Origin of the sequence: Capnocytophaga sp. H4358, from assembly GCF_002302515.1 — a bacterium.
GTDB lineage: Bacteria > Bacteroidota > Bacteroidia > Flavobacteriales > Flavobacteriaceae > Capnocytophaga > Capnocytophaga canis.
Genome location: NZ_CP022380.1, coordinates 173,015 through 230,685, shown reverse-complemented (window position 1 = coordinate 230,685; position 57,671 = coordinate 173,015). Strand labels below are relative to the sequence as shown.

Here is a 57,671-nt window from a genome sequence, read left to right as displayed (position 1 = left end):
GTTGCAGGACGAACTTCTTACAAATTCGGAGTGCCTACTTTGATTTTATTTTTAGGTGTTGGGATGCTTGCCGGTAGTGATGGTATCTTGAAAATAGAGTTCAATAATCCTGGATTGGCTCAATTCATTGGAATTCTTTCTCTGAATTTTATTTTGTTTTCAGGAGGATTGGAGACTCGTTGGAAGTCTGTACAACCCATTTTGGGACAAGGGATTATGCTTTCTACAGTTGGAGTACTGCTCACCGCCGTGTTTTTAGGAGTTTTTGTGTGGTATGTTACTGATTTTACTATTTTTGAGAGTTTGCTATTAGGTTCGATTGTGTCATCGACTGATGCTGCTGCTGTATTTTCGATTTTACGATCTAAAAATCTAGAACTCAAAGAAAATTTACGTCCAACTTTGGAGTTTGAGAGCGGAAGTAACGACCCTATGGCTTACGTTTTAACAACTACTTTTTTAGGTTTGGTACAAATTCCTGATCAAGATTTATTAGGTGTAATTTTTATTTTCTTAAAGCAGATTATATTAGGTGGTATTTTAGGATTTATCTTTGGGAGACTTAGTAAAATTATTTTCAACAGAATATCTTTAGGATTTGAAGGATTATATCCTGTGTTAGCCATAGCTTTAATGTACATTACTTTTTCAGGAACCGAAGCACTTGGTGGTAATGGATTTTTAGCAATTTACGTAGCTGCGGTTTACTTAGGTAATCACAGTTTTATCCACAAAGGAAGTGTTATCAAAATGTTTGACGGATTGGCATGGTTAATGCAAATTGTGATGTTCTTGACCTTAGGTTTATTAGTTAATCCTTCTGAAACCATTCCATTGATGGGAATTGGATTGTTGATTTCTGTATTCTTGATTTTAGTCGCACGTCCATTAAGTGTGTTTTTGGGAACATTGCCTTTCAAAATGAGTTTCGCACGACGTTCTTATATTTCGTGGGTTGGACTCCGAGGAGCTGTACCTATTGTATTTGCCACGTACCCTATGTTAGCAGGTCTTGAAAAAGCAAATATCATCTTTAATATAGTATTTTTTATTTCGGTAACTTCCGTATTAATTCAAGGAACAACACTTTCAATGGTAGCCAAGTGGCTCAATTTGGCATCTGAACAACCTGCCGAAAATGAAGAAAACCCAGCCGATGCTATCAAGAGAGAACATCCTCGTGCGGTCATGCAAGAAATTTTTATTCCAGAAGATTGCTATGTGGTAGACAAAAAAATAGTAGATGTGGACTTTCCTTCCAATGCCATTATAGCAATGATAAAACGCAAAGACAAATACATAACTCCTAACGGTTCTACCCAAATTGAAGGAAATGATACCCTGATTGTTATATCTGATAACACCCAAGTTATGGATGAAGTTCGCAATGCTTTGGAGTTGGAGTCATAATTTTAATAATAACTTGAAGATTTTTTCACTCAGATAAAAGTAGAAATAAATTACCAGAGAGAGGGGATACCTATGGAAGTTCAAAAATAAATTTAAAATTCATATGAAGCAGTTATTTAAATTTTTTATATGTCTCTTTTCGATAAGTGTGTTTTCACAATCGATTGATAACAAGTTGTTTACTGTAGAAAGTAAGTATGATTTCAAGCAGACAATAAAGTTACTCAAAAAAGGATTGACCTCGGAGAATATACAAATATTTTCAGTGATTGATCATAGCAAAGCAGCTAAAAAATCGGCACTACATTTGGCTCCTACCACAGTTTTAATTATAGGGAATCCGAAAGTAGGTACCGTTTTGATGCAAGAAAATCAATTATTAGCTATTGAATTACCTTTAAAAATACTTATTAGAGAAGTCAATGGGAAAACTTTTGTAACCTATAAACGTTTAGAAACCTTATATAATGATTATACGATTGAAAAAACAAAACCTTTACTTGAAAAAATTGACCAAGCAATACTAAAAATAATAGAAAAAAGTATTTCTACATAAGTTCAATCTAATATGTGGAAAAAAAGTTTATTTTTAATATGTTGTTAAACAGTGTTTTATAAATATTTTCAAAAAAAACTCAAAAAAAAGTGATTAAAAATTTGGAGAGAATAAAAAAAGTCGTATCTTTGCAACCGTAAAACAAAAGGATAGGCGGGAGTAGCTCAGTTGGTAGAGCGTCAGCCTTCCAAGCTGAATGTCGCGAGTTCGAACCTCGTCTCCCGCTCAAAGCCGTCGAAAGACGGCTTTTTATGTATATAAAATATATGTAACCTTACTTCTCTAATTTGACTATTTTACAACTGTAAAAATACTGATGCTATGGATTTATTTTACGCTGTTGATTTGGCAGGAGTTTTTGTATTTGCTATTTCAGGAGCTTTGGCTGCTCGCGAAAAGAAAATGGATTTGTTCGGGATTTTCATCATCGCGTTCGTTACTGGACTTGGAGGGGGAACCCTACGAGACGTACTATTAGGTCGAACACCGGTTTTTTGGATGCAAGCCCCTATTTACGTAGCAATGATTTTCGGAGGAACCTTGTTTGCTATTATCTTCCGAAATAAAATTCATTATTTGCGAAAATCCTTATTATTATTTGATACTATTGGTATCGCTTTTTTTACCATTATTGGAACAGAGATAGCACTTTCCTTTTCCTATGAATTGCATCCGACCATTGTTGTGTCTATCGGAGTGATGAGTGCTTGTTTTGGTGGAGTTATTCGAGATATACTCTGTAATGATATTCCTGTAATTTTTCATAAAGAAATTTATGCAACTCCTTGTGTTGTAGGTAGTTTAATGTATTTGGGGTTGAAAGAGCTACCTTTTTTTCACGATTATATTTCTTTGATAACCATTGTTTTTATTATAGCTTTTCGAACTTATGCCATCAAAAAATCATTGGAATTGCCTAAAATAGGTTAGCTCACATATCCGAAAAACTTGAATATAACGCTGAGTACATAAATACTTTTATATCTTTTCAAAGAAAAAATATACGCTAAAAATTGTCAATTCAAAAAAAAATATTACATTTGCCTCGTCTTCAAGGAACACTATCTAAAAAGATTTTCTCAAAACGCATACTATAATATTTTTCTGAACAACCAAAGTAGCTACAATGTTTTGATAGCTATTAAAACCCATATTTCTTTAAATAATTTAAGATTCAAATGTTAGACATTACAGATTTAAAATCTATGAAGCTACCTGAATTGCAGGGAATAGCTCAAGCAATGAAAGTGCCTAAGTTTCGCAGTTTCAACAAAGAGGATTTGATTTACCAAATTCTTGATCATCAGGCAGCTAACCCTTCTCAAGAACAACAGGAAAGCGAAAAGAATGAGGTGAAAACCAAAAAGCAGACACAAAAGAAAACTCAAAGAAAGACTGTAACAAATAAAAAGAAATCAAATTCAGCCTCGACTACCACTCCAACAGTTCCTCAAAAGGAGGAAAAGATACAAGAAGAAAATACTCAAAACAACGGAAAAACTAATAAAGAACAACTTCCAAAATCCGATGCTAAGGAAAATGTTACCACTAATAATAAGGAGAATAAACAATTCCAGAAAGTAGGATTTCAGAAAAAGAATAACCAAAATACTACAAATCAATCTCAACAAACATCTCAAAATCAGCAGAAGACAGGGCAAAATCAGAATACCTATCGCAATGGAAATGGACAAAATAACAACTCTGAAAATTTTGATAAAGAGAAACGAAATCGATACCGTTCACCTGATTTTGAATTTGATAGCATCGTAGAGTGCGAAGGAGTTTTGGATATTATGCAGGACGGCTATGGATTTCTGCGTTCTTCGGACTACAACTACTTAGCATCTCCCGATGATATTTATGTCTCCCAATCACAAATCAGATTGTTTGGATTACAAACAGGAGATACCGTACTGGGTGAAGTGCGTCCCCCGAAGGAAGGTGAAAAATATTTTCCTTTGCTTAAGGTTTTGAAAATCAATGGTCTTGATCCGCAAATTGTACGTGATCGAGTACTTTTCGAGCATTTGACTCCACTTTTTCCCAATGAAAAATTTAAATTGGCAGATAAAGGAAGTACGCCTTCAACGCGTATTATTGATCTATTTTCTCCTATTGGAAAAGGGCAAAGAGCAATGATTGTAGCTCAACCTAAAACAGGTAAAACGATGTTACTTAAGGATATAGCTAATGCTATTTCAAAAAATCATCCAGAGGTGTACTTGATGGTATTGCTCATTGATGAACGTCCGGAGGAGGTTACGGATATGCAACGAAGTGTTCGTGGTGAAATCATCGCCTCAACCTTTGATAAAGAGGCTTCGGAGCATGTGAGAATAGCCAATATTGTTTTAGAAAAAGCCAAGCGATTGGTTGAATGTGGACATGATGTGGTTATTCTTTTAGATTCAATCACTCGTTTGGCACGAGCATACAATACCGTGCAACCAGCCTCAGGTAAGGTGCTTACAGGAGGTGTGGATGCTAATGCTTTGCACAAACCCAAGCGTTTTTTTGGAGCAGCTCGCAATATTGAAAATGGAGGTTCTCTGTCAATTATTGCAACCGCTCTAACCGAAACTGGATCAAAGATGGATGAGGTTATTTTCGAAGAATTCAAAGGAACAGGAAATATGGAATTGCAGTTGGATCGCCGTATTGCTAATCGTCGTATTTTCCCTGCCATCGACCTGATTTCGTCTTCAACCCGTCGTGATGATTTATTACTTGACGAAAAAACATTGCAACGTATGTGGATTCTACGTAAATACTTAGCCGATATGAATCCTTTGGAAGCTATGGAATTTATGGAAAATAGAATTAAACAAACTCGCGATAATGAGGAGTTTTTATTAACAATGAATCAGTAAAAAAAAAATAATAAAATATTTCATAATTAATTTAAAATGGAAATAAAAGTAGACGCAAACAAAGTTGATATGTTTATCGTATCAAATGGAAAGTACTTCAAGAGTGAGGCTATTCCTTACATCCGAAAACAGTTGTCTGAAATGAATGAAAATCAGTGGGTTATGCTACAGAGTTTACAGTTTAAGGACTCGCAAACAGCCTTAATCGTTTCTCTTATTGGAGGAGGTTTGGGTATCGACCGTTTCTTCATTGGCGATATTGGTTTGGGAATTGCTAAATTGCTTACTTGTGGAGGTTTAGGAATTTGGACAATTGTCGATTGGTTTTTGATCATGGATGCCACTCGTGATAAAAACTTTGAAATGTTACAAAATTTATTGCGATTTTGACCTCAAGAAACCTGTATGTTTTTGTAACGCTTCTTTCTATTGTTGGATGGATTTGGTTAGTAGTTAACTTGTTTCTTGAACAACATAGCGTTGGGGTGTCTGTTTGTTTGTCAAAACAAATCACCGATGTTCCTTGTCCTTCCTGTGGTTCAACTCGTTCGGTTCTGTCCGTTTTTAGAGGTGATTTTTTGGAAGCGATTTTTCGGTGGAACCCTTTGGGGATTGTTGTTTCACTGGCCTTGATGATTCTTCCCATATGGCTGGTCTATGACTTTTTGACAAAAAAACAGACACTGTACCAAAAATATATTACAGCAGAAAATCTATTAAAAAATCCGTATCTTTACATTCCGCTTTTTATATTTTTGGCATTGAACTGGATTTGGAATATTTATAAAGGACTATGATTGAGATATCTAATTTTAATAAAAGACTTACGGAAAGTGAAAAAGAACGAGCTTCATATAGCTACCTGATGTCAATTGTAGTGTTGCTTGTGGGGTTACCTTTGCCGATTGTAAATTTAATTTCAACTTTCTTTTTTTATATTGCTAACCGAAATAATACCTTTTTTGTTCGTTGGCACTGTATCCAGTCTTTAATTTCGCAACTCAGTGTTTTTTTCGTCAATACAGTTGGATTTTGGTGGACAATTTCCATTATTTTTGGAAGTAATGAAGTTTCTAATCTGTATATTTCTTATGTTTTAGCAGCTATTATTTTTAATATTTGGGAGTTTGTAGTCACATTTTATACAGCAACAAAAGTTAGAAAAGGCATACACATTTCGTGGTGGTTCTATGGAGATATTACGAATCTAATAGTTAAAAATAATGATAGGAAGACTGATTTTTAGAGGTTTAGCTGTTTTTGGTGTTTTTTTCATCTCTTGGTTACTATTGGCTCAAATCAACTGGATTGGGGTGTTTAATTTCCTACCCAACAATTCAAAGTACCTACATAAAATTGAGGAGAAATTGGGCGAAGTTACCTTAGCTGATTTTAAACGGTACAATTCGGAATTGGAGAATGTCTTTGTTTCAAAAACTATTGATAGTATTGTAGCAAAAATATGTACAGCTAACGGTATTGTAAAAGATTCTTTGAACGTATACATATTCAGCAATTCTGAGGTAAATGCTTTTGCTTTACCTGATAATCAAATGGTTATATATACAGGGTTGATCCAAAAAACTGAAAATCCTGAAGCCTTAGCGGGGGTCATTGCTCATGAATTGGCTCACATTCAGAAAGGTCACGTGATGCAATCGCTAAAAAAGGAAATTGGGTTAGGAGTCTTATTCACTGTACTTACAGGACAAAGCGACTATACACTAATTTCTGAAATTAGCAAAATGCTTGTTTCTTCCTCTTTCAGTCGAAAAATGGAAAAAGAAGCCGATCTTTTGGGAGTGGAATATCTCATAAATGCTCAAATAGATCCAGTACCTTTTGCCGATCTAACAAGCAATCTTAATGATATCGAATTCAAAGCACTGAAATGGATTAACTCGCATCCTATGTCGGAAGAGCGTAGTAAATATATTATGAAAGTTGTTGATAATAAGGATTTTACTTTCAGAAAGCTTGTCCATACATCTACTTGGGAGAAGATTAAAGAACAAATTAATACTGACTTATGAGAAAGATTTTCAGCGTAATTTTTTGTTTGTTATCACTTTCATTATCAGCACAAAGTAAGATAAAACAAGCTAAAAATAATTTAGGAACTCTACAGCAAACGCAGTTGGGAAGCTCCTCACAAAGTAGTGGTTACAGCACTTCATTTGGAGATTCTTCTGTAAGTTTTTGGGATATATTTTTTGAGTCTTTCCTATATGACCTCACTTTGGCATTGGCATATAATATTGCTTTTGAAACTGAAGCTGAATCCGAAGGACGTATGAGTCGAGCTACATTAAATCGGTATCCTTTTTACGGAAATTCAAAAGGTGACTACCAGTACGAAGCTCCTTGGGAAGACTTTGTGTTATGGCGATTAGAGGGCTCAAATTACTATTTTTCAGAAAAAGGACGCTTCTTTACCAATGATTTTAATGCAAAGGTTCGTATTGGAGAGCGTTTTGGCATCAATTTACAATATTTACACTTTTGGGAAAAATTGCTACAAGCTGAGGACGAAAAATTAGATATTTTTGTGCTTACGGGTGAATACTACCGAATTAGAACTCAACGGGTTTCTACTCATTGGGGAATTGGGGCAGGATATGTAGGTAACGAATTGAAACAATGGGGATTAGCTTTTGAGTTAGGAAATGAAATATTCTTTAGGCCTTTTTCCCTTCATGCTGATTTAAAGTATGTTTATTTCAAACGAAACGATGTATTTTCATTTTCTGTTGGGCCTCGATTCTATTATCGAAACTTACATATCGGAGCAAAATATCAACGAATGAATTTGGCAAGTGTGCAAACCTCAGGCTTCAGTGTAGGTTTGGGAATTGTTTTTTGATATATATTATCGTGTTTTTATGTTGATATACAGTCACTTGTATTTGAATTACTTTTTTTGTAAAATATTTGTAAGAAAAACTTTTTTATTTCAAAAATATACGTATCTTTGCAACCGCATTTGGGGGAAGATACTCAAGCGGCCAACGAGGGCAGACTGTAAATCTGCTGACTATGTCTTCGCAGGTTCGAATCCTGCTCTTCCCACTAAAAGAGATTTTCAGTTTTGAAGGTCTCTTTTTTCGTATACGATCATTTCGTTTTTTAATCATTTTATAAAATAAATAGCTATGTATAAGCAATTTATCCAGCCAATACTCTTTTCATTAGATCCTGAAAAAGCCCATCACTTAACGTTTTCACTGTTAAAAATCATCCATAAAATCCCTGGAATTCCTTCCCTGCTTCGTTCCATCTATCAAGTAGAGCATCCCGCTTTGGAGCGTGAGGTTTTTGGAATTAAATTTAAAAATCCGGTAGGACTCGCGGCGGGGTTGGATAAGGAAGCAAAACTCTACAAAGAATTGTCAAACTTAGGTTTTGGATTTGTTGAAATCGGAACAATTACTCCGAAAGGGCAACCTGGTAACCCTAAAAAACGTCTGTTTCGTTTGAAAGAAGATAAAGCCATTATAAATCGAATGGGATTCAACAATCAAGGGGTAGAAGAAGCGATACAACGCTTGAAAACGAACAAAAACGTACTCATTGGAGGCAATATAGGTAAAAATAAAATTACTCCAAATGAAAACGCAGTAAACGACTATAGCTATTGTTTTGAACGTCTTTTCCCATATGTGGATTATTTTGTGGTGAATGTAAGTTCTCCTAATACGCCTAATTTGAGGACATTACAGGAAAAAGAACCATTAAAATTGTTACTCAATACATTGCAACAATTAAATCTTGCTAAGGAAAAGCAAAAACCAATACTTCTAAAAATTGCACCTGACTTAACCGATGAGCAATTGCTCGACATTATCGATATTGTTAAAGAAACAAAAATAGCAGGAGTAATCGCTACCAATACAACTATTTCACGTGAAGGATTGCAATCAGCCAATAAAAATGAAGTAGGAGGACTTAGTGGGAAACCGCTTACCAAACGCTCTACTGAGGTCATTCGTTTTTTAAGTGAAAAAAGTGGTAGAGCCTTTCCTATCATTGGAGTTGGGGGCATTCATTCAGCAGATGATGCCATTGAAAAATTGAACGCGGGGGCGTCACTCGTGCAACTTTATACGGGCTTTATTTATGAGGGGCCTAATCTTATCAAAGAAATTAATAAAAAACTAATAGCTACCGCAGGGCAGCGTAGTTGAGTTTTAAATATCGAAGTAGAATCAGACAAGAGACTTTTCAGAATATGGAGTCTCTTTTTATATGACTCTTGAAACGGTCAAACCGTCACGAATTGGAAATAAAACGGTTTCTACACGTGGGTCTTCTTTGATTTTTTTGTTGTACTCAAGCAGAGCAAGAGTTTGTTTGTCGTTTGATTTCACATTTTGTACCACTTTTCCGCTCCAAAGTACATTGTCCGATAGAATAATCCCCCCCGAGTTCATCTTGTTGATAATCAAATCGAAATATATAGCATAATTTTGTTTGTCGGCATCAATAAAAACCAAATCAAACTTGGTTTCCAATGTAGGAATAATGTCTTTTGCTTTTCCTAAATGCTGAATGATTTGTTTGCCTTTACCACTTCGGTCAAAGAATTCTCGTTGTAGTTCTTGTAATTCTTCCTTAATATCAATGGTGTGTAAAACGCCATTTTTTTGCAGTCCTTCAGCCAAGCATAATGTAGCATATCCAGTGTAGGTACCTATTTCTAAAATTGCTGATGGACTAATAAGTTTTGATAATAAACTCAATACACGCCCTTGAAAATGACCGCTAATCATACGGGGTTGTAAAACTTGCAAATGGGTACGACGAGTCAGCTCCTGTAATAAAAGAGGTTCATTTTCTGTATGTTCAGAAGCATATTCTTCAATTTCTTTAGGTAAAAAGTGCATTTAATGATTTTTATATATTGTTGTATATCAGTAATATAAGAAGTAAAGATTGTAAAAAAATAACATTCAGTTGGCGATTGTTCAAATCTTATTTATTTTTGCAAACATACTAAAAAAATAAGAAATGCAAAACGGAATTTACGCAAAATTTAAAACTACCAAAGGTGATATTTTGGTAAAATTGACGCATGACAAAACTCCTGGAACCGTTGGGAATTTTGTAGCATTGGCAGAGGGAAAACAAAAAAACAATAGTAAACCCTTAGGTACCCCTTATTACGATGGGTTAAAATTTCACAGAGTGATAGCCGATTTTATGATTCAAGGAGGTTGTCCTTTGGGTACAGGAACAGGAAATCCTGGATATCAATTTGATGATGAATTTCGCTCAGATTTGAAACATGACAAACCAGGAATCCTATCCATGGCAAATGCAGGGCCTGGCACTAATGGAAGCCAGTTTTTTATTACACACGTACCAACACCTTGGTTGGATGGAAAACATACTGTTTTTGGTGAAGTTGTTGAAGGTCAGGGTGTTGTAGATGCTATATCTAAAGGAGATATTATCAATGCAATTGAAATCATTCGAGTAGGAGAGGAGGCTCAACAATGGGACGCCGTGCAGGTTTTTGAAACGTTCAATGCCGAAAAAGAAGAACGCATAGCAAAAGCTCGTGAAAAAGCAGAAAAAGAATTAGCTACTGAAACCGCAGGATTCGAAAAGACTAAAAGTGGATTGTTCTATAAGATTATTGAGAAAGGAACAGGAAAACAGGCTGAAGCAGGCGAAGAAGTAGCCGTACATTACACGGGGATGTTGCTCGATAAAACTGTTTTTGATTCATCATACCGTAGAAAACAACCATTGAAGTTTACTGTTGGAGTAGGACAGGTGATTGAAGGATGGGACGAAGGAATTCTATTGCTTCAAGAAGGAGATAAAGCTCGTTTGGTAATTCCATCTGATTTGGCATATGGAAGTCGTGGTGCAGGAGGAGTAATTCCACCAAATGCTCCGTTGATTTTTGATGTGGAATTGGTAAAAGTGTACTGATAATAAACTATTAGAAATGAAGTTAGTCCAATTTAGATAAGCATTATTTGGGCTAACTTCATTTTGTATATGTTTATTAATATTAAACACGGAATAAAATACTCTTATTTAAAAAACTAACTTCAAATCCAATGTCCTTTTGAAATCCTGTAATAGAGGGTTTAATTCCACCAAACGGGCAAATTTTTCGTCTGGGGTTACGCGTATTTTATGTATAATTTCCTCATTTTCAATGATGTTTAATGAGATGTCATAATTACTAAGTGATTTGCGTAGAAAACCCAATAACTTAGCTTCTTCACGATGAACCTCATCACGAATCGTTTTGTTTGGAACTTGTAAATCAAGAACAGTTCCATGCAGAGTCGGTTCTCCCATTTCTAAAGTGGATGCTTGAATGCGTTCTCCTTGGGCTTTTAAGGTTTCAACGTATGCATTAAAGCTATCAAAAAACTCTTTTTCAGTGAATTTTTCACGAGGTAAAGAGGCTTCGTCGATTTCTTCTTCCTTGAAATTTCGCAATACCTCTTGCTTGACTACAACACTTTTGATGGAGTAGTTCGACACTACCTCCTTCCTTGCTTCGGCACTGATGGAAGGAATCTGTTCCTGTACAGGAAGTGTTGTTGATTTATTAGTTATCTGCTTGGATACTACACTATTATCCTCTTCGGGAGTGTTTCCATTGAAAATATGAGCTGGGATTATGAAGCGTCCATCATTTTTTTTTTATCTCCTTCAAAGGTCAATGAAGCCAATTGCATTAGAGCAATCTCAACCAAAAGTCGCTGATTTTTACTAGTTCTATATTTTAAATCACAATCGTTGGCGATAGTAATGGCTTCCATCAGAAAAGGAACACTTGCCTGTTGTGTCTGTTGTGCGTATTTTCGTTTGGTTTCTTCTCCCATTTCCATTAGTGAAATCGTAGACATGTTTTTACATACCATTAAATCTCTGAAATGACTCGCAAGTCCTGAGATGAAATGATGTCCGTCAAAGCCTTGTGCTATGATATTGTTGAAAGTTACCAATAAATCAGGCAGTTTGTTCTTTAAAATAAGATCTGTTACGTTAAAGTATGTTTCATAGTCCAAAACGTTCAAAATCTCAGAAGTTGCCTGACGCGTTATTCTATCTCCCGAGAAACTTACTACTCGGTCAAAAATAGAAAGAGCATCACGCATGGCTCCATCCGCCTTTTGAGCGATTATTTGAAGAGCCTCATCTTCAGCCTCAATCCCTTGTTCTCCAGCTATATATTTTAAATATTCACGAGCGTCGTTTACTGTAATTCTTTTGAAATCAAATATTTGGCATCGAGAAAGAATTGTGGGAATGATTTTGTGTTTTTCCGTGGTTGCTAAGATGAAAATAGCGTGTTTTGGAGGCTCTTCTAAAGTTTTTAAAAACGCGTTAAAAGCAGCAGTCGAAAGCATATGCACCTCGTCGATGATATACACTTTATATTTTCCCACTTGTGGCGGGATACGCACTTGCTCTATCAGTTTACGGATGTCGTCCACGCTGTTGTTTGAAGCTGCGTCCAACTCAAAAATATTGAACGCAAAATCGTTATCATCTTGAGTACCGGAATATTGTTCGTTAATTTTCTTTGCTAAAATTCTGGCACAAGTTGTCTTTCCCACTCCACGAGGCCCTGTGAATAGAAGTGCCTGTGCTAAATGATTATTTTCAATAGCATTGGTCAACGTATCGGTAATGGCTTGTTGCCCCACCACATCGCGAAACGTTTGCGGACGATATTTTCTGGCTGATACTATAAAATTGTTCATGCGTAATATTTTTCATTTGGCTTTGCACCTCCGTTCCCTTATCAAAGCCTTAAAGTGTAGGTGTTTTTGCCTAATATCCTAATATTTTTAGCATATCTTCCGCTTTTTGTTGTTCCATAAACAGGCGGGAAGAGATTTTTCCTTCTTCGTCTTTGTCAATAAGTATGATTTTAGGTTGTGGAATCAGACAGTGTTGCAACCCACCTACACCTCCAATAGTGTCTTGATAAGCTCCTGTATTGAAAAAACCAATGTATAACGGTTTGTTTTTGTTATACTTAGGTAAATAAATAGCGTTCATGTTTTGTTCACTATTGTAGTAGTCATCACCATCGCAGGTCAATCCTCCCAACAGAACGCGTTCGTATTCGTCATTCCATCGATTGATAGGCAGTAGCACAAAACGTTTGTTAATAGCCCATGAATCAGGCAAGGTTGTGATAAATGAAGAATTTATCATATTCCATTTTTCACGGTCGTTTTGTTGCTTTTGGTACATGATTTCATAAATTGCCCCTCCAGCTTCTCCCACTGTGAAACTTCCAAATTCGGTAAAAATGTTTGGTACAGGCACTTTTTCCTGGTCACAAGCAATTTTTATCTGACGAATGATTTCATCGACCATATATGCGTAGTCGTACTCAAAAGCTAATGAACTTTTGATAGGGAAACCGCCTCCAATGTTCAGGCTGTCTAACTCAGGAGCTACTTTCTTCAATTGAATATACACTTTCAAACATTTCAGAAGCTCGTTCCAATAGTAAGCATTATCCTTGATCCCTGTATTAATGAAAAAATGTAACATTTTTAATGTAACTTTTTCATTATCTTTTATCTCACGGTTGTAAAAAGGAACAATGTTTTTGTAGCCGATTCCCAAACGACTGGTGTAGAACTCAGAACGAGGATCTTCCTCTGAGGCAATACGAATGCCTATATTGTATTTTCCGTTGATTTTCTTATCGAAAAGATTGATTTCCTCGTAGTTGTCTATGATTGGCATACACCTGTCAAATCCACGATTTACTAAGTCAGCGATGCCATCAATGTATCCATTGCGTTTGAACCCATTGCAAATGATATGGTTTTCTTTTGTGATTCGTCCTTCCTGAATCAAGTTGTTGATGATGTCTATATCAAAAGCCGAAGAAGTTTCCATGTGGATATCGTTCTTCAAAGCTTCGACCATAACATGCTTGAAATGAGAACTTTTTGTGCAATAGCAATAGTTGTAATTTCCTTTATATTTATGTTTTTTTATCGCTTTTTGAAACCACGATTTGGCTCGTTGGATATTTTCTGAAATTCGAGGCAAATACATAAATTTTAACGGAGCTCCGTATGTACGAACCAGCTCCATTAAGTCAATATCGTGAAAACGAAGTTCGTCTCCTTCTAATCTGAATTCTTCTTGTGGAAAATAGTAAGTTTGGTCTATTAAGTCGATGTATTTATTTTTCATTTATATTGATTTTTTATATTAGGTTAAAAAAAATTTTTTGATTAAATAACTATTTTTTTCGGCGTGTTAAAATCAAAAAAAGGAATAAAATCAGTATAGAAAATTAAATACGCAAAGGCAATAATCTTTTTCTTCGAGGTTGTTCTTGTGATTTCTCAACAAACCTCAATCGGAAAAATATCAAAATATCTTTTCCTTTGAAAATAGAATCTAAAATATTTTTTCTTTCAATGCGAAGAATATTCATTATTTGTAAAAGGTGCTTTCTTAATTATCAATTACTTACCTATAAAAACGCATATAACATGCACACACGTTGCAAAATTATATATTTTATTGGAATAAACATATATTTTTTTGAAATTAATATCAACAAATTGTTCATAAAAATAGAACACAAAAATATTTTAACTTTAAATAAGGGACAAAAAATCTTAACCTATTGATATGGCAACAGTTGCTTTTCGTTGTTAAAATCCTGTTGAAAACATATTCGTTTTTCATTATTATATTTAAAAATTATGCCTTTATTTTGCATTCGAGAAATAGATATACCATGACTCCGTATATATTTTTCTTTTATTTTATCTACTTGAAAATTAACTATTTAACTTAATAATAAATAATCATTCCCTAAGTAAAATTAAGGAAAAAACTAAACAATCATTATGAACGAAGAACAAAACATTTGGTGGCTCAATGAAGAATCCGAACAGATTTTAAACAGAGGGTATTTGTTAAAAGGAGAAACCGTTGAAGGAGCAATTGATCGCATCACTCATGCAGCGGCTCGTAGGCTTTACAAACCTGAATTACAACCTGCCTTTAAAGAGATGATTACCAAAGGATGGATTAGTTTTTCATCACCCATTTGGGCAAATATGGGAACGGAACGTGGTTTGCCAATTTCGTGTTTCAATGTACATGTACCTGATAGTATTGAGGGGATTACGCACAAATTAGGTGAGGTAATCATGCAGACTAAAATCGGAGGTGGAACATCGGGCTATTTCGGGGAGTTGCGTCATCGTGGTTCTGCTGTTACCGACAATGGAAAATCAAGCGGCGCAGTGAGTTTCATGAAGCTTTTTGATTCGGCTATGGATGTGGTTTCGCAAGGAGGCGTTCGCCGTGGAGCTTTCGCTGCTTATTTAGATATTGACCACCCTGATGCAGAGGAGTTTTTGCAAATTAAAGATGTTAATTTTCCGATTCAGAATCTGTTTTTTGGTATTTGTGTTCCAGATTATTGGATGCAAGAAATGATTGATGGCGACCTTGAGAAACGCAAATTATGGGCAAGAGTATTGGAATCACGTCAACAGAAAGGACTCCCATACATTTTCTTTACGGACAATGTGAACAGAAATCGTCCTCAGGTCTACAAAGATCATAATATGCTCATCCGATCAAGTAATTTATGTAGTGAAATTATGTTGCCATCCAGCTTTGATGAATCGTTCATTTGCTGTTTGTCATCAATGAATTTGGAATTATTTGACGAATGGAAAGATACTAAAGCTGTGAAATTAGCTATTTTCTTCTTAGATGCTGTTTTGTCGGAATTCATTGAAAAAACAGAAGGAAATTACTACTTACAGGCAGCGAGAAATTTTGCCATCCGCCACCGAGCGCTGGGATTAGGTGTATTAGGGTATCATTCTTATTTACAGAAAAATATGATTCCGTTTGAAAGTTTTGAAGCAACACAATTTAATGCTCGTGCTTTCAAACATATTAAGGAAGAGGCGGATAAAGCTACCAGAGAATTGGCACATATCTATGGTGAGCCTGAGCTTTTGAAAGGCTATGGGCGTAGAAATACTACCACTATGGCAATCGCTCCTACTACATCAAGTTCTGCCATTTTAGGACAAGTTTCGCCGGGGATTGAGCCTTATTCAAGTAATTACTACAAAGTAGGATTGGCAAAAGGAAATTTTATGCGTAAAAATAAATACCTAACTGCCTTGCTTGATGAAAAGGGATTGAATAATGAAGATATTTGGAGAAGTATTCGCTTAAATCACGGTTCGGTTCAGCATTTGCAAGAACTAACCCAGCATGAGAAAAATGTATTTAAAACTTTCAAGGAAATATCTCCAATGGAAATCATTACCCAAGCAGCTCAGCGTCAGGCTTATATTGACCAAACACAAAGTTTGAACTTGAACATTCCTGCTATTATGCCAATCAAAGATGTGAATAAGGTGCTGATTGAGGCATGGAAACTGGGTGTGAAAACATTGTACTACCAACGAAGTCAATCGGTTGCTAAGGAGATGATGATGAATTTTGTGAATTGCAGTAGTTGTGAGGCATAATACGAATAATGAAAATATAAATGGAATACTAACAATGAATAAACTTACTTTTTTTCTGATTTTCTGTTCCATAATGGTGTTTTCACAAGAGAAATCTGTGGAAGATATATCCTCAAAAAAAATAGATCGAGGGATGATAAATCCTTTTAGGAGAATGTATCAGGAGTTTGCTACTCCAAATCAGTATAGAACGGCTTCTGGGGCTCCAGGAGTGGCCTATTATCAACAACAGGCTGATTACGTGATGAAAATAGAAATAGATGATCAAACACAAAAATTGTATGGTGAACAGACTATTACTTATCATAACAATTCTCCCGAGACATTAGATTATTTGTGGTTACAGTTGGATCAAAACAAGCGTTTGCCAGAAGCTCCAACCAAAAAACGAAATAGCAAATTTATGGACGTGGCTTATGAACCTCAACGATTTGCTGAAACTTTTATGGCAGTACCTTTTGAGGGAGGTTACCATATTGAATGGGTCAAGGATGCTACTGGTAAAGAGTTGGCGTACACCATCAATGAAACGATGATGCGAGTGGATTTAAAACAACCTTTGGCATCGGGAACTAAAGTTTCTTTTTCAGTGAAATGGTGGTATCAGATCAATAATTATCAAAAAAATGGAGGAAGAGCTGGTTATGAATATTTTCCAAAAGATGATAATTGCTTATATGTAATCGCCCAGTTTTTTCCACGTATGGCGGTCTATAACGATGTCGAAGGTTGGCAAAATGAACAGTTTTGGGGCAATGCCGAATTCGCCTTGAATTTTGGAAATTATGATGTTTCCATTACAGTTCCTGCAGATCATATTGTCGAAGCCACAGGTGAATTGCAAAACCGGAAAGAGGTATTCTCCCCTAAGATGTTAGAGCGATATGCCTTGGCTGAGAGATCATTTGAGAAACCTGTCGTAATTGTGACCCAAGCCGAAGCTGAGGCTAAAGAAAACAAAAAAGAAACTGCAAAAAAGACATGGCGTTTCAAAGCATCAAACGTGCGTGATTTTGCGTTTTCAAGTTCTCGTAAATTTATTTACGATGCTATGGCAGTAAAAATAGGTAATAAGAAGGTAATGGCTTTATCACTTTATCCGAAGGAAGCAAATCCCTTATGGGAACAGTATTCAACTAAGGTGGTAGCTCATACGCTCAAAACATACTCAAAATTTACGTTTGACTATCCGTATCCGAAAGCAGTGTCTATTAGTGCTGAAGATCAAGGAATGGAATATCCAATGATTTGTTGGAACTATGGTCGTCCAAATTCAGAAGGATCCACCTCAATGGATACTAAATTTGGAATGATAAGTGTAATCACTCATGAGGTGGGACATAACTTTTTTCCCATGGTTGTAAATTCAGACGAGCGTCAATGGGGGTGGATGGATGAAGGAATGAATACCTATTTGCAATACTTTGCTGAACAGTCCTACGGGGAGCAATATCCTGAGGACATTGCTCCTTATAAAAGGTATCCAAGCAAACGTGGATTTGCCAAACAGATTGTGAAATATATGTCAGGTGACCCAACTTACTTGGAGCCAGTAATGTCTAATCCAGAGGAAGTTACTAGATTAGGAGAGAATGCGTATGGCAAACCAGCTGCAGGATTTGCTCTTTTGCGAGAAGTAATTATGGGACCTGAATTGTTTGATTTTGCTTTTAAAACATATGCTAATCGTTGGAAATTCAAACACCCTATACCCGAAGATTTTTTTAGAACTATGAGTGATGCTTCAGGTGTTGAATTAGACTGGTTTTGGAGAACATGGTTTTATTCTACTGAGTATGTCGATTTGGGTATTAAATCTGTAAAACTGTACCAAGTATCGGATACGCCAAACGACAAATTGAAGGCAATGTTAAAAGAGCGAAACATGAAAATTACGGACTTACAGCCTTTAGTACATGTTGTTTCCAAAGGAGATGCTGCTTATAAAAAAGAGAATTTCGACAAACATCCATATGAATTATCAATTCCCTTAGGAGATTATGTTGCCGATAATCGGTCGTTGGAGCAACAGTCAATGGCTCCGCAACCTACATATTTTTACGAAGTAACGTTCGAAAAAAAAGGAGGTGTTCCAATGCCTATTTTATTGCAGGTTAATTATGCTGATGGTGCTTCGGAAATGATGAAATTTCCAGTACAAGTGTGGCGATTGAATAATAGGGAGTTCACGTACATCATAACATCTAATGAACGTATAACTTCATTTATGATTGATCCTGAAGAACTTACAGCAGATATTAATACTCTAAATAACCATCATACTACTGAAGAACTATAAAATAAGGATTACACTGATTTTCAACATACTAAAAGAAGCTGTCCGAAGAGGGTAGCTTCTTTGTTTTCATAGAAAAGGCATAAATTACATTTTACCAAGAAAAATCTATTTTTCACTTTGAAGTAACATTTTTCAGATACATATTTTGAACCAAAAACGGATTTTCTTTTTGCTTCCTTTTCTGATCCAAATGAAAATAATTGTACTTCACATACGCATCAATATGCTTATTTTCAGCTATTTCATAATTCTCTGCCGTATCCTGTATCTACACAAGACCTCTTTACTTTGTTTGTTGTGAGCTTGTTCAAAACCGTCCAAATGTTTTTTTAAGTGGTGGTATCGGCAGTTGTTTGATGAATACTTAAATAAGTAATAAATTGATTTTCAGTAGAAATATCAACATTATATCCAGCTTTTAGCTGACCATTTTGCATATGGTCATGATTGTTCACTTATTTTAATTTTAAAATTATGGAGTTCACGAATCTTCGATTTCATCCGCATAAAAGTTGCATCAGGGTCTGTTTTGCTGTACGAATTTCTATCTCCCATTGTTTCAAGGTGCTGCTCGTAGCTTTCCAATTTCGGAAGATGCTCATTCTGAAGTTTTTGGGTTTATTTTTCTTGTTTTTTAGTAGGTTCTTTTAGCTTTTTGTTGATTTCGGATAATTTTTCACGAAGTGTTTTAGAATCAAAGGTCGTAACGGATAGGCTTTTGGAGCTTTTAATGAGACAAATATACAACACAAACACTTAATAATTAATTGTTTAAATGTTTATTTCTCATTTTTATCCTACAAAGGTTTTTACTGTCCAAAACCGATGAGTTACATAAAAAACGTCCAAAAATCAAAAACTTTTGGACGGGAGTGATTTAATAAATATTTTTCGAGGGATACTCTAATTTTCCCTTTTTTACTCTTTTCAACATCTTCAAAGAACATTCTCAAACTAACAGTCGGCTAAACTAACAGCCACAGCTAACCCTCCTTCCGAAGTTTCTTTATATTTATGATTCATATCCTTGGCAGTTTCCCACATAGTGCTAATTACTTTATCAATAGGGACTTTCGCATTTTTGGGGTCTGTTTCGATAGCGAGTTCAGCCGCGTTAATTGCTTTGATAGCTCCCATAGCATTTCTTTCAATACAAGGCACTTGCACCAAACCTCCGATGGGATCACATGTAAGTCCTAAATGGTGTTCCATGGCAATTTCAGCAGCTATAAGCACCTGGTCTGGCGTACCTCCCATCAACTCACATAAAGCTCCTGCCGCCATTGCTGATGAAACGCCAATTTCAGCTTGACAACCACCCATCGCAGCAGAAATAGTAGCTCCCTTTTTAAATAAACTACCTATTTCACCCGCTACTAACAAAAATTGCTTGATTTGCTCATTGGAAGCCTCATGATTTTCAATAGTTAAATAATAGAGCAATACAGCGGGAATTACACCCGCACTTCCGTTAGTTGGAGCTGTAACCACGCGACCCAATGAGGCATTTACTTCATTGACAGCCAGTGAAAAACAGCTTACCCATTTCAATATTTCACGGAATTTAACATTCGTTTTTTTGATAGAAAGCAACCAATCTTGTGGATTGTGATATGTTACCACCCCAATCAAATTTTTATGAATATCATAAGCACGACGACGAACGTTTAGCCCTCCAGGCAGTATCCCCTCAGTGTGGCAACCTATGTAGGCACATTCAAGCATTGTATTCCAAATACGCAATAGTTCGCTATCAATTTCGGCTTCTGAACGTATAGATTTTTCATTTTCGAAAACAATTTCTGAGATTTTTTTGTTTTCTCTATGACAATATTCTAGCAATTCGGTAGCTTTTTCAATTGGAAAAGGAAAATTTCGGACAACTTTTCCTGTATTATTGTCGCTTTCTTCGTTTTCTTTGATAATAAAACCTCCTCCTATAGAATAAAAAGTAGAATTATATTCAAAATCATTGCCTTTTGCGATAAAAGAAATTCCATTGGCATGGAAAGGTAAGAAGTTTTTGTTAAAAACAATATTTTCTGAAGGAATGAATTTAATAATTGACTCATTCCCTAAGCAAAGTTCCTGATTCCTATTGATGGCATTGATGATGACTTCTAAACTTTCAATAGGGACATACTCAGGGTCAGCACCACTAAGCCCTAACATCACAGCTAAGTCCGTAGCATGCCCTTTTCCAGTTAAGGACAATGAACCATATAAATCTACTCGAACTTCAAAGGTTTTATGTAAAAAATTTTTGTCTTTCAATTCTTTAACAAATGCCTCAGAAGCTCTCCAAGGGCCTAAGGTATGTGAACTTGAGGGGCCTATCCCTATTTTTAACATATCGAATACGCTGATTCTTTCCATTGTATTTGCTGTCATAGTAAATTTACCGCAAATATAGTAATTTAGGCTGTTCTGTAGTTAAAATTTTCTGGAAATATTTTACCGAATTACGGTCAATTTTTGCCACAGAGGCTCATCGGGTAGGGGAGCGATGATTTCGATTTTTTCCTTTTTTACAGGATGAATAAAACTCAATTTTCGAGCGTGTAAATGAATACTACCGTCTGCATTTGAACGTCTGGCTCCGTATTTTAAATCACCCTTAATAAAGCAATCTACAGCAGCTAATTGTGCTCTAATTTGATGATGTCTTCCTGTAATTAATTGAATTTCCAACAGATAGTAATTGGTTAGTTTTTCTAACACTTTGTAATGTAAAATAGACTTTTTACTATCTTTAACTTCTTTTGAATGGGCTGTGGATTTATTTTTCTCCGAGTTTCGCGTAAGCCAATGAACTAAGGTTCCCTCGCTTTCGGTCGGACAGTTATCAGTCATTGTCCAATATGTTTTTTCAACAGCGGTCTTATTGGCAAATAGGATATTGAGCCTTGAAAGAGCCTTTGAAGTTTTTGCAAAAACAACAATTCCTGTAGTAGGTCTATCTAAACGATGTACCACACCAAGGAAAACCTCTCCTGGTTTATGGTATTTCTCTTTGAGATATGATTTCACAATTTCACTGAGTGGAGTGTCGCCAGTTTTATCACCTTGAACGATGTCTCCTGCTCGTTTATTGATGATGATTAAATGATTGTCTTCGTAGAGAACGTCTAAATTTTTTTCGTTTGAAATTACTTTCATATTTTCGTTTTTTAGTCAAATACATAAATCGGAAGTCGTCATAGAACAAACCTCCCAAAAGTAATGCTATAGCAATGGTAAGAGCGTATAGATTCATCTTCATCTTAACGAAGAAAAAACCTCCGGATAATCCTCCTAAAAAGAAAAAGGTAATGATAAATAATCGAAGTTTAATAGTTGATTTTAAGTTTTTTAGCTGATTTTTGTGTTTATTTTTACTCAGATAAATCCACTGTGAAAGTTCGATACCCAAGTCTGTGAAAAGTCCCGTTAGGTGGGTAGTTCGTACCACTGAATTTGATATTTTCGTAACGAAAGAGTTTTGTACACCCATTGCAAACAGCAGAATAAAGGCTGTCACATCATTCGAAAAATCAGTGATAAAATAGTTGAGAGCCATCGCTGTAAATAACAAAAAGCACTCAACAATGGTTGGAGCTAAAAAAATATTGTGTTTTTTGTAAAAATTTGCTGTTTCTATTAAGTAACCCGATGTAAATGAACCCATTAGAAATGAAAGAATATATAATAAATAGAGGGTTCCTTTCCAAAATTCCATAATAAAAACGTCGTACATAAAGAGTGCAAAATGCCCCGTTACGTTAGTTGTCAATTTCCCTAAAAATAGAAATCCAACAACATTTACGACCCCTGCAACGAAAGATAATACTACCGCTATTTGCAGATTATTTTTTTGAGTCCTTTTCTTTCCCTGATGTCGAAACATTTTATAAGCCTTAAAAATCAATAACCTCAATAAATCATACAAGGGCGTATAGACTACGCCCCTGCATGTATTTACCTTTTGTAAAAAGATATAGTGTCATTGACTATTAAAAAAAGTGACGTCTAAAGGCCTCCATAGCTTGATATTTTGCCAAACCAAGTTTGTGAAGACGGTTAGCCGTATCAGAATTTCGCTCTTCTGCTCTTTGCCAGAATTCACGCATGTCACTTCCCATATACATAGCTCCGTCTTTTTGTGATTGGTGGAAGAAAATCGCCTGACGTTTGCGAAGCACTTGGTCACGTGTCATAGGAACAATCATTTCCATTTCGTGAACATCCCACTCATGCCATGCACCGCGGTAAAGCCACACCCAACAATCTTTCATATAATCTTCATTTTTCAAACGTTCCAAAGCAGCAAAAATTCCATCCAAGCACACTTTATGTGTTCCATGAGGATCGGCTAAATCACCTGCTGCATATATTTGATGAGGTTTTACTTCACGAATCAAGTCTTCTATTATTTTGATGTCTGCCTCACCAATTGGTTGTTTTTCAACCGCTTGAGTTTCATAGAAAGGTAAGTTCAAGAAATGCAAATTTTCATCGGGAACATTGTAATAACGCGTAGCTCCATAGCACTCATGACGACGGATGTTTCCTTTAAGTTTCCAAACATCCAAGGTCTCTTTATCTCCTTGTTTTTTATTTTTAAGGATTTGCATTACTTTTTCAAGATGTGATACATCCGTTTTTCCTAGTAACATATCATGAGCTACTTCTACAAAACGTAACGCTTCAGTGTCAGCAACTGCCGTGCTTCCCGAAGTTTGGTAAGCAATATGTACCTCGTGTCCTTGTTCTACCAATCGGTCAAAAGTACCTCCCATTGAAATTACATCATCGTCGGGGTGAGGGCTGAAAATAATAACTCTTTTTTTGTGAGGATGTTCTCTCTCAGGTCGATACGAATCATCGGCATTAGGTTTTCCGCCTGGCCAACCTGTGATGGCTCTTTGAATACGATTAAAAATACGGATATTTAGGTCGTAAGCCGAAGTGTCCTCTAACAAGACTCCTAATCCATTTTCAAGATAATCTTCCTCACGAAGTCCTAAAATGGTTTTATCTAAACGTTCGCACAACCAAACTACCGCACGTGCAATTTCTTCTTCGTTTTTATTATTGAAATCATAATCTCCTACTAACCAAGGAGTTTTATTGCGAATCAATTCACTTGCAGCCGTTTCATCAATCACAAAAGTTGTATTTTTGTGTTCTTGTAAAAATGTAGCGGGAATTTGTGATGAAACTTCTCCTTCAATAGTTTTTGCAATGATAGAAGCCTTAGAAGCTCCCCAAGCCAAAAGCACTACGCGACGAGCCGCTAAAACTGTTCCAACTCCCATCGTAATGGCTTTACTAGGTACATTTTTATATCCACCGAAAGCGTGTGCTGCATCCGTTTTTGTTACTTTGTTCAAAGTGACCATACGCGTGATGGAATTTACGTTTGAACCAGGTTCGTTAAATCCGATATGTCCAGTACGTCCGATTCCTAAAAGTTGGAAATCAATTCCACCTGCTTGTTTTATTTTTTCTTCATAAGCGTAGCAGTAGTCACGAACTTCTTCCTTGCCTAATGTTCCGCTTGGGATGTTGATGTTTTCAGGAAGTATGTCCACATGGTTGAATAAGTTTTTGTGCATAAAATGCCAGTAACTTTGAATATCTTCCTTTTGCATTGGGAAATACTCATCCAAGTTGAACGTAATTACATTTTTAAAGCTAAGACCTTCCTCTTTATGCATACGAATTAACTCCTGATAAACCTTTACAGGAGAAGAGCCAGTCGCTAAACCGAGTACGCAATTCTTTCCTTCAGCTTGTTTTGTTCTAATCAATTCAGCTATTTCTTTGGCTACGGCAATAGAAGCCGAATTTGCATCCGAAAAAATAACATTGTGTATTTTTTCATAGCGAGTTTCCTCGAACAATCCAGCAGGCTGGTGTTTGATGGATTGCGTGTTTTTTTGAATGGTTGTACTCATTTTATTCTTTTTTTGGTTGTTTCTTTACTTTATTTAGGTAATAAGTTATAATAATCTTTTGATTTTTTAAGTATGGATTAAAGGATACAAGACTCTCTTTGATTCAATCACTGTATGATCCGTAATATCTACTTATTTCCGAAATTAGAATACTCTCATGTGAGAAGAATAATTAGTTAATAACTTTCTTCTTCATTTGGAAAACTTATGTTTTTCACATCTTCGACATAGCGAGAAACCGCTGAATTAATATCTTCATATAAATTAGCGTATCTACGTAGAAAACGAGGATGAAACCCTTGAGTCATTCCAAGTACGTCGTGTAGTACAAGTACTTGGCCATCCACATGGCTTCCTGCTCCGATACCAATTACTGGAATTGAGACAGATTTAGCAACCTCTTCCGCTAATTTTGCAGGAACTTTTTCCAAAACAATAGCAAAGCATCCCATTTTTTGCAGTAAAAGAGCATCTTGTTTTAGTTTTTCAGCTTCAGCATCTTCTTTTGCTCGAACAGTGTATGAACCAAATTTGTAAATTGATTGTGGTGTCAATCCCAGATGCCCCATAACAGGGATTCCTGCATTTAAAATACGCTTTATACTCTCCTTAATTTCCTTACCGCCTTCCAATTTTACTGCGTGTCCACCGCTTTCTTTCATTATGCGGATGGCAGAGCGTAGAGCTTCCTTAGGGTCGGACTGATATGAACCAAAAGGCAAATCGACTACTACTAAGGCACGGTTCGCACCACGAACCACTGATGAAGCGTGGTAAATCATTTGGTCTAACGTAATTGGTAAAGTCGTTTCATGTCCTGCCATTACGTTACTTGCCGAATCTCCCACCAAAATAACATCTATTCCAGCTCCATCAATGAGTTTACTGAACGTATAGTCATACGCCGTAAGCATTGAGATTTTTTCACCTCTTGATTTCATATCAATCAGTGACTTGGTTGTTACACGTTTATATTCTTTTTTTGCTACTGACATATTCAAATTGTTGATTTATAATCGCCTATTTTCTGTGTATAGTTTGCGTTCTGTCAGGACCTACCGAAACTAAGGTAATTGGTACTTCGAGTTCCTTCTCTAAGAAATCAATATAATTTAGCAACTCCTGTGGCAATTTATTATGATCTTTGATTGTCGTTAAATCCTGAGCCCATCCTTTCATCTCTGTGTAGATAGGCGTAACATTTTGTTCCTCAATATTGTATGGTAAGTGTTTGATTTCTTGTCCTTTATACAGATATGCAGTACATACTTTCAAAGTGTCAAATCCACTTAGTACATCGGCTTTCATCATCATCAGCTGTGTAACTCCATTTATTTGAACAGCGTATCGTAATGCAACCAAATCCAACCAACCACAACGACGTTTTCGCCCAGTGGTAGCTCCAAACTCTTTACCCACACGTCCCATTGTTTCACCTGTTTCATCAAACAATTCGGTAGGGAAAGGTCCACTACCTACACGTGTGGTATAAGCTTTGAAAATTCCTAACACATCTCCAATCTGCGTTGGAGCAACCCCCAAACCAGTACAAGCTCCAGCAGCCGTAGTATTTGACGAGGTTACGAAAGGATACGTGCCAAAATCAATATCCAACAGCGAACCTTGAGCTCCTTCAGCCAAGATTTTTTTATTATTTCTGATAGCTTGGTGTATATATTCCTCACTGTCAATAAACTGTAAACTTTTTAGAACCTCTATAGCTTCAAAAAACTCAGCCTCTAACTCAGCTAAGTTGTACTGAATTTCAACATTGTAGTGAGAAATCATTTCTTCGTGTTTGTCGGTCAAATTGCGGTAACGTTCTTTGAAGTCATCCAATTCGATGTCCCCCACACGAAGTCCATTTCTTCCAGTTTTGTCCATATAAGTAGGTCCAATGCCTTTGAGTGTAGAACCAATTTTTGCTTTTCCTTTTGAAGTTTCAGAAGCAGCATCTAACAATCGGTGAGTAGGTAAAATAAGATGTGCTTTACGAGAGATTAATAATCTTTTTTTCAGATCAATATCGAATTTTTTGAGTGCTTCGATTTCTTTTTTGAAGATGATAGGATCAATAACTACCCCATTTCCAACGATGTTTATTGCACTTTCATGGAAAATTCCAGACGGTATGGTGTGCAAGACGTGTTTGATGCCGTTAAATTCAAGAGTATGTCCTGCATTAGGTCCTCCTTGAAAACGAGCTATGATATCATATTCTTGAGTGAGAACATCTACAATTTTTCCTTTTCCTTCGTCGCCCCATTGAAGCCCAAGAAGTAAATTTACTGCCATTTTTTAGCGATTTTATGATTTGGTTATTTGTTTTTCTTTCCGTAAAAATATAGCGAATGGTTCGTAATTTCGATATTAAAAACCTCTTCAATTGTTTTTTTGATAGATTGGATTCTCGGATCACAAAATTCAAACACTTCGCCTGTATCGGTTAAAATTACATGATCGTGCTGACGGTCAAAGTATGATTTCTCGTAGTGAGCTTGGTTTTGTCCAAACTGGTGTTTACGTACCAAACCACATTCCAAAAGCAACTCAATAGTATTGTAGAGCGTAGCACGACTTACTCGATATTTTTTGTTTTTCATGCTGATATACAGCGTTTCAATATCGAAATGTTCACCACTTTCGTAAATTTCTTTCACGATAGCGAAACGTTCAGGTGTTTTTCGATGTCCATTTTCCTCTAAGTAGGCGGTGAAAACCTTACGAACAATTTCCAGATTTTCCTCTGTGGTATTAGCCATATCTTTTCAAGTGTTAATTATAAGGGACAAAGTTACAATTTTTTTTGCTATTAAACAATTATGGTTTGATATTATTTATACCTTAGATTCAATCCCCAAGTGCAATTTTTTATGCCATCAATTTATAAAATAAATTTTTAGGTTCTTCAAAATCTAGTGTTATTACTTACTTTTATAGTTTTTAAAGTTAAGGTGTTCGTGATGTGCTATCTAAAAAAGAATCATCCTTCGGTCAATTTTTTGTTCTTTAGAAAATATTTTCTGCGAATATTGGCTTGTTCTTGAGTGTTTTGAGGGTTATAGACACCTCTTTTGAGCCTATTCCTCTTAAGCTCCTACTGATGGTGCCTTTCTGATACACCTAATTGCTTGGTAACAAATTTTTGTGATTTATTACATTTAATGTATACTTTTATTTCGTATCTTTGCTCCAAAATTAAGTGTTTATACTTCATTGTTTTATGTGATGTTTCTTAAATTACATTAGTATTTAAATTCCATCGGTAAGTGTGATTTGTTGATGATAGTTGTTTATTCATATACAAATGACTACCTTTGTCCGCTTGTTATACAGTAGAATAGTTTTTATTTAACTTCACCTATGGTACTACGTACCTATATTTCAAAAGTATATTTAAAGTAAAATAGTATCAATAAAAATTTAAACATGCGATTACATCGAAATCTTACAGAGGCTGTCATCGAAGGATTGGGGTTTATTTTTAACGAGCAACAGTATGCCGATAAAGTAGTTGAAAGACAACTGAAAAAAGATAAACGCTGGGGGGCTCGTGATCGTGCTTTCATAGCCGAAACGATGTATGACATTGTACGATGGAAACGTCTGTATGCTGAAATTGCAGAGGTAAAAGCACCGTTTTCTTCACATGATTTATTTCGGATGTTTGCTGTATGGGCAGTTCTTAAAGGTGTTCATTTACCCGATTGGTCGTGTTTTGAGAACACACCCCAACGTCGTATTAAAGGCAAATTTGATGAACTTTCAAAAATACGTAAATTTAAAGATTCCGTTCCCGACTGGCTTGATGCTTTGGGAGAAGCGGAGTTAGGTTCAGATATTTGGAGCAAAGAGCTCACTGCCCTCAATGAATTAGCTCCTGTTGTATTACGAGTGAATACTCTAAAAATTGCTCCTGCACAGCTCAAAAACCTATTAAGAAATGAAGGTATTGAAACAAGACTTCTAAAATCCTATCCTGAAGCCTTAGAGTTGATTCAGAGAGCTAACATATTCACTACCAAGGCTTTTTCAAGTGGTATGTTTGAGGTGCAAGACGCTTCGTCACAGAGAGTAGCTCCTTTCTTGGAGGTACTTCCCTCAATGCGAGTGATTGACACATGTGCCGGTGCTGGTGGAAAAACCCTACACTTGGCATCGCTGATGAAAAATAAAGGGCAAATTATTGCAATGGATATTTATGAGAACAAATTGCAAGAACTCAAACGTCGAGCCCGTCGTAATGAGGTATTTAATATAGAAACCAAAGTTATTGATAATAAACACCTTAAACGAATGCAAAACACAGCCGACCGCGTATTGATTGATGCACCTTGTAGTGGATTGGGAGTGCTTAAACGTAATCCAGATGCTAAATGGAAATTACAACCTAAATTTTTAAATAAAATTAGGGAAACACAACAGCAGATTTTGCAAGATTACAGCAAGATGGTAAAGCCTGGAGGAAAAATGGTTTACGCAACCTGCTCCATACTTCCTTCGGAAAATCAAAAACAAGTAGAAACTTTTTTAGAGTCTGAGGCAGGTAAAAACTTTATATTTGAAACTGAAGAAAATATTTTTGCACACCAAACAGGCTACGACGGATTTTATATGGCTCGAATGCGGAAAAAGTAAAATTTTTTTCATAACTTTGCGTGATAGAGACTCAATTTATTATTTTTGTACGAGCTATTAGGTTTTAACAATAAATAGAAATTCCTCAGAAAAGATATAAAATGGATTTTTCCCTAAGAATAGTTGTAGTGTTTTGAATATTTTGATAAAAAACACTAGAAAATAAGTACCTTAGTAGGACTATTAAATCATTTAAAATTAAAACATCTAAATAATTTTGGAGAGCTTAGAATATAACACAGAACGTACCCCTTTAATCATTCCTGAATATGGTCGACATATCCAGAAAATGATTGAGAAGGCAATTCATATCGAAGACCGAGAAGAACGCAACAATACCGCCAAAGGAATTATTGCAGTAATGGGAAATCTAAATCCACATTTAAGAGATGTGCCTGACTTCCAACATAAATTATGGGATCAACTTTTCATCATGTCTGGATTTCAGCTGGATGTAGATTCTCCTTTTGAACGTCCAACAGAAGCTGTTTTAGTACGACACCCTGACAGATTGAACTACCCCCAAAGTCATCCAAAATATCGTTTTTACGGTAACAATATCAAAAAAATGATTGATGTTTGTGTGCGTTGGGAAGAAAGTGATTTAAAAACAGCATTGAAATTCTCAATAGCGAATCATATGAAAAAAAGTTACTTAAATTGGAATAAAGAAACTGTTGAGGACGAAGTAATCTTCCAACATCTGTATGAATTAAGCAATGGGCAGATTGATTTAAAGCAAGATAAAGAAGATTTAACAACCAGTCAGGAATTGATTAAAACAAAACAGAATCTGACCAGAAAAAATACATCTCAAAACAATAAAAAAGGAGCTACAAATCATAAAAAAACAAAATAAGTATGGGAATTTTTAAAATTGAAGGGGGGCATCAGCTTAAGGGTGAAATTACTCCACAAGGTGCTAAGAATGAAGCACTACAGATTTTATGTGCTGTACTGCTCACCGATGAAAAAGTGACCATTCACAATATACCAGATATTTTAGACATCAATAAATTGATGTCATTACTTGAAAACTTAGGAGTGAAAACTCAAAAATTAGGAAAAGGATCATATAGTTTCCAAGCCGATGAAATCAATATCAACTACTTGGAATCCATGGCATTTCACTCTGAAGGACAAAGTTTACGAGGGTCTATAATGATTGTTGGGCCTCTTTTAACACGTTTTGGTGTGGCATATATTCCGCAACCAGGAGGTGACAAAATAGGTCGAAGACGTTTAGATACCCACTTTGAAGGGTTTATAAAATTAGGAGCTGACTTCAAATATGATTCTGACAATCACATATATAGCGTAAAAGCAAATGGACTCACAGGAATGGATATGCTATTAGACGAGGCTTCGGTTACGGGAACGTCGAATATAATTATGGCAGCAGTCTTAGCTAAAGGAACTACCACGATTTACAATGCCGCTTGTGAACCCTACGTACAACAACTGTGTCGTATGTTAAACAATATGGGGGCTGACATTCAAGGTATTGGTTCTAATTTTATTACTATCAACGGAGTAGAAAAACTATCGGGATGCACACATACCATACTACCGGACATGATTGAAATAGGTAGCTGGATTGGACTTGCAGCTATGACTCAAAGCGAAATTACAATTAAAAACGTAGGCTGGGAGCATTTAGGATTGATTCCCAACGTATTTCGTAAGTTAGGTATTAAATTAGAGCGCCAAGGTGATGATATTTATATTCCTGCCCACAAAGATGGGTATGAAATTCAAAGTTATATTGATGGCTCTATTCTGACAGTTGCTGATGCTCCTTGGCCTGGATTTACGCCTGATTTACTGAGTATCGTTTTAGTAGTTGCTACCCAAGCTCGTGGGGAGGTACTTATTCACCAAAAAATGTTCGAAAGTCGCTTGTTTTTCATTGATAAACTTATTGATATGGGGGCAAAAATTATTCTGTGTGACCCGCATCGGGCTACTGTCATAGGTAACGATTTCAAATCACCCTTACGAGCCACATTGATGACTTCACCCGACATACGTGCTGGAATTGCCTTGCTTATCGCAGCACTTTCTGCCAAAGGAACATCAATTATCTATAACATTGAACAAATTGACCGAGGTTACGAAGATATCGATGAACGATTACGTTCCTTAGGAGCTAAAATCATACGTGTAAACTAAAATATAAAAGGATGCTCATTATAGGAATTGCAGGAGGAACGGGATGTGGAAAAACAACCGTTGTAAATCAAATTGTTAGTGAATTATCCCAAGAAGTAAGTGTCATTTCACAGGATTCTTACTATCGGGAAATGAGTCATTTGCCTTATACCGAAAGGGTAAAAACAAACTTTGATCACCCCGATTCTATCGATTTTGATTTACTAAAACAACATTTGATATCTCTAAAATCAGGAATACCAGTGGAAAGTCCCGTCTATTCTTTCGTTGAACACAACAGAACAGGCGAAACGGTACTGATAAAACCAACTAAAGTAGTCATTGTAGAGGGAATTTTAATTTTTTCACGTGCTGATATCCGTGAGTTGTTCGATATTAAGATTTATGTACATGCCGACCCTGATGAACGACTTATCCGACGTATTAAACGTGACATTACCGAACGAGGACGCGATGTAGAAGAGGTGTTGAACCGCTATCAAACCACTCTCAAACCGATGCACTTGAAGTTTATTGAACCAGTAAAAGAATATGCAGACATTATAATACCTAATAATAGACGTAATTTCGTAGCTATTGACATCATTAAAACCATTGTACATAATCGCATCTTAGCAAATTAAATGAAAAAAACTATTTTTCAATACATTTCATTTCTCAAAGGATATAGACTGTATGTCTTTATCCTGTTTTGTTTTTTCTTTTGGATGGCTTTTTTTGATTCTAATTCTTTACTCACACACCGTGAATTGAATAAGGAAATTCATAAATTGAATCGACAAAAACAGTTTCTACAAAAGGAAATTGAAAAAGATAAAGAAATGTTATTGATTTTAGATACCGATGAAGGTCGTGAACGTTTGGGACGAGAAGAGTACTACCTGAAACACGACAATGAGGATGTTTATATTATTGAGCATGACACTATTGATTAATAAAATATTACGAAGTTATTTTACATATAGTCTATGAATTTTGGTATTATCATCCCCGCTCATAACGAAGCTAATTACATTGTACAAACTTTGGAATCATTGTTTAGTCAAACGCTATTACCAACACAAATTATCGTAGTAGATGACGCTTCAACGGATGAATCCCCATTAATTTTAGATAAAATACGTCGGAAAAATCCTATTTTAGAAGTTATTCGCAAAGAAAATACAGGAAAACACCTTCCTGGTAGCAAAGTAGTACAAACCTTCAATACAGGACTACCTTTTTTGCGCAAAGATATTGATATAATTTGCAAGTTTGATGCAGATTTAGTGTTTCCTACAGATTATTTAGCTACTCTACAACGACATTTCCTTGAAAACTCACAATTAGGCATGTGCGGAGGATTTTGTTATATTGAAAAAAACGGCACTTGGGAATTAGAAAATCTGACCAACAGGGATCATTTACGAGGAGCTTTAAAAGCATATCGGAAAGATTGTTTTTCGAACATAGGTGGACTGCCTCCTGCTATGGGTTGGGACACTATCGACGAGTTACTTGCTCGTTATTTCGGATGGGAAGTATGTACTGATTCATCACTGAAAGTCAAACATTTAAAACCTACAGGAACGAGTTACACTCTCCAAGCTCGTCTGCTACAAGGCGGTGTTTTCTATCGCCTCCGCTATGGATTTTGGTTATCACTCTTAGCTTCTGCTAAATTAGCATCGAAAAAAAGAAAATGGCAACTTTTTAAAGATTATCTACAAGGTTATTTTAATGCTAAACGTGAAAAACAGCCATATTTGGTAACCTACAAACAAGGTCAGTGGATTCGCAACTATCGATGGAAAGGGGTTTGGAAACAATTATTGAAAATCAAATCATAAAATTGTACAAAATCTCTCTAAACGTTGTATTTATTTATGTTTTTAATCTCTTATTTGATTTTTTTTCATCTTTTGTTGTAAACACATACTTTTTTTGTAATTTTGTCGCCTGAAAAATTATTACTTTACTATATGACACAAATCAAAAACATCGCAATCATTGCCCACGTTGACCACGGAAAAACCACTTTGGTAGATAAAATACTACACCACTGTGCGTTGTTCAGAGAAAATCAAGAGTCGGGAGAATTGATTTTGGACAACAACGACATTGAACGCGAACGCGGAATTACTATTCTTTCTAAAAATGTTTCCGTGAATTATAAAGGAACAAAAATCAATATCATAGACACCCCAGGACACGCCGATTTCGGTGGTGAGGTGGAACGTGTGCTTAATATGGCGGACGGAGTTCTTCTTTTGGTAGATGCTTTTGAAGGTCCAATGCCACAAACGCGTTTCGTGCTTCAAAAAGCTATCGAAATGAAACTCAAACCTATCGTGGTTGTAAACAAAGTAGATAAGGAGAATTGTACCCCTGATGAAGTTCACGAAAAAGTGTTCGACCTAATGTTTGAACTCGGTGCCGAAGAATGGCAGTTGGATTTCCCTACCGTGTATGGTTCTGCCAAAAATAATTGGATGTCAGAAGATTGGAAAAACCAAACCGATTCTATCGACCCGCTTTTGGATATGGTTATCAAACATATTCCATCGCCCAAAGTAGAGGAAGGAACCACACAAATGCTTATCACTTCATTAGACTATTCTTCTTTTACAGGTCGAATTGCTATCGGGCGTTTGCAACGTGGTGTGCTAAAAAGCGGAATGAATGTTTCGTTGGTAAAACGCGACGGAACTATCACAAAATCAAAAATTAAAGAGCTACATACTTTTGACGGATTAGGACGTAAAAAAATCGACGAAGTACAAGCGGGTGACATCTGTGCCATCGCAGGGCTAGAAGGTTTTGACATCGGCGACACCATTGCCGATTTTGAAAATCCGGAAGCCTTGCCTACCATCGCCATTGATGAGCCTACAATGAGTATGTTATTCACTATCAACGATTCTCCTTTCTTCGGAAAAGAAGGAAAATTCGTAACTTCACGCCATATTAAGGAGCGTTTGGAGAAAGAATTGGAGAAAAATCTTGCTCTTCGCGTAGAGCCTACCGATAGTGCCGACAAATTTATGGTTTTCGGACGTGGTGTATTGCATCTTTCAGTACTTATCGAAACGATGCGTCGTGAAGGTTATGAATTACAAATCGGTCAGCCACAGGTAATTATAAAAGAAATCGACGGCGTGAAATGTGAACCCGTTGAAGAATTGACTATCGACCTACCTGAAAACCTATCAGGAAGAGCTGTAGAGTTTGTAACTCTCCGTAAAGGTGAAATGTTGTCAATGACCCCGAAAGGCGAACGAATGGTTATTGAGTTCATCATTCCATCACGAGGGATTATAGGTCTTCGTAATCAGATACTTACCGCTACTGCCGGAGAAGCTATTATGGCACATCGCTTCTTGGAATACCAACCTTACAAAGGCGAAATACCAGGGCGTATCAATGGTTCGTTAATTTCTATGGAAAACGGAAAAGCTATCCCATATTCTATTGATAAACTGCAAGATAGAGGGAAATTCTTCATCGACCCGAACGAAGATGTGTACGAAGGACAAGTAATAGGTGAAAATTCACGTGGTGATGATATGGTGGTAAACGTTACTAAAACCAAGAAACTCACTAACATACGTTCAGCGGGTGCGGACGACAAAATGCGTATTGCTCCTGCTATTAAATTCTCTTTGGAAGAAGCTTTGGAATATATTCAAAAGGATGAATACGTGGAAGTTACGCCAAAATCAATACGTTTGCGTAAAATCTACCTAAACGAAAACGACCGTAAACGCTACGAAAAAGAGTTTAAATAATTGTAAGATTTCCTTTTAAAGAAGTAACAAAAAAGCCGAAAAGTATTACACTTTCGGCTTTTTTATCAATATGATATGACTATTTTTGTCTGAAGTAAATATCAATTGGAACTCCTCTAAAATCGAAGTTTTCGCGTAATTTATTCTCAATGAATCGTTTGTAAGGTTCTTTTACATACTGAGGCAAATTGGCAAAAAACACAAATTGAGGCATTGGTGTAGGTAATTGCATACAATATTTAATTTTGATATACTTACCTTTGATGGCAGGTGGTGGATAACTTTCAATCAGAGGTAACATAATTTCGTTTAGCTTTGAGGTTTGAACACGCTTTGAACGATTTTTATAAACTTCCACAGCCTGTTCAATAGCTTTGAAAATACGCTGTTTGCTCAGTGCTGAGATGAAAATAATGGGTACATCAGTGAATGGAGCAATTTCTTTACGTATGATTGCTTCATACTCTTTCATCGTATTATTTTGTTTTTCAACCAAATCCCATTTATTTACCAAAATAACGATTCCTTTTCGGTTCCGTTCCGCTAACCAAAAAATATTAGAGTCTTGACCTTCAAACCCACGTGTTGCGTCAATCATCAGTATACACACATCGGCATGTTCTATGGCTCGAATAGAACGCATTACGGAATAAAATTCCAAATCTTCCTTTACTTTTGATTTGCGACGGATACCCGCTGTATCAACCAAATTAAATTTGAATCCAAATCGGTTGTACTCTGTGTCAATTGCATCGCGTGTGGTACCTGCAATGTCTGTAACTATATATCTATCCTCTCCAATCAATGCATTGATAAATGATGATTTTCCTGCATTAGGTCGTCCAACCACTGCAAAACGGGGTAATTGCTCTGTTTCTTCATTACCTTCTTTAATAGGAAGTACCTTTACCAGGTCGTCCAATAACTCACCACTGCCACTTCCATTTAAACTGGATAGTGTATACACATTTTCAAAACCAAAGGCATAAAATTCGTGTGAATCAGCCACTCGATTGTTGCTATCTACTTTATTTACAGCTACAAAAATCGGCTTTTTTGACTTTCGAAGCAAATCAGCCACTGTTTCATCCATTCCTGTAACGCCATCTTCCACGTTCACCATGAAAATAATGGCATCAGCCTCATCAATGGCTAAAGTAACTTGTTTATCTATTTCTTTTTCAAAATAATCGTCGCTCCCTAAAACATATCCTCCTGTATCAATAACAGAAAATTCAACTCCATTCCAATCCGTTTTCCCGTAATGACGATCACGTGTAACTCCACTCACAGCATCAACAATCGCCTCACGGCGTTTTATTAGTCGATTAAAAAAAGTAGATTTCCCTACATTTGGGCGACCCACAATGGCAACTATTGCACTCATAATTTTGCTTATTTTTTGTGCAAAGATATAAAAATAATTAGGAAACGCAATTGGGTGGGCAAACGGAAAAGGTTCTCAAATTTGATTATCACATAAAGAAATGTAGCGTAATAAAGTGGGGGAGGAGTAGCAATAAAAAAGGCTACCCCAAAAAGTTTGCGGATAGCCTTTCTACGATTTCAATTGTTTTTACTTCTTTTTCCAAGCATTTATATTTTCTTGTATAGCCTTTACATAACCATCATTTCCTGCTTTTTGAGCTCTTTCCAAAGCTATTTCAGCAGTTTTGATAGCATTTTTATAATCTTTTTTGGCTGCTTGGATATCAGATTTTAGTTTTTGTACCCAATAAGCTGTAGGGTTAAGTTCCACCGCTTTTGATGACCATTCCAAAGCCTTGTCTAAATCTATATTTTCTTCAAAATAGAACATAGCAGCTCTGTGATAATCACTTGCTGTTGGACCGTTCATTGTTTTTCCTATACTTTCGATTACGGCTTGTCGGGTATTCACTTTGATAGGGACTTTTACTAAGATATTATCCCATGCAAGGGTAAGCATGGCATCATTATTACGAATTTCATCAAAACCAATCGTAAAAGTTTCTACTTTGGGGTTTATAGTTAATGGTTTGACAACAGATTCTGCAATTACCTTTCCTTGATCGAAATTTTTACCTGGAGCTCCCCATAATTCTGAGTCAGCATATAAAAATACTTTCCATTGGTTGGTGTCAGGCACAGAATAAAGAGCATATTTTCCAGCTTTGACTTCTGTATTTCCAAAAGTTATTGGAGTAGAAAACTCAATAACCGTAGCAGCATTAGCTCCAGTACGCCAAATTTTTCCGTATGGAACCAAATCTCCGAAAATAACCCTGTTTTTCACTGACGGACGAGCGTAAGTTATCTGTACTTCCGTAAGTCCAATAGTCTGATTTATTGATGATTTAGGACTCGCGTTTGGTGTTTTTAACTGAGCCATACCCAGTTGAAATGTCAATAAAACAACGATAGAAATAGCTATTTTCTTCATACTAAACTAAGATTTAATTATATTATTCCACAAAAATATATATTTTTTTGAATTTGAACTAATTTTTATAACTGTATTTTTATTTGATATTATTTAATATTATTTGTTTGGAATTAGTAATTAAGTATAGATAGTTCATTGTTTAGTTTAAGCATTAATAATTTTAAACTGTAAATCATCATATATAATTGTTTTGTGTAACATTTGGTTTTTCTTCTAAATCGGGCTAAATAATGCCGAATTCTGCTGTTGTAACTTTCAACAGTATAAGTTTCCTTTTAGTTTGCAGATGCTTTTCAGCAGGGATAAACTCTTTGTAGCTTTTCCAATAATCCGTACAATACACCTTTGATAATTCCATTTTTTATTTTGTTTTTGCTTTTACAAATTGGACAATCCATCTCTTATTTTTCTGCCAAGTGTACAAAAACTATATTTAATAGCCAAATAAAGTAAAACGTGCTAAACAATATTTTTAGAGCTGATAATTTGAAAAGAAGCTGTCCGAAAAGGACAGCCTCTTTTGTTTTCTGAGTTTAAATTTTATTTTAGACTACCTACCATATCTTCTGGTTTTACCCACGCATCAAAATCCTCAGGGGTTACGTATCCCAAACGAACGGCTTCCTGTTTCAGAGTAGTTCCGTTTCGGTGTGCTGTTTGAGCAATTTCAGCAGCTTTGTAATATCCTATTTTTGTATTTAAAGCGGTAACCAACATTAAAGAATTATCGACTAACTCTTTGATACGTCTGTGATTAGGTTCAATTCCTTGTGCACAATGTTCGTCAAATGACACACAAGCATCTCCTAATAATTCTGCTGAACGCAGGAAGTTTGAAGCCATCAAAGGCTTGAAGACATTCAACTCGTAGTGACCTTGAGCTCCTCCAACGGAAATAGCAACGTCATTACCCATAACTTGAGCAGCAACCATTGTAAGTGCTTCACACTGTGTAGGGTTTACTTTTCCTGGCATGATAGAACTACCAGGTTCATTTTCAGGGATTAATATTTCTCCAATTCCTGAACGAGGCCCAGAAGCCAACATACGAATATCATTTGCAATTTTATTCAAAGAAACCGCTAATTGTTTCAAAGCTCCATGAGCTTCCACAATTGCATCATGCGATGCTAAAGCCTCAAATTTGTTAGGAGCTGTAACAAATGGATGTCCTGTGAATTTAGCAATGTATTCAGCTACTTTCACGTCGTATCCTTTTGGAGTATTGAGACCTGTTCCTACAGCAGTTCCACCTAAGGCTAATTCAGAAAGATGAGCCAATGTATTTTTAAGGGCTTTAAGTCCATAATCCAATTGAGCTGCATATCCTGAAATTTCTTGTCCTAAGGTAAGTGGTGTGGCGTCCATAAGGTGAGTACGTCCAATTTTTACTACATCTTTGAAGGCTTCAGCTTTAGCTTTTAAGGTGTTGCGAAGTTGTTCTACGCCAGGGATAGTTTTTTCAACCACCATTTTATAACAAGCAATATGCATTCCTGTTGGGAAAGTATCGTTTGAAGATTGCGATTTGTTTACGTCATCATTTGCTTTTAAAACAGGATCACCTTCGCCTATTTTCCCGCCTGAAAGTACTTGTGCACGGTTCGCAATTACTTCGTTTACGTTCATATTTGACTGCGTTCCGGAACCCGTTTGCCAAATTACAAGCGGAAATTGGTCATCTAATTTTCCTTCTAAAATTTCATCACAAACTTGTGCAATGGCATCTCTCTTTTCAATAGGAAGTACACCTAGATCGCAATTTGCATAAGCAGCAGCTTTTTTTAGATAAGCGAAACCGCGAACAATTTCAATAGGCATTGAAGCAGGTGCACCGATTTTAAAATTGTTGCGTGAGCGTTCGGTTTGAGCTCCCCAATATTTGTCGGCAGGAACTTTTACTTCACCCATTGTGTCTTTTTCAATTCTGTAATTCATTGTATTCTTTTATTTTATATTAAACGATTTTTTGGTTCTAAAACTCTACAAAGTTACTAAATTAAAAATAAAAAGAAGAAATTTTTTAAGATTTTTTTATGTAGCTTTTATCATATACATATTTACACTTTTCTGTTTGATATTCGCTCTCAGTGAGCAAAACTGTTTTATATCGAAGTGTTTCCTGTTTGATTATTTTCTGTTCAACATATTTTATCAAAGCATTGTAAGAGAAAAATATATTTGATACTTTTGTCGAAAACTAACGTAGAAATGAGAATAAAATTGATAAAAACATTGTTATTTTTTACATTTACAGCAATACTCACTGTTGGATGTAAAAAGGAAGTAGAGGAAACGCCTTACTTTACCCTTAAAGATTCCATAGAAGTTTCTAGAGAAGCGTCTTTTGAGTTTATTGAAGTACAAACAAATGTATCGAATTGGCGAATTGTAGTGCCAACGGAAGCTGCTTCATGGCTAACAGCCGTAAAGGAAAAAGGAGGGTTTAAAATTGCAACAGTCTCAAATAAGGGAGGAGAGCGTTCAGCAACTTTACAATTAATAGGAGAACGAGTAACTTACAATTTTTTGGTAACCCAGCTTGGTATATATCCAAATCCGGATAGCATAGAAAATGATTTGAAGTTGAAAATAGTTACAGGTTCTGCGTCTTCTTTTCAGAAGGGTTCCGAGATTGAAAAGGTCTTTGATGGAAATTTCAAAGGGGGTTCAGATGCTGAGATATATCATTCGGCGTGGGACAACAGAGCTTCTAATTATTTTCCGATTACCATCGAATTAGCATTGGAAAGTGCAAAGGACGTGGATTATATGATGTATTACCCGAGAACCAATAGCTCGAATGGTCATTTTAAAGAGGTAGAAATTTGGGTTAGTACGGAGAAGAAATACGAATATACAAAAGTTAAAGATGTTGATTTTGGTGGTACAGGGGCTGTGAGTCGAGTGAACTTCGGTGCAACCATTGTAGGAGCAAAGTCGTTTAAGCTCGTTGTTAAATCGGGACAAGGCAATGGGGCAGGATTTGCATCTGCTGCAGAAATTGAATTCTATGCTAAAAGAACCAGTAATTTTGATGCTCTTTCCATATTTAAAGATATAACTTGTTCGGAACTTAAAGAAGGAATTACCGAGCAAGAGATTCAAAGTATTAGCAATACATTTTATAAGAATATTGCTATGCAAATTAAAAACAATCAATATCAGTCAGAATTTCGCATACATGAATATAGAGCTTGGGCTGATCCAAATGTAATAAAGGCTAAAAATCGTATGCAATATGCCTATAGTAATCTTGATAATCCAACGGGAATTTCCGTGAACGAAGGAGAAGATTTGGTTGTTTTTGTAGGAGAAACCAAGGGTCAAAAGCTACAAATTAAAATAATGAACTTGGATAAACCAGGGGGAGATGGTTTTGACCAAGCTTCATATCATCCCTTGTATGAAGGTGTTAACAAAATAAAAGCAGGTTCAAAGGGACTTATCTATTTACAGTACCAAACTCCTAACTATGCAACAGCACCCAGAATTAAAATACATTTTGCAACAGGGAATGTCAATGGATACTACGATAAAACAAAACATACTGCGGTTAATGATTGGAATCGTTTGATAAGCGCGGCAACTAATAAGTATTTTGATGTAATTGGAGAACATGCTCATTTGTGCTATCCGACCGAAAGTTACAAGGCATACGCAACTTCTAAAGGAAAGGAATTGATTGATATTTATGATGAAATTGTGCGTCAAACCCATATTTTTGCAGGAACTATAGGCGAGAGAGCCATGACCAATAGAGCTTATTTTCAAGTGATGTATCACTCTTACATGTATTGTACGGCATATAGGACTTCCTATCACGAAAGTACTATGTCAACGGTTTGTAATCCCGATGTTTTGAAAACAGGGAATAACATTTGGGGGGTAGCACACGAAATTGGACATGCTCATCAAGTACCTCCTGTTTTTCAGTGGATTGGTATGACCGAAGTTTCCGTAAATATGAACCCTATGAATATCCAAACCGCTTGGAATTCTCCAACACGTTTGGAAGTAGAATCCATGCAAGGCGAGGGTGGTTATAATAACCGTTATGAAAAGGCTTACAACATAGGTTTGATTCCAGATGTGCCAAATTGTGAAATTCCAGATGTATTCTGCCGTTTAATACCTTTCTGGCAATTAAATTTATACTTTTCAAGAGTGAAAAATGATCCTACTTTTTACGCACGATTCTATGAGAAAATGCGAACAATTGATTTAAAACCGACCTTGAAAGATGGAGAATATCAAGTAGATTTCACCAAAATAGCCTCTGAAATGGCGGGAATGAATCTTATTTCTTTTTTTGAAAAATGGGGATTCTATAAACCTGTTGATAAATCAATTAAAGATTATGCTACCCGACAATTGACTGTGACGCAAGAGTATGTTGATCAAATCAGAAAAGAAATCAATGTTTTAGGACTTCCTCCAATAACGGATAAGATAGAATATATTTGCGATAGCAATTGGACATATTTCAGAGACCAATCCTCCGTTATTAAAGGGACAGCTACCAGAAGAGGGACGACAGTGACCACCATTGGATATAAAAATGTGGTTGCTTATGAAGTTTACAGTAATAACGATTTGATTTATGCGACCAACAAAAATTCATTCGATTTTAAAAATACAGCGGCAACAAATGTAATAGTTTATGCAATTGCCTATGACGGCACAAGAACCGAGGTTACTTTTTAAATCAATCACACACCATCAGTTGTAAACTCCTATCTTGTAAAATTAAAATTCAGTATTCTTGATTTTTCTGCACAAATAATTTTTTATTTTCGAAAGAAATATTTACTTTTGCGAAATACTAAATAAAAAAACATGAGCGTATTAGTTAATAAAAATTCAAAAATAATTGTACAAGGATTCACTGGAAGCGAGGGAACTTTCCATGCTGAACAGATGATTGAGTACGGAACAAACGTAGTGGGAGGTATCACTCCTAACAAAGGTGGGCAGGTACATTTAGGAAAACCTGTTTTCAATACAGTGAGAGAAGCTGTTAAAGAAACGGGAGCAGATGTTTCAATCATTTTCGTTCCACCTGCATTTGCTGCTGATGCCATTATGGAAGCTGCCGATGCAGGAATCAAAGTGATTATTACTATCACAGAGGGGATTCCTGTTGCAGATATGATTAAAGTATCGGACTATATTAAAGATAAAGACTGTCGTTTAATTGGGCCAAACTGTCCTGGGGTTATCACTCCTGAAGAAGCTAAAGTAGGCATTATGCCCGGGTTCATTTTCAAAAAAGGAAAAGTAGGAATCGTTTCAAAATCAGGAACTTTAACCTATGAAGCAGCAGATCAAATCGTACGTCAAGGTTTAGGGATTACCACGGCTATTGGTATTGGAGGTGACCCAATTATCGGAACAACCACTAAGGAAGCTGTTGAACTTTTAATGAACGACCCTGAAACAGAGTGTATCGTAATGATTGGAGAAATTGGAGGACAGTTGGAATCGGAAGCAGCCCGTTGGATTAAAGCTAACGGAAATAAAAAACCTGTTGTAGGGTTCATCGCTGGAGAAACCGCTCCAAAAGGAAGAACAATGGGACATGCAGGAGCTATTGTAGGAGGTGCTGATGACACTGCTGAAGCTAAAAAACGTATTTTAAAAGAATGCGGTATTCATGTTGTAGACTCACCAGCTAAAATTGGGGAGAAAGTAGCTGAAGTATTGAAAAAATAAATTCTCAGAAGATAGTGTGAATGAATAGGCTGTCCTATAAAAAACGGATAGCCTTTTTGATTTATAAATTTTTTCTGTAAGGTCTGAGAAGTTAATGAAAATCTATGGTTTCGTGATATAATTTTTATATTTTGAAAATCAATGATTTAATAAAATATTTCTTCAAAAAAATATTTTTTTCAGTTTATAATAAAATATTTTTTTGAAGAAATATTTTTTTTGAGTACTTTTGTCGCTAAAATTATACTGTAATGAAAAAGCATCCTTCTGAGGAAGGAAGAAAAATAAAAATCGTAAGAATATGAAATTCATTGTATCAAGTTCGTACTTATTGAAGAAATTACAAGTCATAGGTGGAGTTATTAATAGCAATAACACCATGCCGATACTTGATAATTTTCTGTTTGAACTAAGTCCTAATCTTTTGACTGTTTCAGCATCGGATTTGGAAACCACCGTAAAAGGTACTTTGGAAGTGGAGTCTGATTCAGAAGGAAGTATTGCCGTTCCTGCTAAATTATTGATTGAATCACTAAAAGCATTTCCTGAACAACCTCTTACTTTCATTGTGAAAGAAGGAAACCAGATTGAAATCAGCACAACAAATGGTAATTATCAGTTGACTTATTTCAGCGCCGAAGATTTTCCTAAACCAATTAGTTTACCAGAAGCAAGTAAAGTAAGTTTATTAGGAGATATCTTAGCTACCGCTATTCAGAAAACCATTTTTGCTGTCGGAAATGATGATTTGCGTCCGACAATGAGTGGTGTATTCTTTGAATTTAATGATGAGGGCTTGACTTTTGTGGCAACGGATGCTCACAAATTGGTAAAATACCAACGTACGGATATCAAAGCAACGGAAAGTTCCGATTTTATTATGCCTAAAAAACCTCTAAACTTGTTAAAAGGAATTTTAGCAGGAAGCGAATCGGAGGTTACGATTGAATATAACGAAAGTAATGCAAAATTCTCTTTTGATGATATGGAAATTATCTGCCGATTGATTGATGGAAAATATCCAAATTATGATGCAGTAATTCCGAAAGAGAATCCTAATAAATTAACTGTAAACAGATTACAGTTTTTAGGTTCAGCACGTCGGGTTTCTATTTTTTCCAACAAAACCACACATCAAATTCGATTGAAAGTTGCAGGGTCTGATCTGCAAATTTCAGCTGAAGATGTTGATTATAGTAACCGAGCTGAAGAACGTTTCGCATGTGACTACCAAGGGGATGATATAGAAATTGGATTTAATTCCCGTTTTTTGATTGAAATGTTGAATAATTTAGAATCGGACGAGGTGATGCTCGAAATGTCGTATCCTAATAGGGCAGGAATTTTGACTCCTCTTGATGGGTTGGATGTAGGAGAGAAAGTGCTTATGTTGGCAATGCCTATTATGCTAAATCAACAAGCACAATAAAAATAAATAAATTCTAAAAGCTGTCTGTAAAGGCAGCTTTTTATATGTTATTTGATAAATAACCTAGATTTGGAAAACGTTTTCGAGAAAAAAGAAGAAAAAAATATCTTATATTTAAGAAAAAAACTGTAACTTTACGTCCCAAAAAATAGAATAGAAAATAAAAAATAAATAAGACAATGTCAGTAAAAAAAATAGCAGTATTGACTTCAGGGGGAGACGCTCCTGGAATGAATGCAGCCATTCGTGCTGTAGTGCGTACGTGTGCATATCACAACGTAGAAGTATTAGGTGTGTATCGTGGCTATCAGGGAATGATAGAGGGCGATTTTGTTGAGTTGAATGCTCGTAGCGTTCGTGATACTATTAACAAAGGAGGAACATTTTTGAAATCAGCTCGTTCTAAAGAGTTTAGAACTCCCGAGGGACGTAAAAAAGCTTATGAAAATTTAAAAAAATCAGGAGCAGATGCGTTAATTGTTATCGGTGGGGATGGTTCTTTTACAGGAGCGTTGTTGTTCAATGAAGAATTTAATTTTCCAGTGATGGGAATTCCTGGAACCATTGATAACGACATCTATGGAACTAGCCATACGTTGGGGTACGATACAGCTTTAAATACAGCTGTTGAGGCTATTGATAAAATCCGCGATACGGCAAGTTCCCATGATCGTATGTTTTTTATTGAGGTGATGGGACGCGATGCAGGGTTTATAGCACTGAATACAGGTATTGGAGTAGGGGCTGAACGAATCTTAATCCCAGAGGAAAATACTACAGCCGAAGAATTGTTAGCTGATATAGAGAAAGGATATGCTAAAGGAAAAACTTCGAATATCATTATTGTTGCTGAAGGGGACAAATCGGGGAAAAATGTATTCCAATTGAAAGAATACGTGGAGAGCAAACACCCTGGATTTGATATCCGTGTGGCAATCTTAGGGCATATGCAACGTGGAGGAGCTCCTTCGTGCTATGATCGTGTTCTTGCCAGTCGTATGGGAGTGAAAGCCGTAGAAACTCTTTTAGAAGGAAAATCAAACTATATGGTTGGAGTAAATAACGATGTTATAGATTTAACACCGCTCGAAAAAGCCATCAAAGGTGGAAGCAAGTTAGATATGGAACTTGTTCGCGTAGCAGAGATTATGAGCGTATAATACAAAATCATTGCCCTTGAAAAGTTGTTTTCAATTTTTGAGTTTTAAGTAATCAAAAAACACAAATATTATGGAAATCACAAGTTTATGGCAATTGGAACCAAACGGGATTTATACCTAAACTGATTATTCACTTTGAAAATAGAAGGAAAAAGTAGAACTTTTCAAGGGCAAGATTTTTACGAGTTATACGAAGAGAGGTTGATGTTCAGGAATGTTGGGTAGTTCATTCTACTGAAAAAGCCATTTTTGTGTATGTTTTGGAAGATAACAAATATGGACTACTTAAACCTATTTTTGAAGGCGATGTTTTTTATTTCGGTGATTTTCCCGAATTTAGAAATAGAAGCAGACACAGTTTTTGAAATCTAATAAGAATGACTATACCTAAAGAGTTAAAAGAGGCGATAAGTCACTTATCGTCAGCAGAAAAAGATAAACTCATTTTCAGATTATTAAAAAAAGATTTGGTCTTAGCAAATCGGCTTTTGTTTGAGTTGGTTAGTGAGGAATCTGTCGAGGAAAAACGCCAAAAAACACAAGAAAAAATAGAGAAAATTATCGAGCGAAGAGCTAAATATGTTTATTCGTCTGGAGTGCTTAATATGGAAGTTCGTGAGTTAAGCGGTATGATTAACGAACACGTAAGCATAACCAAAGATAAATTCGGAGAAATTTCGTTGAATTTATCAATGATTTGTAAAATTCTCGAAACTCATAAAAAAGATATTTTGGAACAAAATTTTAAAAAAGCTCAAAAATTTTGTACGGCAGTTATTGCCCGAGCATTTAAATTGCTGATTTTGATAAAGAAAATGCACGAAGATTATTTTATGGAGTTTCAAGAAGATTTACAAAAATTCGGAGAGCTGATTGCCGATAATCCGTATTTGATAAAATCGGCAATTCACAACGGATTGGATGTTCGTTGGCTCATTTCAGGAGAAATTCCTGATGATATTTCCAAAATACATAGAGAGATTAGAGATAAGGGTCTTCTGTAAAAAAAGAAACAAAAGAAAACCATCAATAGATAACCCGTTGCCATTCAGGAGTTGCTTTAAGTAATAGTGGATACTATCTCATTGCTCCTAAAAATGGAATAGAGTAAAAAAACAAGCAGAACAAAATAGGATATAAAGGTTTTTTTTGTGAAAATTTAACATTTAAAAATCGTATATTTGCAAGGATTAAAATAGTAGAAAAAGTGAGTAAAGATATCGTCACGCCCCAAGAATGGATCGCAAATTGGCAATCAAATAGGCGATTGACACGTAAGGTGATAGAAGCGTTTCCCGAAAAAGAATTATTTGATTTTTCAATCGGTGGAATGCGTCCGTTTGCAAATATCGTTGATGAGTTGCTTTATGTAGTTAATTTATCAATTAAACAAATTTCTGAAAATCAAGTTATTGAATTTTGTGATTTTGTAGGATATGCCGGAAAAACCAAAGCTGAAATTTTAGCCCATTGGGACAAAACCACCGCTTTGATTGAAAAATTTGGCAAGGAAACATCACAAGAAAAATATCGTGAGATTTTCAATATGTTTGGAATGTATAATTATGCTCTGATTGAAAATTTAATCTATCTACTTGAAAATGAAATACATCATCGAGGACAAGGCTATGTTTATCTGCGGGCTTTGGGCATAGAGCCACCCGCCTTTTATGGTGAGTATTAGGAATTAATTATCAATTGTTGAAAAACATTTTCAAAATTAGAAAAACTATAAAAAATGAAATACAAAGGCTATCAGCCAAAAGCCAATAGCTAATTGCAGAAAAAATAATTTAATAACAAATAAAAAAATAATTATGTCAACATTAAAAATTGGAATCAACGGATTCGGACGCATTGGACGTCTTGTGTTTAGAGCGGTTTACGAAAGACCAAATGTAGAAATCGTAGGGATTAACGACCTTCAAGATGTAGAATACATCGCTTATCTTTTAAAATATGATTCAGTTCACGGAACTTTCAAAGGAAACGTAGAAGTAAAAGACGGAAACTTGGTAGTTGACGGAAAAGTGGTTCGTATCACTGCTGAAAAAGACCCAGCAAACTTGAAATGGAATGAAGTTGGAGCTACTGTAGTTGCTGAATGTACAGGTATTTTTACTACATTGGAAAAAGCTCAAGCTCACATCAATGCAGGTGCTAAAAAAGTAGTTATTTCTGCTCCATCTGCTGATGCTCCAATGTTCGTAATGGGAGTTAACCACAAATCAGTAAAACCAACTGACAACATCGTTTCTAACGCTTCTTGTACAACAAACTGTTTGGCTCCTATCGCTAAAGTTATCAACGATGCTTTCGGAATTGAAGAGGCTTTGATGACAACAGTTCATGCTACAACAGCTACACAATTAACTGTTGATGGTCCTTCTAAAAAAGACTGGAGAGGTGGTCGTTCAGCACTTATCAACATCATTCCTTCATCAACAGGAGCTGCTAAAGCGGTAGGAAAAGTTATTCCTGAATTGAACGGAAAATTAACAGGTATGGCGTTCCGCGTTCCAACAGCTGACGTTTCAGTAGTGGATTTAACAGTTCGTACTAAAAAAGATACTTCACTTGAAGAAATCAACGCTGCAATGAAAAAAGCATCAGAAGGAGAGTTGAAAGGTATCTTAGGATATACTAACGAACTTGTTGTTTCTCAAGATTTTGTAGGAGATAAAAGAACTTCAATCTACGATGAGAAAGCAGGTATTGCATTAAGCAAAAACTTCTTCAAAGTAGTTTCTTGGTACGATAACGAAGCAGGATACTCTAACAAATTGGTTGATTTGGCAGAGCACGTAGCTTCTTTATAATAGTATATTTCAAGGCTGTTTGGCGGAGTCAAACAGCCTTAATTTTTTAATTACTCAATAAATAAATTAGAAAAATATGATTTTAATTGTTGATAGTGGAGCTACCAAGGCGGATTGGACGGCACTAAATGACAAAGGAGAGCAATTGTTTTTTACACAAACTTTGGGCTTGAACCCAGAAGTTTTGACAGAGGAACTCATTATTGAGCGTATTACGACTAATAATGACTTATTCTCAAACAAAGATAAAGTTACAGGATTGTATTTTTATGGTGCAGGTTGCGGTACAGAGCGTATGACTTCGTTTATGGCTCGTACTTTGCAAACTATTTTCAGAACAGCCAAAATTGATGTAAAAGAAGATACTTTTGCTGCGGTTTATGCAACTACGCGTCCTGAAGATAAGGCTATTGTTTGTATTCTTGGTACGGGGGCTAATTGCTCCTACTGGAATGGAGAAAAATTAGTTCAAGCAGTTGATTCTCTAGGATATATTCTGATGGATGAATCCAGCGGAAACTTCTACGGAAAGCGTCTGGTTACAGATTACTTTTTCAATAAAATGCCCAAAGAATTAGCTCAAAAATTTGAGAAAGAGTATGATTTAAACTCAGATGTTATCAAAAATCACTTGTATAAACTTCCGAATCCAAATAGTTATTTAGCAACGTTTGCAAAGTTCATTGTAGAAAATAAGGAACACGACTATTGTCGAAATATTGTTCGCAATGGAGTACAGCTGTTTGTTGATCATTGGATTTCGCAATACGAGGCTCGTTATGAAGTGCCAATTAATTTTGTAGGAAGCATTGCTTTTTATTTGCAAGATATTCTAAAAGAGGTGCTTACAGAAAATAATTTGAAGTTAGGTAACGTATTACGTAAACCTATTGATGGGTTGGTGGCTTTTCATGTTAATAAAGTGAAATAGTCAAAATCAAATTATGGAATAAAGGCTTCAACATTTTTTATGCTGAAGTCTTTATTTTATTGCTAAAAAAAACGTTACCCTTTTACTCTTATAAAAATATGTTTTATATTTGCGCCAAATATAGAAGTATTATGTTAAAAATTAAACTTTTTGTTGTTTTTTTGTTGTTTATTGGGTCGTTTCATGTGTCTATAGCACAGACTGAAATGGATGTACAACAAATATCTTCAGTAAATGTAGATAACTTATCCGATGAGCAAATTAGAGCTTATTGGAAAAAGGCTCAAGATCAAGGTTATTCTTTAGAACAGCTTATTGTAGGAGTACGAACTCGAGGAATGTCTGAAAATCAAGCAAATAAGTTGAGACAACGTATTTTGCAGTTATCCACATCAACGCCTTCTTCTAACCAGAAACAAATATCACAGCGAGTTGATTCAGAAGCAATTGGGTTTACTGGTCAAGAAAATAAAGACTCATTAGCGGTTAAAAATGATAAGAATAGTATTTTTGGAATGAATTTTTTCAAAAATCCTAAAATTTCGTTTACGCCAAATAGCAATATGGTAACTCCTGAAACTTATCAAGTAGGGGTAGGAGATGAATTGCTGATTGAAGTTTGGGGAGCTACAGAAACTTCATTTAAACAGGTTGTTGATAATCAAGGTAATATATCTGTTAATGGTGTAGGGAAAATTAATGTGTTAGGCTTGCCATTAAATCAAGTTAAAGCGAAAGTAAATTCTCAGTTAAAGCGTATTTATTCTGGAATTTCTGCTTCTGAAGGTAGCTATAACAAAATATATACAGGTGTAACTATCACTCAGGTGCGTACCGTGAGTGTTAATATTATTGGAGAGGTTGTTGTCCCTGGGACATATTCGCTAAGTGCTTTGTCTACAGTTCTTAATGCTCTATATGCTTGTGGTGGTCCCACTGAAAGTGGTTCATTTCGAGAGATTAAATTAATCAGAGGAGGAAAACAAGTTGCTATTTTTGATGTTTATGATTTCCTGATTAAAGGGTCGGAAAAAGGCAATTTGACATTGCAAGACCAAGATGTAATCATTGTACCTCCTTACATAAATCGTATTTGGGTTGAGGGTCGTGTAAAAAGAGAAGGAGCTTATGAAACGAAGGAAGGAGAGACTTTAGCAAACTTAGTTACCTTTTTTGGAGGATTCGAATCAGATGCATTTGTAAATACATTGGTTGTTGAACGTATTAAAGATGCTAAACGAGAAGTTCGTGAAGTTATGTTCGAAAACATAGCAAATTTTAAAATGCAAAATGGAGATAAATTAAACATCCATCCAATCACAGATGAATACGAAAACCGATTGAGTATTGGAGGAGCTGTTTACCAACCTGGTACGTATGAGTTTAAAGAGGGAATGACAGCTTTTGATTTATTAAATCGAGCCAATGGACTTAAAAGAGAAGCTTCGTTAGAAAGAGGTTTGATTTTCAGAACTTTGAATAGAGTTGATTATCAAACCATCAATTTTTCCGTGAAGGATTTGATTGAACAGAAGCACAATATAGCTCTTAAAGATAACGATAGTATTCATATCTTTTTTAAGGATTCTTTACAAATGAGTCGTTTTGTAAAAGTAGAAGGAGCTGTTAATAAACCTAAAGATCTTCCTTTTATGGAGAATATGACTATAAAGGATGTTATTGTACTTACGGGAGGATTGGCACAAGGAGCTGATGCGTCAACGATTGACGTTTTTCGTGAAACATACGATCAAAATTTTAAAAAATTAAGTCAAGAGTTTAAAGTAACAGAAGACGATTCGGACTTTATATTACAACCCAACGACATCGTTTCAGTGCGTTATCTTAAAGGTTATACTCCTATGCAATCCGTAAAAATAGAAGGAGAGGTACTTTATCCTGGTGTGTATAGCATACAAAGCAAAGATGAGCGCATTTCAGATTTAATTGCGAGAGCGGGGGGATTTTCACCTCATGCGTATATTGAGGGAGCTACTTTAATTCGTAAGAAATTAGATGAGAGTGAAGTCAAGCAAGAGCAGTTTTTGGATGAGTTGATATCTATTGGTAGCATTGGTGATCAAGATAAATCTTTAAAAAAGATAGAAAAAAAAGTTTCTGAATATCGTATAGGAATTAATTTACAAAAAATATTAGAAAAAAAGCATAGTAAATATGACTTGGTTCTTAATGAATCCGATGTGCTGTTGATTCCCTCTGAAAAACAAACTGTTGAAATTCGAGGTGAAGTGTTAGCACCTTCACTGGTTCGCTATCAAAAAGGGATGACACTTCGTGATTATGTGAACAGAGCAGGAGGGTTTTCTGATAGAGCTAAAAAACGTTCCGTGTATGTGATGTATGCTAATGGTGATATTCGTTCTACAGATATTTCCTTGATTTTCAATAATTATCCAGAAATTAAGCCGGGAGCGATTATTATTGTTCCTTCAAAACCTGAACGTCAACGACTTTCACCAGGAGAAACCATCGGAATTATTTCAGCCATAACCACTATGGGGGTATTGATTTATAACGTTATAACAAAATAAAATGGAAAGTAGTAAACAAAAAAAAGAAGATGAAATAGATTTATTGGAGTTAATCCGAAAGCTTTGGGATGCTCGTAAGTATATCTTAAAAGTTACAATCTTATTTTTCATCATAGGAATCTTAGTTGCTTTGTTTTCGTCAAAGGAATATACCGCAACTACACTGATGATTCCTCAAACTACTGATGGTAAATCAATTGGAGGAGGATTAGGTGGGTTTGCGGCTATAGCTGGAATTAGCTTAGGCGGAGCTTCCTCAGAGGAGGTTCCCATTACAGTTTACCCAAAAGTGGTTCAAAGTGTTCCGTTTAAAAAGAAATTAGTACAAACTCCTTTGAATTTTGAAAACATTTCAGAAAAGATTACCTATAAAACTTATTGTGAGGATCATGTAAAACCTGGTATATTGGATTATGTAAAAAAATATACTATAGGTTTACCTGGGTTGTTGTTTGGAAGCAAAGAAGAAGAAAACACTTCAGAGGAACAAAAGACCGTATTACAACTATCTCAAAAGGAGCGAGAAATTTTAAATAGCGTTGATAGTCAATTATCAATTACAATCAATGAAAAAGAGGGTACGATTATGCTATCTTACTCAATGTCGGAGGCCTTAGCAGCAGCTCAGATGTTACAAAGTGCTCAGAATTTATTACAAGAGAGTATTACTGAATTTAAGACTCAAAAAGCAGTTGAAGAATTAGATTTTATTAAGGAACGCTATCAAGAAGCTGAGAAAGATTTCAAGAGTAAACAATTTGCTTTGGCTCAGTTTCAGGATAAAAATAGAAATCTTTTTAGTTCGTTACCTCAAACTCGTTTACAGCAATTACAAACAGATTATAATTTGGCTTTCAGCGTATACTCTGAATTGGCTAAACAATTAGAAAGCAAAAAGATAAAAGTAAAAGAAGACCAACCTATTTTCACTATTATTGAACCTGTGAGTGTTCCTAATGAGCGTTCAAAACCAAAACGACCAATGATAGTTGCTATTTGGACATTTTTAGGTATAGTGATTGGTATAGGAGGTGTTTTTATAAAAGATTTTATCAAACAGATTAAACAAAAGAAAGAAGCTTAGTAAGGCTTCTTTTTTTGTTGATTGAATGTGTCAAATAGTTTGGTATGAGTTGGCAAAACCAATAATTTACTACAAGAATGCATAAATAATCACTCTTTCTCAAATTTTGTTACTGTTTTATGGTAAAAGTTTACTCTTCACTGATTCATTTAATCTATTGAATTTCAAGGGGATTGAATGTTAAAGTTTATTTGCCTAAATTCTAAAGATTTTTTACCTTTACCCCCAATCAAAATAGTTGCCTTATGGAGGAACTCATACTCACGTTAATAAATCAAACCTCACAAAATATATTTCTAACAGGAAAAGCAGGAACAGGAAAAACTACATTACTGCACAAAATCATTAAAACTACACATAAAAATACTATTGTGGTTGCTCCCACAGGCATAGCAGCTTTGAATGCAGGTGGAGTTACCATTCACTCTATGTTTCAGTTGCCTTTTGCGTCATTTTTACCAACATTGTCCAATCCACCTGTGGTTTATGCTAATTCGCGTTTTGAAAATCGGATGACATTGCGTAAGCACTTTAAAATGAGAAGAAATAAACAACAGTTATTTCATCATTTGGAGCTATTGGTTATTGACGAGGTGAGTATGCTACGTGCCGATGTTTTGGATGCTATGGATTTTATGTTGCAAAATATTCGAAAAGACAAACGTCCTTTTGGAGGGGTACAAGTTTTGTTTATTGGAGATTTATTGCAGCTACCACCCGTAGTCAAAAACGAAGAATGGGAGGTTTTGAAAACATACTACAGTGGGATATTTTTCTTTCAGTCCAAAGTTATTACTGAAAATCCGTTATTATACGTAGAGTTGGATAAAATATATCGACAGTCGGATGATGATTTTATTTCCATACTAAATAATCTTCGAGATAATAAATTGAATTTCAGTAATATGGAATTATTACAAGGTTATGTAAATCCTAATTTTAGATCGGATAGACGAAATGAATATATCACTTTGACGACTCACAATGCCAAAGCTGATGCTATTAACAATCATGAAATGAGAGAGTTACATAGTAAAGAATATATGTTTGAGGCAGAGATTGTAGGTGATTTTCCTGAATATATGTATCCTATAGATAAATATATTTACCTAAAAGAAGGAGCGAGGGTTATGTTCATTAAAAACGACTTATCACCTGAAAAATTGTTTTTTAATGGAAAAATGGGGACAGTGATGAGGCTTTCGGATGGTGAGATTGAAGTTCTTTTAGATGGAGGAAAAACCATTAATGTTGAAAAACATGAATGGGAAAATATCCGCTATCAGATTAATGAGCAAACCAAAGAAATTGAAGAAGAGCGACTTGGAACGTTCTCACAATATCCATTGAGGTTAGCTTGGGCAATTACTGTACATAAAAGTCAGGGGCTTACTTTCGAAAAGGCAATTTTAGATTTAGACCATGTGTTTGCCCCAGGACAATTGTATGTAGCTTTTTCTCGATTGCGTTCCATGGAGGGAATGGTATTGCTTTCTCAAGTTAGTAAATATGGTATCGAAAATAGTGAGGAAGTGGTTCAGTATGCAGTAAATAAAGCTAGTCCAGAACAACTTTCTCAAGCATGTGTCAGTGGTGAAAAAGCGTACTTAGAGAATGCCGTTTTACAATGTTTTCAATGGGATAATTTGCTAGGAAATTGGAACTTACACAAAGGTAGCTATGTAGGAGATATGGGAAATAAGAATCTTTATAAAGACTGGGCATTAGAACAGATGAATCAGGTCGTTGAAATGGTTATACTGACCGAAAAATTTACCAAACAGTTGAAACATATCTTACATACTGACTATGATTTTAACTTCCTCTATGAGCGTTTTGAAAAGGCATATCTCTATTTTTTTCCACGATTAGAGGTTCTTTGGTATGAAGTCTTACGAGTGCAAAAAGAGATTGAAACTCATAAAAAAGTGAAACAATTTCGCGAGGAACTTATTGATTTGGAGAGTGTAACTTCGGAAGTAATACGTAGCCTATTTAAAACAAGACAAATGATGCAATTGGCTAAAAATCAACAGCCATTTAATAATTCTTCCATCAATCTTTCGCCGTTGGTAAGGATTCGTGAAAATTTAATATTAAAAGCAAAAGAACAGCTGAAAGAAAAACGACTTTTTGTGGAGGAGCAATCACATCAGGCAACAAAAATTGCTACCAAAGAAAAAGAATCGACCTATGATATCACCTATCAATTATGGAAAGAAATGCTTTCTGTTGAGGCAGTTGCAGAAAAACGCATGTTTACCACAGCAACTATCTATCGACATCTTATGAAGTTAATGGAAATGGATAAGGTGCAAATTTCAGAATTGCTATCCGAACAGGCTCTAGACGAACTGACAACTGTTTTTGAACAGGAAGAAGATTTGAGCTTAGGATATATCTATGACCTTTTGAACGAAAGATACACTTGGGATGAATTACGCCTTTTTAAAAGTTATTTTTTGAAAAATATGAGTTCAGAATGAATAAACAGACTCTGCAAGAATCCCATCCTTATGGTTTATAAACTATAAGTGCATTTAGTCAGTATTTTAAACGGCATCAGGAAACAAAAAGTTCTATTTGATGTAATTATATAAAAGGATTTTTAGAGTAATTTTTTAGTGGTACTGCTTCAAAAAACTATTCTAAAAATTCCAAAAATTCAAAACAAAACGTATATTTGCACATTATTTATCAAACGGAGAGAGCTATACTCTTTATTTTCAAACAACTATATGACACAGCAAAAAGATGAAATGTCTTTTTTAGACCATTTGGAGGAACTACGGTGGCACCTAATCCGCTCCACTGTAGCCGTTTTGGTCATTGCCGTAGTGGCGTTCTTCTTGAAAGATTTTATTTTCGATACTATTATTTTTGGACCTCGAAAAGGTGATTTTATTACCTACGAAATGTTTTGTAAATTGGGACAATTTTTTAATTATGAGAGTGATTTCTGCATGGAAAAACTGCCTTTTAGCATCCAAAATAGAACAATGGCAGGACAATTTTCAGTGCATTTATGGACATCTATTTGGGCAGGAGTTATTCTTGGTTTTCCTTATATTTTGTATGAAATTTGGAGATTTATAAGTCCAGGGCTATATGAAAATGAGCGAAAAATAGCGAGTGGTTTCATTTTTATAGCGTCCTTGTTGTTTTTTATGGGAGTGTTGTTTGGTTATTACATGATTGCACCTCTTTCTATAAATTTTTTAGGAACATATACTGTTAGTCAAGAAGTTGCAAACCAAATTGATCTAAATTCTTACATTTCGGTAGTCCGATCATCCGTAATTTCGTGCGGTTTAGTATTTGAATTACCTATTATCATTTACTTTTTAACCAAATTAGGACTCATAACCCCGACTTTTATGAGGAAATATCGTCGACATGCACTTGTTTTGGTACTTATTTTAGCTGCAATCATCACACCTCCCGATGTAGCGAGTCAAATTATTGTAGCTATCCCCATTATGTTACTTTATGAAATTAGTATATTCATTTCAGTCTACGTTTTGAAAAAGGAACAAAAACGTAAGGCAAAAGTGGAATAAAATCCTATAAATGAAACATTATCATATTTTCAAAACATAATTTAATATTTTAAGGTTCAATGAATTGTAAAACCTACCTAAAGCAATTACCTAACGTGAAAACGTTAAAACAGATTTGTCGTGGCAGAGCTGTGATGGATTGGATTATTTGTGGATATGAGTTTGAAACCTACCACACCTTCTACAAGAGTAAGCAAGAGGAGTATGACGGCACCGAGGCTCAATGGGGCTTAGGGTTTGAGGATGAAGATGGAATCTCCCTGTCGTTCTATTTTCTTGACAAGGCGTGTCTGATTGTGCCGTCAGCGAGTTCGGAAGATAGTAAAGATGCTAACAGTCAGTTGTTTGAAAAAAAAATACCGAAGATTTTTCATCCTTATTTTCGTAAAAATTTTTCGAATTCTGATATTCCGTTCGTGTTGTGGTCATTGGATGGAGAAACGTGGAATGCTGAGGAAAATTTTGAAATTGAAGAAATTATTTCTAAATTTGACCAAATCACTACTAATCCTGCCGTCTATAAGCAATGGGCATTTGATTTCTTTGGTGATGAAACTTATTTCAAGGAAGATGCTTCCGAGCAGACCATTACGGACATTTATGAAGGTAAGATACTCACCGAAGCAATGGTATATAGTTTAGTGAGCGAAGTGCATGATTGGGTGGATTTGGAGGCTGAATTGGATGAAATGCCATACCGATTTGAGTTTTAAATCCTAACCATTTTTTATACCAAAATTCAAGCAGGAAAGTTTATCTTTTGGTATAGTTTACTCCGAATTTAAAGCAAAATTACCCAAAACGAGGGGTTTGTTAGCTT

At 35.6% G+C, this 57,671-nt stretch carries 46 protein-coding genes, 2 tRNA genes and 3 pseudogenes (1 of these 51 cut by a window edge); 35 read left to right on the top strand and 16 right to left on the bottom strand.

Features of this window, described 5'->3' with window-relative positions:
- The 12 genes from CGC49_RS01000 to CGC49_RS00945 form a co-directional block, all read left to right on the top strand.
- Positions 1 to 1,410: the 3' portion of a potassium/proton antiporter gene (locus CGC49_RS01000; RefSeq protein WP_042008163.1), read on the top strand. It extends 60 nt beyond the left edge of the window; only the last 1,410 of its 1,470 coding nucleotides appear in the window; the start codon falls outside the window, past its left edge; the stop codon is at positions 1,408 to 1,410.
- Positions 1,411 to 1,513: 103 nt separating this feature from the next.
- On the top strand, positions 1,514 to 1,966 hold the full coding sequence (locus tag CGC49_RS00995) for a DUF302 domain-containing protein (RefSeq protein ID WP_064504542.1): 453 nt from the start codon (positions 1,514 to 1,516) through the stop codon (positions 1,964 to 1,966).
- A gap of 153 nt (positions 1,967 to 2,119) precedes the next feature.
- A tRNA-Gly gene (locus CGC49_RS00990) sits at positions 2,120 to 2,192 on the top strand.
- 95 nt (positions 2,193 to 2,287) lie between these two features.
- Positions 2,288 to 2,896 carry a trimeric intracellular cation channel family protein gene (locus CGC49_RS00985; RefSeq protein ID WP_095893175.1) on the top strand — a complete coding sequence of 203 codons (609 nt, stop codon included), beginning with the start codon at positions 2,288 to 2,290 and terminating at the stop codon, positions 2,894 to 2,896.
- Between the two features lie 248 nt (positions 2,897 to 3,144).
- The gene (gene rho, locus CGC49_RS00980) at positions 3,145 to 4,839 is read left to right on the top strand and encodes a transcription termination factor Rho (RefSeq protein WP_042008158.1); all 1,695 of its coding nucleotides are present in this window, start codon (positions 3,145 to 3,147) and stop codon (positions 4,837 to 4,839) included.
- A 36-nt stretch (positions 4,840 to 4,875) separates the two neighbouring features.
- Positions 4,876 to 5,229, top strand: a complete 354-nt coding sequence (locus CGC49_RS00975; RefSeq protein ID WP_095911652.1) for a TM2 domain-containing protein — start codon at positions 4,876 to 4,878, stop codon at positions 5,227 to 5,229.
- Positions 5,226 to 5,636, top strand: coding sequence for a DUF2752 domain-containing protein (locus CGC49_RS00970; protein ID WP_042008154.1), 411 nt, complete (start codon positions 5,226 to 5,228; stop codon positions 5,634 to 5,636). Before CGC49_RS00975 ends, CGC49_RS00970 begins: the two co-directional genes overlap by 4 nt.
- The gene (locus CGC49_RS00965) at positions 5,633 to 6,085 is read left to right on the top strand and encodes a hypothetical protein (protein WP_042008152.1); all 453 of its coding nucleotides are present in this window, start codon (positions 5,633 to 5,635) and stop codon (positions 6,083 to 6,085) included. The genes CGC49_RS00970 and CGC49_RS00965 overlap by 4 nt, the downstream gene beginning before the upstream one ends.
- Positions 6,063 to 6,872: a M48 family metallopeptidase gene (locus tag CGC49_RS00960; protein WP_095911651.1), complete on the top strand. Its 810-nt coding sequence runs from the start codon at positions 6,063 to 6,065 to the stop codon at positions 6,870 to 6,872. Before CGC49_RS00965 ends, CGC49_RS00960 begins: the two co-directional genes overlap by 23 nt.
- Positions 6,869 to 7,702, top strand: coding sequence for a hypothetical protein (locus CGC49_RS00955; RefSeq protein WP_095911650.1), 834 nt, complete (start codon positions 6,869 to 6,871; stop codon positions 7,700 to 7,702). Before CGC49_RS00960 ends, CGC49_RS00955 begins: the two co-directional genes overlap by 4 nt.
- Before the next feature lie 124 nt (positions 7,703 to 7,826).
- A tRNA-Tyr gene (locus CGC49_RS00950) sits at positions 7,827 to 7,908 on the top strand.
- A gap of 83 nt (positions 7,909 to 7,991) precedes the next feature.
- The gene (locus CGC49_RS00945; protein WP_042008147.1) at positions 7,992 to 9,023 is read left to right on the top strand and encodes a quinone-dependent dihydroorotate dehydrogenase; all 1,032 of its coding nucleotides are present in this window, start codon (positions 7,992 to 7,994) and stop codon (positions 9,021 to 9,023) included.
- Between the two features lie 57 nt (positions 9,024 to 9,080).
- Here CGC49_RS00945 and CGC49_RS00940 read toward each other — a convergent pair whose 3' ends face one another.
- The gene (locus CGC49_RS00940; protein WP_042345323.1) at positions 9,081 to 9,722 is read right to left on the bottom strand and encodes an O-methyltransferase; all 642 of its coding nucleotides are present in this window, start codon (positions 9,720 to 9,722) and stop codon (positions 9,081 to 9,083) included.
- Positions 9,723 to 9,846: 124 nt separating this feature from the next.
- Here CGC49_RS00940 and CGC49_RS00935 point away from each other — a divergent pair, with 124 nt between their 5' ends.
- On the top strand, positions 9,847 to 10,779 hold the full coding sequence (locus CGC49_RS00935) for a peptidylprolyl isomerase (RefSeq protein WP_095911649.1): 933 nt from the start codon (positions 9,847 to 9,849) through the stop codon (positions 10,777 to 10,779).
- Positions 10,780 to 10,887: 108 nt separating this feature from the next.
- Here the strand turns inward: CGC49_RS00935 and CGC49_RS00930 are convergent, their stop codons facing one another.
- From CGC49_RS00930 to CGC49_RS00920, 3 genes are all read right to left on the bottom strand, one after another.
- On the bottom strand, positions 10,888 to 11,346 hold the full coding sequence (locus CGC49_RS00930; RefSeq protein WP_042345319.1) for a hypothetical protein: 459 nt from the start codon (positions 11,344 to 11,346) through the stop codon (positions 10,888 to 10,890).
- 137 nt (positions 11,347 to 11,483) lie between these two features.
- Positions 11,484 to 12,575 carry a DNA polymerase III subunit gamma/tau gene (gene dnaX / locus CGC49_RS00925; protein WP_042008136.1) on the bottom strand — a complete coding sequence of 364 codons (1,092 nt, stop codon included), beginning with the start codon at positions 12,573 to 12,575 and terminating at the stop codon, positions 11,484 to 11,486.
- A 70-nt stretch (positions 12,576 to 12,645) separates the two neighbouring features.
- Positions 12,646 to 14,037 (bottom strand): decarboxylase, encoded by a 1,392-nt coding sequence (locus CGC49_RS00920; RefSeq protein ID WP_042008134.1) that lies wholly within the window; start codon positions 14,035 to 14,037, stop codon positions 12,646 to 12,648.
- 668 nt (positions 14,038 to 14,705) lie between these two features.
- On the opposite strand from CGC49_RS00920, the gene CGC49_RS00915 reads away from it, so the two are divergent.
- Positions 14,706 to 16,361 (top strand): ribonucleoside-diphosphate reductase subunit alpha, encoded by a 1,656-nt coding sequence (locus CGC49_RS00915; RefSeq protein WP_042008132.1) that lies wholly within the window; start codon positions 14,706 to 14,708, stop codon positions 16,359 to 16,361.
- Positions 16,362 to 16,395: 34 nt separating this feature from the next.
- The gene (locus CGC49_RS00910) at positions 16,396 to 18,660 is read left to right on the top strand and encodes a M1 family metallopeptidase (RefSeq protein ID WP_095912650.1); all 2,265 of its coding nucleotides are present in this window, start codon (positions 16,396 to 16,398) and stop codon (positions 18,658 to 18,660) included.
- A gap of 332 nt (positions 18,661 to 18,992) precedes the next feature.
- Here CGC49_RS00910 and CGC49_RS11140 read toward each other — a convergent pair.
- From CGC49_RS11140 to CGC49_RS00875, 8 genes and pseudogenes are all read right to left on the bottom strand, one after another.
- A pseudogene (locus CGC49_RS11140) lies at positions 18,993 to 19,239 on the bottom strand (hypothetical protein); the annotation flags it as partial.
- Between the two features lie 375 nt (positions 19,240 to 19,614).
- Positions 19,615 to 21,036: an L-serine ammonia-lyase gene (locus CGC49_RS00905; protein ID WP_095912649.1), complete on the bottom strand. Its 1,422-nt coding sequence runs from the start codon at positions 21,034 to 21,036 to the stop codon at positions 19,615 to 19,617.
- Between the two features lie 78 nt (positions 21,037 to 21,114).
- A complete protein-coding gene (locus CGC49_RS00900) occupies positions 21,115 to 21,819 on the bottom strand; it encodes an RluA family pseudouridine synthase (RefSeq protein ID WP_095893168.1) in 705 nt (234 codons plus the stop codon).
- Positions 21,749 to 22,546 carry a YoaK family protein gene (locus CGC49_RS00895; protein WP_095911648.1) on the bottom strand — a complete coding sequence of 266 codons (798 nt, stop codon included), beginning with the start codon at positions 22,544 to 22,546 and terminating at the stop codon, positions 21,749 to 21,751. The genes CGC49_RS00900 and CGC49_RS00895 overlap by 71 nt, the downstream gene beginning before the upstream one ends.
- A gap of 106 nt (positions 22,547 to 22,652) precedes the next feature.
- The gene (nagB, locus tag CGC49_RS00890; protein WP_042008125.1) at positions 22,653 to 24,599 is read right to left on the bottom strand and encodes a glucosamine-6-phosphate deaminase; all 1,947 of its coding nucleotides are present in this window, start codon (positions 24,597 to 24,599) and stop codon (positions 22,653 to 22,655) included.
- A 176-nt stretch (positions 24,600 to 24,775) separates the two neighbouring features.
- On the bottom strand, positions 24,776 to 25,594 hold the full coding sequence (gene panB / locus CGC49_RS00885) for a 3-methyl-2-oxobutanoate hydroxymethyltransferase (RefSeq protein WP_095893165.1): 819 nt from the start codon (positions 25,592 to 25,594) through the stop codon (positions 24,776 to 24,778).
- Between the two features lie 25 nt (positions 25,595 to 25,619).
- Positions 25,620 to 26,894 (bottom strand): adenylosuccinate synthase, encoded by a 1,275-nt coding sequence (locus CGC49_RS00880; protein ID WP_042347888.1) that lies wholly within the window; start codon positions 26,892 to 26,894, stop codon positions 25,620 to 25,622.
- 23 nt (positions 26,895 to 26,917) lie between these two features.
- Positions 26,918 to 27,361: a Fur family transcriptional regulator gene (locus CGC49_RS00875; RefSeq protein ID WP_042008119.1), complete on the bottom strand. Its 444-nt coding sequence runs from the start codon at positions 27,359 to 27,361 to the stop codon at positions 26,918 to 26,920.
- Positions 27,362 to 28,028: 667 nt separating this feature from the next.
- Between CGC49_RS00875 and CGC49_RS00870 the strand changes: the two genes are divergently transcribed.
- The 7 genes from CGC49_RS00870 (at position 28,029) to typA (ending at position 35,176) form a co-directional block, all read left to right on the top strand.
- Positions 28,029 to 29,237 carry an RsmB/NOP family class I SAM-dependent RNA methyltransferase gene (locus CGC49_RS00870; RefSeq protein WP_095911647.1) on the top strand — a complete coding sequence of 403 codons (1,209 nt, stop codon included), beginning with the start codon at positions 28,029 to 28,031 and terminating at the stop codon, positions 29,235 to 29,237.
- A gap of 217 nt (positions 29,238 to 29,454) precedes the next feature.
- Complete coding sequence (locus CGC49_RS00865; RefSeq protein WP_042009637.1) at positions 29,455 to 30,096, top strand: DUF4290 domain-containing protein; 642 nt, start codon at positions 29,455 to 29,457, stop codon at positions 30,094 to 30,096.
- 2 nt (positions 30,097 to 30,098) lie between these two features.
- Complete coding sequence (gene murA / locus CGC49_RS00860; protein WP_095911646.1) at positions 30,099 to 31,409, top strand: UDP-N-acetylglucosamine 1-carboxyvinyltransferase; 1,311 nt, start codon at positions 30,099 to 30,101, stop codon at positions 31,407 to 31,409.
- Between the two features lie 11 nt (positions 31,410 to 31,420).
- The gene (gene udk / locus CGC49_RS00855) at positions 31,421 to 32,032 is read left to right on the top strand and encodes a uridine kinase (protein ID WP_042009643.1); all 612 of its coding nucleotides are present in this window, start codon (positions 31,421 to 31,423) and stop codon (positions 32,030 to 32,032) included.
- Positions 32,033 to 32,344 (top strand): septum formation initiator family protein, encoded by a 312-nt coding sequence (locus CGC49_RS00850; RefSeq protein WP_042345305.1) that lies wholly within the window; start codon positions 32,033 to 32,035, stop codon positions 32,342 to 32,344.
- A gap of 33 nt (positions 32,345 to 32,377) precedes the next feature.
- Positions 32,378 to 33,238, top strand: a complete 861-nt coding sequence (locus CGC49_RS00845; RefSeq protein ID WP_095911645.1) for a glycosyltransferase family A protein — start codon at positions 32,378 to 32,380, stop codon at positions 33,236 to 33,238.
- A 132-nt stretch (positions 33,239 to 33,370) separates the two neighbouring features.
- On the top strand, positions 33,371 to 35,176 hold the full coding sequence (typA, locus tag CGC49_RS00840) for a translational GTPase TypA (RefSeq protein WP_095911644.1): 1,806 nt from the start codon (positions 33,371 to 33,373) through the stop codon (positions 35,174 to 35,176).
- A gap of 79 nt (positions 35,177 to 35,255) precedes the next feature.
- On the opposite strand, the gene der is transcribed toward typA, so the two are convergent.
- The 4 genes and pseudogenes from der to fumC all read right to left on the bottom strand — a co-directional run bounded on the left by der (position 35,256) and on the right by fumC (position 39,539).
- Positions 35,256 to 36,563, bottom strand: coding sequence for a ribosome biogenesis GTPase Der (der, locus tag CGC49_RS00835; RefSeq protein WP_095911643.1), 1,308 nt, complete (start codon positions 36,561 to 36,563; stop codon positions 35,256 to 35,258).
- Between the two features lie 189 nt (positions 36,564 to 36,752).
- Positions 36,753 to 37,598, bottom strand: coding sequence for a DUF2911 domain-containing protein (locus CGC49_RS00830; RefSeq protein WP_095911642.1), 846 nt, complete (start codon positions 37,596 to 37,598; stop codon positions 36,753 to 36,755).
- A 113-nt stretch (positions 37,599 to 37,711) separates the two neighbouring features.
- Positions 37,712 to 37,956 (bottom strand): annotated as a pseudogene (locus CGC49_RS11265) (IS1 family transposase); the annotation flags it as partial.
- Between the two features lie 185 nt (positions 37,957 to 38,141).
- Complete coding sequence (gene fumC, locus CGC49_RS00825; RefSeq protein WP_095911641.1) at positions 38,142 to 39,539, bottom strand: class II fumarate hydratase; 1,398 nt, start codon at positions 39,537 to 39,539, stop codon at positions 38,142 to 38,144.
- 273 nt (positions 39,540 to 39,812) lie between these two features.
- Here fumC and CGC49_RS00820 point away from each other — a divergent pair, with 273 nt between their 5' ends.
- The 13 genes and pseudogenes from CGC49_RS00820 (at position 39,813) to CGC49_RS00760 (ending at position 57,564) form a co-directional block, all read left to right on the top strand.
- Positions 39,813 to 42,308, top strand: a complete 2,496-nt coding sequence (locus CGC49_RS00820) for a M60 family metallopeptidase (protein WP_095911640.1) — start codon at positions 39,813 to 39,815, stop codon at positions 42,306 to 42,308.
- A gap of 132 nt (positions 42,309 to 42,440) precedes the next feature.
- Positions 42,441 to 43,316 (top strand): succinate--CoA ligase subunit alpha, encoded by an 876-nt coding sequence (sucD, locus tag CGC49_RS00815; protein ID WP_042006491.1) that lies wholly within the window; start codon positions 42,441 to 42,443, stop codon positions 43,314 to 43,316.
- Positions 43,317 to 43,617: 301 nt separating this feature from the next.
- Entirely contained in the window at positions 43,618 to 44,745 is a 1,128-nt protein-coding gene (gene dnaN, locus CGC49_RS00810; RefSeq protein ID WP_042006493.1) for a DNA polymerase III subunit beta, read from the top strand.
- Positions 44,746 to 44,924: 179 nt separating this feature from the next.
- Entirely contained in the window at positions 44,925 to 45,905 is a 981-nt protein-coding gene (gene pfkA, locus CGC49_RS00805; RefSeq protein WP_042006495.1) for a 6-phosphofructokinase, read from the top strand.
- 377 nt (positions 45,906 to 46,282) lie between these two features.
- Positions 46,283 to 46,909 carry a hypothetical protein gene (locus tag CGC49_RS00800; RefSeq protein WP_095911639.1) on the top strand — a complete coding sequence of 209 codons (627 nt, stop codon included), beginning with the start codon at positions 46,283 to 46,285 and terminating at the stop codon, positions 46,907 to 46,909.
- A 203-nt stretch (positions 46,910 to 47,112) separates the two neighbouring features.
- The gene (locus CGC49_RS00795) at positions 47,113 to 47,589 is read left to right on the top strand and encodes a DinB family protein (protein ID WP_095911638.1); all 477 of its coding nucleotides are present in this window, start codon (positions 47,113 to 47,115) and stop codon (positions 47,587 to 47,589) included.
- A 133-nt stretch (positions 47,590 to 47,722) separates the two neighbouring features.
- Complete coding sequence (gene gap, locus CGC49_RS00790; protein WP_042006499.1) at positions 47,723 to 48,724, top strand: type I glyceraldehyde-3-phosphate dehydrogenase; 1,002 nt, start codon at positions 47,723 to 47,725, stop codon at positions 48,722 to 48,724.
- A gap of 76 nt (positions 48,725 to 48,800) precedes the next feature.
- Entirely contained in the window at positions 48,801 to 49,655 is an 855-nt protein-coding gene (locus CGC49_RS00785) for an N-acetylglucosamine kinase (protein WP_042006500.1), read from the top strand.
- 131 nt (positions 49,656 to 49,786) lie between these two features.
- Positions 49,787 to 52,207 (top strand): SLBB domain-containing protein, encoded by a 2,421-nt coding sequence (locus CGC49_RS00780; RefSeq protein WP_095893157.1) that lies wholly within the window; start codon positions 49,787 to 49,789, stop codon positions 52,205 to 52,207.
- 1 nt (position 52,208) lies between these two features.
- Positions 52,209 to 53,291 (top strand): Wzz/FepE/Etk N-terminal domain-containing protein, encoded by a 1,083-nt coding sequence (locus CGC49_RS00775; RefSeq protein WP_095893156.1) that lies wholly within the window; start codon positions 52,209 to 52,211, stop codon positions 53,289 to 53,291.
- A 230-nt stretch (positions 53,292 to 53,521) separates the two neighbouring features.
- Positions 53,522 to 55,777 (top strand): annotated as a pseudogene (locus tag CGC49_RS00770) (helix-turn-helix domain-containing protein); the annotation flags it as partial.
- A 252-nt stretch (positions 55,778 to 56,029) separates the two neighbouring features.
- On the top strand, positions 56,030 to 56,851 hold the full coding sequence (tatC, locus tag CGC49_RS00765; protein ID WP_042345283.1) for a twin-arginine translocase subunit TatC: 822 nt from the start codon (positions 56,030 to 56,032) through the stop codon (positions 56,849 to 56,851).
- A gap of 59 nt (positions 56,852 to 56,910) precedes the next feature.
- Positions 56,911 to 57,564, top strand: a complete 654-nt coding sequence (locus CGC49_RS00760) for a hypothetical protein (protein ID WP_042006507.1) — start codon at positions 56,911 to 56,913, stop codon at positions 57,562 to 57,564.
- Positions 57,565 to 57,671 lie beyond the last annotated feature (107 nt).

Bases quoted from the DNA above. Each gene is read 5' to 3' on its own strand.
- dnaX (WP_042008136.1), bottom strand. From the start codon at position 12,575: ATGAACAATTTTATAGTATCAGCCAGAAAATATCGTCCGCAAACGTTT.
- CGC49_RS00900 (WP_095893168.1), bottom strand. From the start codon at position 21,819: ATGAAAGTAATTTCAAACGAAAAAAATTTAGACGTTCTCTACGAAGAC.
- CGC49_RS00965 (WP_042008152.1), top strand. From the start codon at position 5,633: ATGATTGAGATATCTAATTTTAATAAAAGACTTACGGAAAGTGAAAAA.
- CGC49_RS00875 (WP_042008119.1), bottom strand. From the start codon at position 27,361: ATGGCTAATACCACAGAGGAAAATCTGGAAATTGTTCGTAAGGTTTTC.
- CGC49_RS00995 (WP_064504542.1), top strand. From the start codon at position 1,514: ATGAAGCAGTTATTTAAATTTTTTATATGTCTCTTTTCGATAAGTGTG.
- CGC49_RS00780 (WP_095893157.1), top strand. From the start codon at position 49,787: ATGTTAAAAATTAAACTTTTTGTTGTTTTTTTGTTGTTTATTGGGTCG.
- typA (WP_095911644.1), top strand. From the start codon at position 33,371: ATGACACAAATCAAAAACATCGCAATCATTGCCCACGTTGACCACGGA.
- tatC (WP_042345283.1), top strand. From the start codon at position 56,030: ATGACACAGCAAAAAGATGAAATGTCTTTTTTAGACCATTTGGAGGAA.
- CGC49_RS00955 (WP_095911650.1), top strand. From the start codon at position 6,869: ATGAGAAAGATTTTCAGCGTAATTTTTTGTTTGTTATCACTTTCATTA.
- CGC49_RS00880 (WP_042347888.1), bottom strand. From the start codon at position 26,894: ATGGCAGTAAATTTACTTCTTGGGCTTCAATGGGGCGACGAAGGAAAA.
- rho (WP_042008158.1), top strand. From the start codon at position 3,145: ATGTTAGACATTACAGATTTAAAATCTATGAAGCTACCTGAATTGCAG.
- CGC49_RS00975 (WP_095911652.1), top strand. From the start codon at position 4,876: ATGGAAATAAAAGTAGACGCAAACAAAGTTGATATGTTTATCGTATCA.
- CGC49_RS00940 (WP_042345323.1), bottom strand. From the start codon at position 9,722: ATGCACTTTTTACCTAAAGAAATTGAAGAATATGCTTCTGAACATACA.
- CGC49_RS00915 (WP_042008132.1), top strand. From the start codon at position 14,706: ATGAACGAAGAACAAAACATTTGGTGGCTCAATGAAGAATCCGAACAG.
- CGC49_RS00945 (WP_042008147.1), top strand. From the start codon at position 7,992: ATGTATAAGCAATTTATCCAGCCAATACTCTTTTCATTAGATCCTGAA.
- dnaN (WP_042006493.1), top strand. From the start codon at position 43,618: ATGAAATTCATTGTATCAAGTTCGTACTTATTGAAGAAATTACAAGTC.
- udk (WP_042009643.1), top strand. From the start codon at position 31,421: ATGCTCATTATAGGAATTGCAGGAGGAACGGGATGTGGAAAAACAACC.
- nagB (WP_042008125.1), bottom strand. From the start codon at position 24,599: ATGAGTACAACCATTCAAAAAAACACGCAATCCATCAAACACCAGCCT.
- gap (WP_042006499.1), top strand. From the start codon at position 47,723: ATGTCAACATTAAAAATTGGAATCAACGGATTCGGACGCATTGGACGT.
- murA (WP_095911646.1), top strand. From the start codon at position 30,099: ATGGGAATTTTTAAAATTGAAGGGGGGCATCAGCTTAAGGGTGAAATT.
- CGC49_RS00775 (WP_095893156.1), top strand. From the start codon at position 52,209: ATGGAAAGTAGTAAACAAAAAAAAGAAGATGAAATAGATTTATTGGAG.
- CGC49_RS00850 (WP_042345305.1), top strand. From the start codon at position 32,033: ATGAAAAAAACTATTTTTCAATACATTTCATTTCTCAAAGGATATAGA.
- CGC49_RS00960 (WP_095911651.1), top strand. From the start codon at position 6,063: ATGATAGGAAGACTGATTTTTAGAGGTTTAGCTGTTTTTGGTGTTTTT.
- CGC49_RS00830 (WP_095911642.1), bottom strand. From the start codon at position 37,598: ATGAAGAAAATAGCTATTTCTATCGTTGTTTTATTGACATTTCAACTG.
- CGC49_RS00920 (WP_042008134.1), bottom strand. From the start codon at position 14,037: ATGAAAAATAAATACATCGACTTAATAGACCAAACTTACTATTTTCCA.
- CGC49_RS00785 (WP_042006500.1), top strand. From the start codon at position 48,801: ATGATTTTAATTGTTGATAGTGGAGCTACCAAGGCGGATTGGACGGCA.
- pfkA (WP_042006495.1), top strand. From the start codon at position 44,925: ATGTCAGTAAAAAAAATAGCAGTATTGACTTCAGGGGGAGACGCTCCT.
- CGC49_RS00910 (WP_095912650.1), top strand. From the start codon at position 16,396: ATGAATAAACTTACTTTTTTTCTGATTTTCTGTTCCATAATGGTGTTT.
- CGC49_RS00935 (WP_095911649.1), top strand. From the start codon at position 9,847: ATGCAAAACGGAATTTACGCAAAATTTAAAACTACCAAAGGTGATATT.
- sucD (WP_042006491.1), top strand. From the start codon at position 42,441: ATGAGCGTATTAGTTAATAAAAATTCAAAAATAATTGTACAAGGATTC.
- fumC (WP_095911641.1), bottom strand. From the start codon at position 39,539: ATGAATTACAGAATTGAAAAAGACACAATGGGTGAAGTAAAAGTTCCT.
- CGC49_RS00820 (WP_095911640.1), top strand. From the start codon at position 39,813: ATGAGAATAAAATTGATAAAAACATTGTTATTTTTTACATTTACAGCA.
- CGC49_RS00895 (WP_095911648.1), bottom strand. From the start codon at position 22,546: ATGTTTCGACATCAGGGAAAGAAAAGGACTCAAAAAAATAATCTGCAA.
- panB (WP_095893165.1), bottom strand. From the start codon at position 25,594: ATGTCAGTAGCAAAAAAAGAATATAAACGTGTAACAACCAAGTCACTG.
- CGC49_RS00985 (WP_095893175.1), top strand. From the start codon at position 2,288: ATGGATTTATTTTACGCTGTTGATTTGGCAGGAGTTTTTGTATTTGCT.
- CGC49_RS00870 (WP_095911647.1), top strand. From the start codon at position 28,029: ATGCGATTACATCGAAATCTTACAGAGGCTGTCATCGAAGGATTGGGG.
- der (WP_095911643.1), bottom strand. From the start codon at position 36,563: ATGAGTGCAATAGTTGCCATTGTGGGTCGCCCAAATGTAGGGAAATCT.
- CGC49_RS00845 (WP_095911645.1), top strand. From the start codon at position 32,378: ATGAATTTTGGTATTATCATCCCCGCTCATAACGAAGCTAATTACATT.
- CGC49_RS00760 (WP_042006507.1), top strand. From the start codon at position 56,911: ATGAATTGTAAAACCTACCTAAAGCAATTACCTAACGTGAAAACGTTA.
- CGC49_RS00800 (WP_095911639.1), top strand. From the start codon at position 46,283: ATGACTATACCTAAAGAGTTAAAAGAGGCGATAAGTCACTTATCGTCA.
- CGC49_RS00905 (WP_095912649.1), bottom strand. From the start codon at position 21,036: ATGGAAAGAATCAGCGTATTCGATATGTTAAAAATAGGGATAGGCCCC.